Source organism: Lysinibacillus capsici (assembly GCF_003367505.1).
GTDB lineage: Bacteria > Bacillota > Bacilli > Bacillales_A > Planococcaceae > Lysinibacillus > Lysinibacillus capsici.
The window spans coordinates 115,343-173,013 of record NZ_PXXX01000024.1; the positions used below are offsets into that span (position 1 = coordinate 115,343).

Annotated in this window: 51 protein-coding genes, 1 riboswitch and 1 other annotated feature (2 of these 53 running past the window's edge); of the genes, 17 read left to right on the plus strand and 34 right to left on the minus strand. The window is 37.9% G+C overall.

The genetic code is table 11. The annotated features are described in order from the left end of the window. From pfkA to C7B89_RS20550, 6 genes are all read right to left on the minus strand, one after another. Positions 1-162: the beginning of a 6-phosphofructokinase gene (gene pfkA, locus C7B89_RS20525; protein WP_048393573.1), read on the minus strand. 798 nt of this gene lie to the left of the window's left edge; only the first 162 of its 960 coding nucleotides appear in the window; its start codon is at positions 160-162; its stop codon lies beyond the left edge, outside the window. A gap of 321 nt (positions 163-483) precedes the next feature. Then, on the minus strand, positions 484-1,440 hold the full coding sequence (locus C7B89_RS20530) for an acetyl-CoA carboxylase carboxyltransferase subunit alpha (RefSeq protein ID WP_004226227.1): 957 nt from the start codon (positions 1,438-1,440) through the stop codon (positions 484-486). Continuing rightward, positions 1,433-2,290 carry an acetyl-CoA carboxylase, carboxyltransferase subunit beta gene (gene accD, locus C7B89_RS20535; protein ID WP_048393568.1) on the minus strand — a complete coding sequence of 286 codons (858 nt, stop codon included), beginning with the start codon at positions 2,288-2,290 and terminating at the stop codon, positions 1,433-1,435. The genes C7B89_RS20530 and accD overlap by 8 nt, the downstream gene beginning before the upstream one ends. Positions 2,291-2,314: 24 nt before the next feature. Then, a complete protein-coding gene (locus C7B89_RS20540; protein WP_115674494.1) occupies positions 2,315-2,956 on the minus strand; it encodes a FadR/GntR family transcriptional regulator in 642 nt (213 codons plus the stop codon). 132 nt (positions 2,957-3,088) lie between these two features. Next, a complete protein-coding gene (gene dnaE / locus C7B89_RS20545) occupies positions 3,089-6,172 on the minus strand; it encodes a DNA polymerase III subunit alpha (RefSeq protein ID WP_115674495.1) in 3,084 nt (1,027 codons plus the stop codon). 22 nt (positions 6,173-6,194) lie between these two features. After that, complete coding sequence (locus C7B89_RS20550) at positions 6,195-7,139, minus strand: DHH family phosphoesterase (RefSeq protein WP_115674496.1); 945 nt, start codon at positions 7,137-7,139, stop codon at positions 6,195-6,197. Positions 7,140-7,229: 90 nt separating this feature from the next. Between C7B89_RS20550 and C7B89_RS20555 the strand changes: the two genes are divergently transcribed. Continuing rightward, positions 7,230-7,535, plus strand: a complete 306-nt coding sequence (locus C7B89_RS20555) for a YtpI family protein (RefSeq protein ID WP_048393558.1) — start codon at positions 7,230-7,232, stop codon at positions 7,533-7,535. Positions 7,536-7,590: 55 nt separating this feature from the next. On the opposite strand, the gene C7B89_RS20560 is transcribed toward C7B89_RS20555, so the two are convergent. Next, positions 7,591-8,898, minus strand: coding sequence for a DRTGG domain-containing protein (locus C7B89_RS20560; RefSeq protein WP_004226205.1), 1,308 nt, complete (start codon positions 8,896-8,898; stop codon positions 7,591-7,593). A gap of 152 nt (positions 8,899-9,050) precedes the next feature. Beyond that, positions 9,051-9,734, minus strand: coding sequence for a metal-dependent hydrolase (locus C7B89_RS20565; protein ID WP_016994815.1), 684 nt, complete (start codon positions 9,732-9,734; stop codon positions 9,051-9,053). Between the two features lie 233 nt (positions 9,735-9,967). Here C7B89_RS20565 and C7B89_RS20570 point away from each other — a divergent pair, with 233 nt between their 5' ends. Further along, positions 9,968-11,056: a M24 family metallopeptidase gene (locus C7B89_RS20570; protein WP_004226198.1), complete on the plus strand. Its 1,089-nt coding sequence runs from the start codon at positions 9,968-9,970 to the stop codon at positions 11,054-11,056. A 51-nt stretch (positions 11,057-11,107) separates the two neighbouring features. On the opposite strand, the gene ald is transcribed toward C7B89_RS20570, so the two are convergent. Continuing rightward, complete coding sequence (gene ald, locus C7B89_RS20575; protein ID WP_115674497.1) at positions 11,108-12,223, minus strand: alanine dehydrogenase; 1,116 nt, start codon at positions 12,221-12,223, stop codon at positions 11,108-11,110. 421 nt (positions 12,224-12,644) lie between these two features. On the opposite strand from ald, the gene C7B89_RS20580 reads away from it, so the two are divergent. After that, positions 12,645-13,094, plus strand: a complete 450-nt coding sequence (locus tag C7B89_RS20580) for a universal stress protein (RefSeq protein WP_004226191.1) — start codon at positions 12,645-12,647, stop codon at positions 13,092-13,094. A gap of 61 nt (positions 13,095-13,155) precedes the next feature. Here C7B89_RS20580 and C7B89_RS20585 read toward each other — a convergent pair whose 3' ends face one another. The 5 genes from C7B89_RS20585 to mbcS all read right to left on the minus strand — a co-directional run bounded on the left by C7B89_RS20585 (position 13,156) and on the right by mbcS (position 18,225). Then, the gene (locus tag C7B89_RS20585) at positions 13,156-14,085 is read right to left on the minus strand and encodes a class I SAM-dependent methyltransferase (RefSeq protein WP_054549950.1); all 930 of its coding nucleotides are present in this window, start codon (positions 14,083-14,085) and stop codon (positions 13,156-13,158) included. A gap of 89 nt (positions 14,086-14,174) precedes the next feature. Continuing rightward, positions 14,175-14,678 carry a thiol peroxidase gene (gene tpx, locus C7B89_RS20590; protein ID WP_004226187.1) on the minus strand — a complete coding sequence of 168 codons (504 nt, stop codon included), beginning with the start codon at positions 14,676-14,678 and terminating at the stop codon, positions 14,175-14,177. Between the two features lie 124 nt (positions 14,679-14,802). Next, complete coding sequence (locus C7B89_RS20595; RefSeq protein ID WP_054549949.1) at positions 14,803-15,429, minus strand: RDD family protein; 627 nt, start codon at positions 15,427-15,429, stop codon at positions 14,803-14,805. Positions 15,430-15,442: 13 nt separating this feature from the next. After that, a complete protein-coding gene (gene sppA / locus C7B89_RS20600; RefSeq protein WP_048393549.1) occupies positions 15,443-16,456 on the minus strand; it encodes a signal peptide peptidase SppA in 1,014 nt (337 codons plus the stop codon). Positions 16,457-16,641: 185 nt separating this feature from the next. Beyond that, the gene (mbcS, locus tag C7B89_RS20605; RefSeq protein WP_115674498.1) at positions 16,642-18,225 is read right to left on the minus strand and encodes an acyl-CoA synthetase MbcS; all 1,584 of its coding nucleotides are present in this window, start codon (positions 18,223-18,225) and stop codon (positions 16,642-16,644) included. 190 nt (positions 18,226-18,415) lie between these two features. After that, positions 18,416-18,513, plus strand: a riboswitch (TPP riboswitch). An 83-nt stretch (positions 18,514-18,596) separates the two neighbouring features. Here mbcS and thiM point away from each other — a divergent pair. The 3 genes from thiM to thiE are packed head-to-tail and all read left to right on the plus strand — an operon-like array spanning position 18,597 to position 20,810. Further along, positions 18,597-19,364: a hydroxyethylthiazole kinase gene (gene thiM / locus C7B89_RS20610; protein ID WP_048393544.1), complete on the plus strand. Its 768-nt coding sequence runs from the start codon at positions 18,597-18,599 to the stop codon at positions 19,362-19,364. Then, positions 19,352-20,176: a bifunctional hydroxymethylpyrimidine kinase/phosphomethylpyrimidine kinase gene (thiD, locus tag C7B89_RS20615; protein WP_115674499.1), complete on the plus strand. Its 825-nt coding sequence runs from the start codon at positions 19,352-19,354 to the stop codon at positions 20,174-20,176. Before thiM ends, thiD begins: the two co-directional genes overlap by 13 nt. Next, the gene (thiE, locus tag C7B89_RS20620; RefSeq protein WP_048393540.1) at positions 20,166-20,810 is read left to right on the plus strand and encodes a thiamine phosphate synthase; all 645 of its coding nucleotides are present in this window, start codon (positions 20,166-20,168) and stop codon (positions 20,808-20,810) included. Before thiD ends, thiE begins: the two co-directional genes overlap by 11 nt. 70 nt (positions 20,811-20,880) lie before the next feature. Here thiE and C7B89_RS20625 read toward each other — a convergent pair whose 3' ends face one another. The 5 genes from C7B89_RS20625 to ezrA all read right to left on the minus strand — a co-directional run bounded on the left by C7B89_RS20625 (position 20,881) and on the right by ezrA (position 25,969). Continuing rightward, on the minus strand, positions 20,881-21,099 hold the full coding sequence (locus C7B89_RS20625; protein WP_004226165.1) for an alpha/beta-type small acid-soluble spore protein: 219 nt from the start codon (positions 21,097-21,099) through the stop codon (positions 20,881-20,883). A 145-nt stretch (positions 21,100-21,244) separates the two neighbouring features. Continuing rightward, positions 21,245-22,453, minus strand: a complete 1,209-nt coding sequence (thiI, locus tag C7B89_RS20630; protein ID WP_115674500.1) for a tRNA uracil 4-sulfurtransferase ThiI — start codon at positions 22,451-22,453, stop codon at positions 21,245-21,247. Continuing rightward, positions 22,454-23,605, minus strand: a complete 1,152-nt coding sequence (locus tag C7B89_RS20635; RefSeq protein WP_115674501.1) for a cysteine desulfurase family protein — start codon at positions 23,603-23,605, stop codon at positions 22,454-22,456. A gap of 106 nt (positions 23,606-23,711) precedes the next feature. Next, on the minus strand, positions 23,712-24,179 hold the full coding sequence (locus tag C7B89_RS20640; RefSeq protein ID WP_115674502.1) for a GNAT family N-acetyltransferase: 468 nt from the start codon (positions 24,177-24,179) through the stop codon (positions 23,712-23,714). 89 nt (positions 24,180-24,268) lie between these two features. Further along, a complete protein-coding gene (gene ezrA, locus C7B89_RS20645) occupies positions 24,269-25,969 on the minus strand; it encodes a septation ring formation regulator EzrA (protein WP_054549944.1) in 1,701 nt (566 codons plus the stop codon). Positions 25,970-26,132: 163 nt separating this feature from the next. Between ezrA and hisJ the strand changes: the two genes are divergently transcribed. Next, a complete protein-coding gene (gene hisJ / locus C7B89_RS20650; RefSeq protein WP_066037559.1) occupies positions 26,133-26,927 on the plus strand; it encodes a histidinol-phosphatase HisJ in 795 nt (264 codons plus the stop codon). 25 nt (positions 26,928-26,952) lie between these two features. Next, the gene (locus C7B89_RS20655) at positions 26,953-27,432 is read left to right on the plus strand and encodes a GAF domain-containing protein (protein WP_048393529.1); all 480 of its coding nucleotides are present in this window, start codon (positions 26,953-26,955) and stop codon (positions 27,430-27,432) included. A gap of 88 nt (positions 27,433-27,520) precedes the next feature. Here the strand turns inward: C7B89_RS20655 and C7B89_RS20660 are convergent, their stop codons facing one another. After that, a complete protein-coding gene (locus C7B89_RS20660) occupies positions 27,521-29,299 on the minus strand; it encodes a sensor domain-containing diguanylate cyclase (RefSeq protein WP_231595662.1) in 1,779 nt (592 codons plus the stop codon). 573 nt (positions 29,300-29,872) lie between these two features. On the opposite strand from C7B89_RS20660, the gene rpsD reads away from it, so the two are divergent. Then, positions 29,873-30,475 carry a 30S ribosomal protein S4 gene (gene rpsD / locus C7B89_RS20665; protein ID WP_004226141.1) on the plus strand — a complete coding sequence of 201 codons (603 nt, stop codon included), beginning with the start codon at positions 29,873-29,875 and terminating at the stop codon, positions 30,473-30,475. 70 nt (positions 30,476-30,545) lie between these two features. On the opposite strand, the gene C7B89_RS20670 is transcribed toward rpsD, so the two are convergent. Together C7B89_RS20670 and C7B89_RS23350 are read right to left on the minus strand one after the other, a co-directional pair. Then, complete coding sequence (locus C7B89_RS20670; protein WP_244205742.1) at positions 30,546-31,421, minus strand: MFS transporter; 876 nt, start codon at positions 31,419-31,421, stop codon at positions 30,546-30,548. Between the two features lie 26 nt (positions 31,422-31,447). Next, positions 31,448-31,528, minus strand: a complete 81-nt coding sequence (locus C7B89_RS23350) for a hypothetical protein (RefSeq protein ID WP_244205744.1) — start codon at positions 31,526-31,528, stop codon at positions 31,448-31,450. 641 nt (positions 31,529-32,169) lie between these two features. On the opposite strand from C7B89_RS23350, the gene C7B89_RS20680 reads away from it, so the two are divergent. Further along, positions 32,170-33,375, plus strand: coding sequence for an iron-containing alcohol dehydrogenase (locus C7B89_RS20680; protein ID WP_004226138.1), 1,206 nt, complete (start codon positions 32,170-32,172; stop codon positions 33,373-33,375). A gap of 139 nt (positions 33,376-33,514) precedes the next feature. After that, positions 33,515-34,318 carry a cobalamin-binding protein gene (locus C7B89_RS20685; protein ID WP_115674504.1) on the plus strand — a complete coding sequence of 268 codons (804 nt, stop codon included), beginning with the start codon at positions 33,515-33,517 and terminating at the stop codon, positions 34,316-34,318. Positions 34,319-34,368: 50 nt separating this feature from the next. On the opposite strand, the gene tyrS is transcribed toward C7B89_RS20685, so the two are convergent. After that, on the minus strand, positions 34,369-35,637 hold the full coding sequence (gene tyrS / locus C7B89_RS20690) for a tyrosine--tRNA ligase (protein ID WP_115674505.1): 1,269 nt from the start codon (positions 35,635-35,637) through the stop codon (positions 34,369-34,371). Between the two features lie 83 nt (positions 35,638-35,720). Beyond that, positions 35,721-35,929, minus strand: a binding site (T-box leader). 102 nt (positions 35,930-36,031) lie between these two features. Between tyrS and C7B89_RS20695 the strand changes: the two genes are divergently transcribed. Together C7B89_RS20695 and C7B89_RS20700 are read left to right on the plus strand one after the other, a co-directional pair. After that, entirely contained in the window at positions 36,032-39,070 is a 3,039-nt protein-coding gene (locus tag C7B89_RS20695; protein WP_115674506.1) for a transglycosylase domain-containing protein, read from the plus strand. 135 nt (positions 39,071-39,205) lie between these two features. After that, the gene (locus tag C7B89_RS20700) at positions 39,206-40,087 is read left to right on the plus strand and encodes an NAD-dependent epimerase/dehydratase family protein (RefSeq protein ID WP_054549937.1); all 882 of its coding nucleotides are present in this window, start codon (positions 39,206-39,208) and stop codon (positions 40,085-40,087) included. Between the two features lie 109 nt (positions 40,088-40,196). Here C7B89_RS20700 and C7B89_RS20705 read toward each other — a convergent pair whose 3' ends face one another. From C7B89_RS20705 to acsA, 5 genes are all read right to left on the minus strand, one after another. Next, the gene (locus tag C7B89_RS20705; protein WP_048393719.1) at positions 40,197-41,327 is read right to left on the minus strand and encodes an acetylornithine transaminase; all 1,131 of its coding nucleotides are present in this window, start codon (positions 41,325-41,327) and stop codon (positions 40,197-40,199) included. Positions 41,328-41,400: 73 nt separating this feature from the next. After that, positions 41,401-42,186, minus strand: coding sequence for an acetylglutamate kinase (gene argB / locus C7B89_RS20710; protein ID WP_048393515.1), 786 nt, complete (start codon positions 42,184-42,186; stop codon positions 41,401-41,403). Further along, the gene (argJ, locus tag C7B89_RS20715; protein ID WP_048393513.1) at positions 42,149-43,381 is read right to left on the minus strand and encodes a bifunctional glutamate N-acetyltransferase/amino-acid acetyltransferase ArgJ; all 1,233 of its coding nucleotides are present in this window, start codon (positions 43,379-43,381) and stop codon (positions 42,149-42,151) included. Before argJ ends, argB begins: the two co-directional genes overlap by 38 nt. Positions 43,382-43,437: 56 nt before the next feature. Beyond that, positions 43,438-44,472, minus strand: coding sequence for an N-acetyl-gamma-glutamyl-phosphate reductase (gene argC, locus C7B89_RS20720; RefSeq protein ID WP_048393511.1), 1,035 nt, complete (start codon positions 44,470-44,472; stop codon positions 43,438-43,440). Positions 44,473-44,708: 236 nt separating this feature from the next. After that, positions 44,709-46,436: an acetate--CoA ligase gene (gene acsA / locus C7B89_RS20725; RefSeq protein WP_375543413.1), complete on the minus strand. Its 1,728-nt coding sequence runs from the start codon at positions 46,434-46,436 to the stop codon at positions 44,709-44,711. A 321-nt stretch (positions 46,437-46,757) separates the two neighbouring features. On the opposite strand from acsA, the gene C7B89_RS20730 reads away from it, so the two are divergent. The 3 genes from C7B89_RS20730 to C7B89_RS20740 are packed head-to-tail and all read left to right on the plus strand — an operon-like array spanning position 46,758 to position 49,222. Then, positions 46,758-47,390 carry a GNAT family N-acetyltransferase gene (locus tag C7B89_RS20730; RefSeq protein WP_036078398.1) on the plus strand — a complete coding sequence of 211 codons (633 nt, stop codon included), beginning with the start codon at positions 46,758-46,760 and terminating at the stop codon, positions 47,388-47,390. A 24-nt stretch (positions 47,391-47,414) separates the two neighbouring features. Further along, positions 47,415-48,062 (plus strand): acetoin utilization AcuB family protein, encoded by a 648-nt coding sequence (locus C7B89_RS20735; protein ID WP_048393508.1) that lies wholly within the window; start codon positions 47,415-47,417, stop codon positions 48,060-48,062. Continuing rightward, positions 48,062-49,222 carry an acetoin utilization protein AcuC gene (locus C7B89_RS20740; protein ID WP_048393507.1) on the plus strand — a complete coding sequence of 387 codons (1,161 nt, stop codon included), beginning with the start codon at positions 48,062-48,064 and terminating at the stop codon, positions 49,220-49,222. The genes C7B89_RS20735 and C7B89_RS20740 overlap by 1 nt, the downstream gene beginning before the upstream one ends. 178 nt (positions 49,223-49,400) lie before the next feature. On the opposite strand, the gene ccpA is transcribed toward C7B89_RS20740, so the two are convergent. Next, the gene (ccpA, locus tag C7B89_RS20745) at positions 49,401-50,405 is read right to left on the minus strand and encodes a catabolite control protein A (RefSeq protein ID WP_048393506.1); all 1,005 of its coding nucleotides are present in this window, start codon (positions 50,403-50,405) and stop codon (positions 49,401-49,403) included. 174 nt (positions 50,406-50,579) lie between these two features. Beyond that, positions 50,580-51,665: a bifunctional 3-deoxy-7-phosphoheptulonate synthase/chorismate mutase gene (locus C7B89_RS20750; RefSeq protein WP_004226108.1), complete on the minus strand. Its 1,086-nt coding sequence runs from the start codon at positions 51,663-51,665 to the stop codon at positions 50,580-50,582. 173 nt (positions 51,666-51,838) lie between these two features. Here C7B89_RS20750 and pilM point away from each other — a divergent pair, with 173 nt between their 5' ends. Then, complete coding sequence (gene pilM / locus C7B89_RS20755) at positions 51,839-53,992, plus strand: pilus assembly protein PilM (protein ID WP_115674507.1); 2,154 nt, start codon at positions 51,839-51,841, stop codon at positions 53,990-53,992. 52 nt (positions 53,993-54,044) lie between these two features. On the opposite strand, the gene C7B89_RS20760 is transcribed toward pilM, so the two are convergent. The 4 genes from C7B89_RS20760 to C7B89_RS20775 all read right to left on the minus strand — a co-directional run. Further along, positions 54,045-54,545, minus strand: a complete 501-nt coding sequence (locus tag C7B89_RS20760; protein WP_004226105.1) for a YtxH domain-containing protein — start codon at positions 54,543-54,545, stop codon at positions 54,045-54,047. A gap of 135 nt (positions 54,546-54,680) precedes the next feature. Further along, the gene (locus C7B89_RS20765; protein WP_115674508.1) at positions 54,681-55,184 is read right to left on the minus strand and encodes a DUF948 domain-containing protein; all 504 of its coding nucleotides are present in this window, start codon (positions 55,182-55,184) and stop codon (positions 54,681-54,683) included. A 109-nt stretch (positions 55,185-55,293) separates the two neighbouring features. After that, positions 55,294-56,607, minus strand: coding sequence for a UDP-N-acetylmuramate--L-alanine ligase (gene murC / locus C7B89_RS20770; protein ID WP_004226102.1), 1,314 nt, complete (start codon positions 56,605-56,607; stop codon positions 55,294-55,296). Between the two features lie 229 nt (positions 56,608-56,836). Continuing rightward, positions 56,837-57,671, minus strand: partial view of a DNA translocase FtsK gene (locus tag C7B89_RS20775; RefSeq protein WP_115674509.1) — the end only. The gene runs 2,273 nt beyond the window's last position; the window shows 835 of its 3,108 coding nt (coding positions 2,274-3,108); its start codon lies beyond the right edge, outside the window; the stop codon is at positions 56,837-56,839.

The following is a 57,671-nucleotide window of genomic DNA, read 5'->3' on the forward strand; positions in this document are numbered from 1 at the left end:
TAAATCAAGTTCTTCCATAAATCCTTTTACTAAGCCTTCATAACCATGCTTAATTCCGACAACATCAATTCCATGAAATGCTGCCTTACGAACGACCGCTCGAATAGCAGCGTTCATTCCAGGCGCATCTCCACCACTAGTTAATACAGCAATTTTTTTCATTGTCGAACCTCCTGCAGTTACTATTATTATTCACATTAACATGAAAAAACAAACTATGTAAGGGTTCTGGGGATACAAAAACATAACTTTTACATAAAAAATGAAAAGAATGCGCTTTCACACACTCTTTCCACCTAAAAACATCCTAAATCTAACATTTTTTCAAGAAGTCTGGCGTTTATTATGCGCTATTATCTTCTTTAATTTTTATAGCTTTTTAATATGTTAAGAAACAAATTTTGTCTCTTAACGAGCAAATATATAGCTTTTAAATTTTATATCCTATTAAAGTAAACAACATTCATCTTTTTACAAACAGATTTACACTTCTGTATACTGTCCAATTTTTTTAAATTTTTCATAGCGATCTTCAACTAATTGTTCTCCATTTAAAGAATTTAATGCATGAAGTGTGTCACTAATGCATTCTTTAATAGAAAGGGCCTGTTTTGCTACATTGCGATGTGCTCCACCAATAATTTCAGGAATAATGCCATCAATTACACCAAGTTCTTTCAAATCAGGTGCTGTGATACGCATGGCTTCTGCTGCCTGCTTAGCCAGACTACCATCACGCCATAAAATAGATGCCGCTCCCTCTGGCGAAATAACAGAGTAAGTCGAGTTCTCAAGCATAAAGACACGGTTTGCTACACCTAATGCTAATGCACCACCACTTCCTCCTTCACCAATAACGATACTAATTACAGGCACAGTTAAGCCAGCCATTTCTACAAGGTTTCTAGCGATTGCTTCACTTTGACCACGTTCCTCAGCAGCTTTCCCTGGGTAAGCACCTTTTGTATCAATAAAACAAATAATTGGTCGTTTGAATTTTTCAGCTTGCTTCATCAAGCGTAGTGCTTTTCGATACCCCTCTGGATGAGGCATACCAAAATTACGACGGATATTTTCCTTAGTAGACTTACCACGTTGATGTCCAATTATTGTTACTGGTTGCCCTTCGAAAATGGCAATCCCACCAAGAATGGCTGCATCATCACCAAATGTACGATCACCATGTAATTCAATAAAATCTTCACACATTGCTTCAATATATTGAAGCGTTGTAGGTCTTTCTGGATGCCTTGCTACTTGCACACGATCCCACGGCTTCATATTGGCATAAATCGATTGCTCTAATTGTGATAAACGTGTTTCAAGCTTCTCGATTTCACCAGACATATCAACTTCTGCTTCAGCAGCAATTGTTTTTAATTCATCAATTTTCTCACGTAATTGTACGACTGGTTCTTCAAATGCTAAATTTTTAGACATGTTGTACGCCGCCTTTCGTATGCATTTTTACAAGTAAAGAAACTTGTTTACGTAAATCTTTGCGATGGAAAATGGCATCAAGCTGACCATGCTCTAATAAAAATTCTGCTGTTTGGAAATCACTTGGTAGTTTTTCTCGTACAGTTTCTTCAATTACACGTCGCCCTGCAAAGCCAATCAAAGCCTGTGGCTCTGCAATATTTATATCACCAACAGAAGCAAAGCTTGCTGAAACTCCGCCTGTTGTTGGATGCGTTAAGATGGAGATGAACAATAAGCCTTGATCACTGTGGCGTTTTAATGCGACACTAGTTTTCGCCATTTGCATTAATGATAATACGCCTTCTTGCATACGAGCACCACCACTAGCGGTAAAGATAATAAATGGTACACCTAGTTCAGTTGCCTTCTCTACTGCTCGCGTAATTTTTTCACCGACTACAGAGCCCATTGACCCCATACGGAAGTGCGAATCCATAATCGCTACGACAATTTCTTCCCCATCTATTGTACCAACGCCTGTTAGGACAGCCTCATTCAAGCCTGTTTTCTCTTGGTCTGCTGCAATTTTTTCAACATACGCTGGGAAATTAAGAGGATTACTTGTTTGTAAATGATCATCCATGGATTCGAATGAGCCTTCATCTAAGAAATAGTCCACACGTTCTTGAGCAGTCATTTTGAAATGATGACTACATTTTGTACATACTTTATGATTTTTTTCTAATTCTTTTGTTAATTGAATGTGACGACATTCAGGACATTTTGTCATTAACCCTTCTGGAAATGCCTTTTCTTGCCCGTCCTCTTTCTTTTTTCGATTACCACTAAATAAGCTACGTATTGCCATGTTCGACTCCCCCTTTGTTGTTGTCTAAATGCTCTGTACAGTACTCATCCACTGCTCATAAGCTTTTAATGCTTCTTTTTCGTAACCCAGCTGCATCGATTTCAACATCGTTTGAATCATTAATTTTTCATCTTCTGTTGAGTTTCGATTTAAACGGTCGCCATCATAAGCTGCTAATTGAAACCAGATTTTTAATGAAAGACGATTACCTGTCGTAATTAATAGTTCTCTTAAAATATCTCGACAATTAATTGTACCTTCTATTTCTAGTTTCACAAAAAAACTATCCCACACAGGTAGTGTGCGAAGAATCTCTGTACAACTTATTACGCGGATTGCTTCCATTTCATGAATTTGTCGCGTTAATTCGACATCTTTTTTTGATTTTTCATCTTCTAATATAAACATCGACAGTATTTCTACGAGCTGATGCTTATGTGTGGACGCAAGAAAAGTACCACCACCATGTCTCGTTTCAATAAGCCCTAGCAACTCTAAGCTTCGCAAAGCCTCTCTCACAGAGGATCGCCCGACACCTAGACGCTCTGATAGAACTCGTTCGGAAGGTAGCTTCTCACCTGCTTGAATTTTTTCCATTTTAATGAGTTGACGTAGTTGTTGGACGATTTCTAAAAACACTTTTTTTTGTTCGGTTTTTTTATCCATACGACTAACTCCCCTTATCAAAAAAGTGGTCTGACCACTTTTTAACGTTGACTCTAGCTTACAAAATAACTGTGCAAAAGTAAAGAAAAAACTGCATAAAATTTAATGCAGTTTCTAATTTCTTGTTTCATTTTATATCTTTTTCGTCGTTTGCGCATGTTTTACTTTGATTTGCGGCTTGCCAAAACGTCTTTCTAAAACACCTTCAATCCATAACATTTCCTCCTCTACCAGCAGGTCTTGGACCAACTGAAAGGTTTGTGGAAAAAATGTAGTGGAAACTGTTCCAAACTCATCCTGTAGCTGAACAAAAGCCATTTGCTCACCTTTTTTCGTACGGATTTTCTTCACTTCTTCAATCAGACCAATCATTTTTATGGAGGTACCATCACGCTTCTGCTTCAACTCTCGACAGGTACTATTGATATCCGCCCAGAAGAGTCTTTCCTGTGCAACTGGATGGGTAGAAATATAAAAGCCCAAGCTCTCTTTTTCATGCATCAATTTTTCCTTCTGGGACATTGCTTCTGCCTGCATATATTTTGGTTTACCAAAACTAAATGCCATTGCTGATGCTAAATCAATATCTTCAGTTGGCCTTAAAAGTTCTGCGTGTTTCAAAGCTGCCTCGACTGTCATGATGAGGACGGCTCTATCTTTTTCTAGATAATCAAGCGCCCCAGCATATATCAATGATTCCAACACTTTTGGCTTAAAATGCTGCGCACTTAAGGCAACAGCTAGATCAAATAGGTTATTTAATACCTCTGGATTTATTTGACGGAGTCCATGTATTTTTTCTATAAATGTATGAGGCACACCTTTAATTCCTGATAAGCTGTAGCGAATGCCTTCCTTTTCCACCGTAAAATATTTCGTACTACTTTTTAATGAAGGTGGATAAAATGGGATGCCCTTATCTTTTGCCTCATGGACAAATTGTTGAATCTTTTCTACATTTCCCGTGGCATTTGATAATAACGCTGCATAAAAGTTTTGAGGGAAATGCGCCTTTAAATAAGCCATTTGATAGGAAATAACACTATAGGCCACTGCATGACTTTTAGGGAAACCATAATCCGCAAAGCGTACAATCAGTTCGTATACTTCTTCAGCTAAACGCTGATCAAAGCCTTGGCGTAGCGCCCCCTGAACAAATGCTGTGCGTTGCTCCTCTAAAACTTGTCGATTTTTTTTACTCACTGCTCGGCGAAGCAAATCTGCCTGTCCCATTGTAAAGCCGGCCAGTACTGATGCAATTTTAATAATTTGTTCTTGATAAACGATCACACCAAAGGTCTCTTGTAAAATAGGCTCTAGCACTGGATGTGGCATCGTTACCATTTCTCTGCCAGCCTTCCGTTTTGCATAGACAGGAATAAAATCCATTGGACCTGGGCGATAAAGTGCATTTACAGCCACAATATCTAAAAAGGTTGTAGGGCAGATATCACGCAAGGCTTGCTTCATACCGTCTGATTCTAATTGAAAAATCCCCAGCGTATCCCCTCTTTGTAATAGTTGAAACGTCTTGTCATCATGCAGTGGGATTCGCTCAAATTCTATCCAAGGACCACCAGCTTTATAAATTGACCAACGTATTTGCTCTAAAATAGTGAGATTGCGCAAGCCTAAAAAATCCATTTTGACGAGACCACATGCTTCAATATCTCCCATTGGCCATTGCGTACTATAAATACCATCATGCCCTTCTTCAATCGGTACAGTATTCACTAAAGGCGATGGAGCGATGACAATACCAGCTGCATGTATAGACGAGTTTCTTGGTAGGCCCTCCAATTTTAACGCCACCTCGTACCAACGCAAATGCTTATCATTCTCCGCTAACCAGCCTTGAAAGTCCTGTGACTCTGCTACAGCTCTTTGTAATGTAATTCCCGGCTTATTTGGAATCATCTTCGAAATTTTTTCTAGCATTTCCGCATCAAAGCCAAATACCCGTGCAACATCCCTGGCAACTGCTTTTGCAGACAATGTACCAAATGTAATAATTTGTGCGACATTAGCTTTGCCATACTTTTGGGCAACATACTGAATGACTTGATGCCTTTTACTATCAACAAAATCGATATCAATATCAGGTAAGGTAATTCTTTCAGGATTTAAAAAACGTTCGAATAATAAACCATAGGCAAGTGGATCTACTTGGGTAATCGAAAGACTATATGCCACAAGCGAACCTGCTGAGGAACCACGTCCAGGTCCCGTCAAAATTCGATTTTCTTTTGCATATCGCATAAAATCCGCCACAACCAAAAAATAGTCAGCAAAGCCCATAGAGCAAATAATTTCTAGTTCATACTGTAATCGTTCATGGTAAGCACCGGGTATTGCCAGTTGCTTGAATCGCTCTTCTAATCCAGTAAATGCTTCTTTAACAAGCAAGCTTTCAGCTGTTTCACCTTCAGGTACAGGAAATTTAGGCATTTGCACAGGCATTTTTGGTAAATCAGCTTTACAGCAAGCAAGCATTTTCGTACTGGCATCAAGCCAATCTGGACGATCCGCAAACCAATTTTGCCATTCGAATGCTGTTGGGGCAAAATAGCCCTGTACATCAGCTGTTTGCATAGTATTACCAAGCTTTTCTCCTGTATCAATTGCTCTTGCTACTTCATAAGCAAAATGATCTTCTGGACGCAAGAAATAACAGCTTTGAGAGGCTACAAGTGCAATAGCATGTTCTTCACACCAAGAAACGAAATCATCTTCTTGTTCAGCTTTTATCCCTCCAGGTCTAGCAATCCCCATATAGAGGTGATGGTTAAACAGTTGGACCAAAGCAGAAACCATTGCCTGCCAGTCATCTACATCTGTTAAATCGTCTGAAGAAAGTAGCGCTATACAACCTGCTGAATATCCCTCAAGCCATTTCCAAGGCAGCACATCATCTTGTCTAATTGAAATCGCACTACTAATCTTTAATAAATGTTGATAGCCCTCCTGCGTCTGCGCATACAGGACGAGGGGAAGCGTTTTATCATGCCACTGAACGTTAACCGAAAGCCCTATAACCGCATGGATATTTACTTGCTGCAATGCTTTACAAAAAGGCAAAAGCCCGTACAATTTCGTATTAACGATTGCACAGGCTTGTGTCTTTTGTTCTTGTAAAAAAGGAATCAATTGCTCAAGCCGAATTGTGCTTTTCAATAAATCCGCGCTCGTATGCATCTTTGTATATACATGTGTCAAATGAATCCCTTCCTTTTCTCTGTTAATGATACGCTTTACAAATCTCTTTTAATCTTGCAATAACGAGGTCTGCTTCTTCCCATGAAAAGGCAGTAGCACCAGATGCAAGCGGATGTCCGCCACCGTTAAATTCTTTTGCTAATGTATTGATAATGGGACCCTTCGAACGTAATCGTACACGGATCTGATCCCCCTCTTCAATGAAAACAACCCATGAGCATATATCTTTAACACTGCCTAGGCAGCCTACTAATAAAGAAGCCTCAGATGGCACAGTGTCATGCTCTGCCAGTAATTCTTTTGTTAGCTTCACATAGGCAGCTCCATGCTCATCCATTGTAAAGTTTTGATAAATATATCCCTGTAAATTAAGTAATTTTTGCTCCATTTCGTACATGCCATCAAATAGTTGGTTTCGATCAAAATCATATGTAATCAGATCCGCAGCAACTTTAAATGTTTTAGCTGTTGTACTTGGGAATTGGAATCTGCCTGTATCGCCCACTATTCCTGCAAATAATAAGCGTGCAGCAGCATCTGAAAGTTTCCAGTTTGCTACTTCCTTGCCTTCTTCATATAATTCATAGATCATTTCACTACAAGAGCTTGCTGTCGTGTCCACCCATAAAAGATCACCATAAGCATCATCATTTGGATGATGATCAATTTTTATCACCATTTTTCCTTTTGTGTAGCGTTGGTCGTCAACACGTTCTGTATTAGCCGTGTCAGTGACAATAACTAAAGCATTTTCATACACTTCATCCGCTATTTCATCAGGCTGTGCCATAAAAGATAAAGAAGCATCATGTTCCCCTACAGCAAAAACCTTTTTCTCAGGATAATTGGCTAAAATAATCTCCTTTAAGCCTTGCTGTGAGCCATAAGCATCAGGATCAGGACGTACATGACGGTGGATAATAATGGTTTCATTGGCCTCAATTGTGTCGATGATTTGTCTTTTCACAATAATTTCCCCCAAAATGATAGTAAGAACCGTTAGCATTTTTACATAATTATCGTTACAATAATGTCTAGTTATGCTAGGAGGTTTACTATGCTCAATTTAATATTTGTGTTTGCGATTATCATATCTTTTGTTTTTTATTTTTATTTTAAAACAAAACAATTCCGTTCTCCATTACCTATTGCTAAAAACTGGTATAAAAGCAAAGCGAACATCGGCTTAGGTTCCTTAATATTGTCATTTGCTTTAAATCAAGCTTATTTATTCCCGAGCTTATTTACATTTATTATTGTAGCAATTCTTGCCGCGCTCGGCATCTTAGTTATTGTAGAAAATATAAAAAAAGCACGTCATTATGGACAATTTGTTGAGGAAGAATTCCGCATTAATCAATAATATATGTAACAAAGGGATGACCAAGCAATTGCGCTAGGCCATCCCTTTTCAATACTTAACGTTCTAATAGTTGGAACATCATCATTGCCTTACCAACAAGCATTTGTTGATTATACACTTCAAAATCCATCTTCACAAACTTACGACTCATATCTAAAATCCGAGGCTTAACAGTTAGCGTACTTTCCATTTGGACTGGTTTAATAAAGTAAATAGTCATATTCTCTGCCACTGCATCTCCACGTTTACGTCGTTTTAATGCGAATGAACCGACCTCAGCTAGTAAAGTTGTAAAAGCACCGTATGAAATTGCTCCATATTGATTGGTCATTTGTGGTGTGACTTTAAATTCAACGATGAGTTCTTCATCACCTAATACCTTCATTTCATTTTTCACTAAATCATCAATCGTTTCACCATGCTGTGGCTGTCTTTGTGCTAATTGCAACGCCTTCAGTACATCTTGACGGCTAATAACACCCTGTAAAATATTGTCGTCATCTACAATTGGTAAGAGATCAATCCCCTCCCAAATCATTCGATGCCCTGCCGAAGCGACACTCATTTTCATGGAGCCAGCAATTGGGTTTTTCGTCATTACTTTTTCAATAAGCTCGTTTTCTTCACGACCAATGACGTCTTTTACGGTAATCATACCGACCAATTTATTTTGGTGGGTAACTACAGGAAATGCACCATGGGTTGTACGTTCATTCAGCTTCTGGAAATGATGAATTGTTTCATCATTTTTTAATGCTGCAGTGTCAGTCATCGGTACATAAATGTCTTCGATAAAAAGAATATCTTTTTTAATCAATTGGTCATAGATTGCCCGGTTAATCATTGTTGCTACTGTAAACGTATCGTAGCTTGTTGAAATAATTGGTAAATCTAATGAATCTGCAAGCAACTTATTATCTTCCGTAGTATCAAAACCGCCGGTGATTAAAACAGCTGCCCCCGCTCGAAGGGCATTCTCATGTGCTTTAATACGGTTACCAACAATTAATAAGCTACCTGCATCAGTGTAACGCATCATGTCCTCTAATTGCATAGCTCCAATAACAAATTTTGTTAGTGTTTTATGTAGACCTGATTTACCACCTAAAACTTGGCCATCTACAATATTAACAATTTCTGCAAAAGTTAAGCGCTCAATATTTTCTTTCTTTTTTTTCTCAATACGAATTGTTCCAACACGTTCAATAGAACTTACTAAGCGACGATTTTCAGCTTCCTTAATTGCACGGTAAGCTGTTCCTTCACTCACTTGCATTTCCTTTGCTATTTGCCGTACTGAAATTTTATCGCCCACGGGTAGTGATTCGATGTATTGTAAAATTTTCTCATGTTTTGTAGACAAAATATCACCTATTTCCTAAGCTTCAATTCTGCTCTTAGTGTACCATATTTTTTATGAAAATATTTAATATAAAGTGATGAAATTGTTTAACTTTCCCCATCATTTCAACTACCAGCGTGGTGTCAATTCATATAGTACAGCATTACCAACGATTAGAAACAGTTTACTTTTTCGCCAGCTTTCAAAATTTGAACTTCTGTATTTTGTACTAAATCTGCAAAAATCTGTGGATCTTGCTCGATTGGTGGGAATGTATTGTAATGAATCGGTACGACAATTTTCGGCTTTAAAAACGAAACTGCACACGCTGCATCCTCTGGCCCCATTGTAAAATTATCACCAATTGGTAAGAATGCAATATCAATTGGATGTCGTTCACCAATTAGTTTCATATCACCAAAAAGAGCTGTATCGCCCGCATGATAAATTGTTAATCCTTCAATAAATAATAAAATTCCAGCAGGCATGCCCATATAAATTATTTCGTTATTTTCTGTTACATAAGAAGAGCCATGAAAGGCTTGTGTAAACTTTACTTTACCGAAGTCAAATTCCTTCGCACCACCTATATGCATTGGGTGTGTTTTTACACCTTGCCAAGAAATCCAATTAGCCAGCTCATTTGGCGCAATGACTAGCGCATCTTTTTTCTTCGCTAATTCTACTGTATCTCCAACATGATCATTATGGCCATGTGTAAGTAAAATAATATCTGGCGCTTCGTCAGCCACTTTTAAGTCTGTTTGCCCATTGCCATTAATAAAAGGGTCAATTAATATCGTTTTTCCATTTGTTTGTATTTTGACAACTGAATGTCCATGATAACTTATTTTCATCTTAACATCCTCCTCGATTAACAAAGTACAGTCCAACATTTTAATTCGCTACCCATGCGCTTTTTCCCTTTTTTTGATATGCTTGTACAGAGAATAATGGTAGTATTCTTTAACAGCTTTATACCCTGTTAGAGCATAATTATTCAGTACTCGATAAGAAACCTCGCTACTTTTTTCGGCAGTCGAAGCTTTCTTACGTAAAATTTTCAATGCACTAAAAGGAGGACATATTGATGTCAAAGGTTGAAGAAATCCAACGTTACTTGCAGCAAAATCATATCGATGCAGCATTCGTAACAACACCTGACAATGTTTTTTACGTTTCAGGCTTTAAAAGTAATCCGCATGAAAGATTACTAGGAGTCATGATTTTTAAAGATGCGGAACCTTTTCTAATTTGTCCACAAATGGAGATTCCAGATGCAAAGGCTGCTGGTTGGTCTTATGAGGTAATTGGTCATCAAGATACAGAAAATTCGATGGAAGTTCTTGCTCAAGCGATTGTAGCACGCCAAATCACCCCAGCTACATTTGCTATTGAAAAAGCACAACTCATTGTTGAGCGCTTGGAAGCTTTACAGCAATCTTTCCCTCAAGCTAGCTTTGTGCGTCTTGACGAAAAAATTAATGCGATGCGCGTAATCAAAGATGAAAGTGAATTAGAAAAATTACGTAAAGCTGCTGAATTGGCCGATTATGCAATTGAAATCGGTTGCAAGGAAATTGCTGAAGGTAAAACAGAAATGGAAATCCTAACAGCGATCGAAAGTGCCATTCAAGATAAAGGCTGTAAAATGTCTTTTGAAACAATGGTATTGAGTGGTCCAAAAACTGCCTCTCCTCATGGGAAGCCAGGTGCACGTAAAATTGAAAAAGGTGATATGGTACTATTTGACCTTGGCGTTATTTACGATGGCTATTGCTCAGATATTACACGTACTGTAGCTTTTGGGGAGCCTAGTGAAGCACAAAAAGAAATTTATCAAACTGTTTTAGCTGCCAATACAAATGCTGTCGCAGCAGTAAAACCAGGTGTTCGTGCGATGGACTTAGACAAAATTGCGCGTGATACAATTACAGAGGCTGGTTATGGTGAATATTTCACGCACCGCCTTGGACATGGTCTTGGTATTTCTGTGCATGAATTCCCATCTGTTACAGGTGCCAATGAGATGACGATGGAAGAAGGTATGGTCTTTACGATTGAGCCTGGCATTTATAAATCAGATGTAACAGGCGTACGTATTGAGGATGATGTTGTCGTTACAAAAGATGGCGTTGAAGTATTAACAAAATTCCCGAAAGATTTAATCATTCTATAATGCAAAAAAGGAAGCAACTAGTGTGCTTCCTTTTTCTCTGTCCAGCAAAGTTTATTGAATTAATTCATCCACATTGACAAATGGTAGTCCTTGCGAATCTGCCACTGCTTTATAAACAAGTTGTCCATCTAATGTATTCACACCTTTTTTCAGTGCTGCATTATCAAGGCAAGCTTGTTTGTAGCCTTTGTTGGCAATTTGAAGTGCATATGGAATTGTATTATTTGTTAATGCAATTGTAGAAGTACGTGGTACCGCACCAGGCATATTTGCAACTGCATAGTGTACAACGCCATGCTTCACATATGTTGGATCATCATGTGTTGTCACACGATCAGATGTTGCAAAAATACCACCTTGGTCAATTGCAATATCCACTACAACAGAGCCGGCTTGCATTGATTGAATCATTTCTTCTGATACAAGTTTCGGTGCTTTTGCGCCTGGAATTAATACAGCACCAATAACTAAATCTGAATCTTTCACTGATTCTGCAATATTATATGGATTAGACATTAATGTTTGAACATCGCGTCCAAACATATCTTCTAATTGACGTAAACGTTCTGGGCTTAAATCGATAACTGTCACATCAGCACCCATGCCAACAGCAATTTTTGCAGCATTTGTACCCGCAATACCACCGCCAATTACTGTCACTTTTCCACGTTGTACACCCGATACACCACCTAATAAAATACCTTTACCAGCATGGTTTCTCTCTAAGAACTGTGCACCAATTTGTGTAGCCATTTTACCAGCGACTTCACTCATTGGTGTTAACAAAGGTAATGAACCATTTGCTAATTGTACTGTTTCGTAGGCAATTCCTACAACTTTTTTATTTAAAAGTGCCTGAGTTAATTCAACCTCTGGCGCTAAGTGTAAATAAGTGAATAAAATTTGACCCTCGTAGAAGTAATCATACTCAGAAGCTACAGGTTCTTTTACCTTCATAATCATTTCTTGGGACCAAGCTTCTTTAGCTGTTCGAACAATATGAGCACCTGCTGCAATGTAATCAGCATCCGTAAAGCTTGAACCTAGCCCCGCTCCTGTTTCAATGTACACTTCATGCCCTGCATGTGTTAAAGTGACAACTCCTGCTGGTGTCATTGCTACACGGTTTTCATTGTTTTTAATTTCCTTTGGAATACCAATCTTCATTGTTTCCTATCCCCTTCCATAACGTAAGAAATAAGCATCATTTATGTAACTAAACTTGATGCACCCCTTGCACTTCCATATTACCAAACAATTGCAAAAAAAGCTTTAACTAATGCAAATACAGATAAAATTTATAAGATTTCCAAAATAACAAATATTCAAACGTTGTATATCATTATAAATTACTATATTTAAAAACTAAAAAGGAGTATAGGTAGCAGTTAATGGAGCTGATTCATGTGTAGTTGAAACCAATCAAAAGACGTTTACACACTGCAAATAGTGGGAATTAGATATTTATAATTAATTAACATTTCTACATGAAATGCCTTCACATTTTCATAATTTTTCTTGCGGAAAGTATTTCCTTTAGAAAATCATTTGGTATAATCAACATATACAAATCAGGGAGGTTTTTCAAATGGCTAATCATTATAAAAGCATTGTTGTTGCAGTAGACGGTTCAAAAGAAGCTGAATACGCGTTTCGTAAATCAATTGATGTTGCAAAACGAAACGAAGGTGCAGTGTTAAATCTAGTAAATGTAATCGATACTCGTTCATTTGCTGCTATCGAAGCATATGACCGTTCCATTGCAGAGCGTGCTCAAGCATTTTCTGAAGAACTATTAAATGGTTACAAAAAGCAAGCTGAAGATGAAGGTTTAACGAATGTTAATCTTATCATCGAGTATGGCTCTCCAAAAAATATCATAACAAAAGAGCTTTCTAACATCGTAGACGCAGATTTAATCATTTGTGGTGCAACTGGTCTAAATGCAGTAGAACGCTTCCTAATCGGTTCTGTATCTGAGGCTATTGTACGTTCAGCTAAATGTGACGTACTAGTTATCCGTACGCCTGAAAACTAATTTGTAATACATAAAAAGGTATCCTTGTATAGGATACCTTTTTACTTGCACTCAAGAGCAATTACTTGCCCTCTTTCCACATCTTCACTTTTTCAAAGAATAGCGCAAGTGCCTGCTTATTCTGCATATTTGGTACTTTAGCTAATAGGACTTCTTTAGGTGCTTTCAATTCCTTCGATTGTTTTTGTAAAATCACAATGCTCTTCTCTAATGATTTATTTGCAAACATCGAGTCAGGTAATTGAATAATCGCTTGAATCCACGCATGTTTTTGAATGTATTTGTGTAATTGCTTAGACTGCTCTGACTCAAACAGATGAGATGGTGCAAGGAAAAATAAATAGCCGCCATCCTTTGTATAATTCATTGATTGCTCGATGAATAAATGATGGGCATAACTCATCCCCTCCACTGGACATAATTCATAATCGAGCGCCACTTCTTCATTTGGATAATAACCTACAGGTAGATCACAAACAACGGCATCCACTGGATTGACCAATAAATCTTCTAAGGCATCTTGACGGTATAAAGAAATAGGTTGTTCTGTTAAGTCAGCAGTTGCCGCAGCAAGACGAATAAGTAGCTCATCCACCTCTACACCTGTTGCTTCCACTTTTCCATCTAATAAATTCATAACCGTCAGTAATAAATTGCCCGTGCCTACTGCTGGGTCCATGATCGAGATCTTTTCATTTTCAAGACGCTCTGCAAAAATCTGCTCCACAAAGTAGCCCACTAATAGCCCTAACGTGTCAGGAGTCATTTGATGATTCGGCTGTGAGCCCTTGCGCATCCCTTTTAAAATAGCAATTTGAATAGCTTTACGAATATCCTCTTTTGTTGCATCTTTTTGAGAAAAATCAACTTCGCCATCAAGCCATGCCTCTAACCCATCTAATAATCCTTCTAGTAACGTTATATTGTGTTCTTTTTCGATTTTTTCGGCATGCTCATTTAGCACACCAAATAACTTTTCGATATTTTCCATATCTAACTTCCTTTCACGCAGAAAAGAGCCGTGACAAACACTTGTCACAGCCCCTTTGTCTAGTATTATCTTAGCCTAAAAGCAGCTTATTATGCTAGTGCTTTGACAGCTGCAATGGCCGCTTCATAGTTTGGATGATCTGTAGCTTCAGGTACATATTCAACATATGTTACTTTATTGTTTGCATCCACAACGAATACTGCACGTGTCAGAAGACGTAATTCTTGAATGTATACGCCATATGCCTCACCAAATGAAAGGTCGCGGTGATCTGATACAGTTTGGACTGCATCTATACCTGCTGCACCACACCAACGCTTTTGAGCGAATGGAAGATCCACAGATACTGTATAAATGACTACATTATCACCTAAGTTCGCTGCTTCCTCATTGAATCGACGTGTTTGCGCATCACATACACCAGTATCTAATGATGGTACAACACTAAATAAACGAATTTTTCCTTCTGAATCATTTAATGTTACAGGTGATAGGTCATTCGCTAATACCGTAAAATCTGGAGCTTGATCGCCCACCTTTACTTCATTTCCTACTAGTGTCACTGGACCATTTTTAAATGTTACTTGTGCCATCTAAACGCCTCCTAATCATCATATGTACATAATATTACTAAATGAAGGGAATTAATTGCAACTATGATAGCTTACATACATAGAAATAGATAAGACTGTCTCCTAATTTGAGACAGTCTTATGTTTATTGTTCATTTTTTTCCTCTAGCTTGGCTAAGTCTATTTTTTCTTCTTGCACAGTAATTTCTATATGTTCTTCTTGTTTTGGTAAAGTAGTCGGTGTTGAAGCCTTTTCAATAAAGATTTTTTCGTGCACCACTGTTGTATCGGCAAAATAATCATGTAAGCCTTGATTTTCTGGCAAAATCACTACCAAAATATACAGTGGCATAAAAATATTATTGATGATACGACCAATCCAATCACGGAATAACACATCTGACCAAGTTAGCTGATCGTGCTTTAATGAAATTACACGTAATCCGAACACCATTTTCCCTAGTGTTTGCCCAAAAAACTTGGTCATCAGCACAAAATAGCTATAGTAGAAAATTGCTGTAATAATAGAAATTGGCGCATACCAAACCGAATCAGATAAAGACCAATCCATTAAATAGAAGATAGGATTGACGAGTATTCCACCTACAGCAGAAATGATGAATCCATCTAATAAAAATGCCCAAAATCGTACCCAAAAACCAGCAGTTTTTAATGCATAGTTTTTTTCATGTGCTGATTCTCCTGAAGTGTTTATATAGAAGCCATTTTCCAATGAGGGTGAACCTTGCATAACAATTTCATTGTTTGTCATTGTGCTCTCCCCCTTAGTATTCCCCATATAGATACATCATTTTCGGAGCGCTATAGTCCGTCATGATTTTCATTAGCATTTTTTCTTCGGCAGAGGGACCGAACATGGAGCCAATTTTCATACCTACGTATGATTGCCAGCCACCCATATCGTATGAATACTCAAATAAAGCCGCATCTTCAAGTCCATAATCCTCACGAAGAGCTGCAATGGCCGCTTCTTCATCACCAATTTCATCAATTAACCCTGCTTCAAGTGCTTTTGTACCGCCAAGAATACGACCATCTGCAACCTTCTTCACTTCTGCTTCAGACATATTACGCCCCTGCTCTACAATATCTACAAATTCTTCGTACGTTTCATTAATCATATCTTGCATCATTGCACGTTCCTCTGCTGTCACTTCACGCATTGGACTTAGCATATCTTTATGCTCTCCCGATTTAAACGTTTCAAATTTGACCCCTACTTTTTCAGCCAGCTCTTGATAGTTAATTGATTGCATGATGACACCAATAGAGCCTGTTATTGTATCACGATGGGCAAATATTTTATCTGCTGGTGCAGAAATATAATAACCACCTGAAGCTGCCATAGAATCCATTGATACATAAATTGGAATTTGTCGTTCTTCTTTTATTTTTAGTAGCTTTTTATAGATATCTGCAGATTCCTTTACACCACCACCTGGTGAATTAACGCTTAAAACAACCCCCTGTATGGACTCATCATATAAAATATTATCCAATTGTTCTAAGAAAAATTGATGATCATAGGCAACTGGTTGCCACAATGTACTTGAGCCGATATCTTGAATCGTTCCATCTACCTTTAAATAAGCAATTCGCTTATCAAAATTCTCCCCTTCAATGACATTTTCATATACATCTAAGCTATTACCTGCCATTAAGCTATCAAAATTACCTAGGAAATCTGCTTTAAATAGCGCAAAAATGGTATTAATTCCTAACGAAAATAGTAAAAGAACACCAGCCACTACTAAAGCAACCCACCTTTTTACATTCATGTCTTTCCGCCTCCTCAACACGTAATACGTATGACTTGCCAATTTGTTTCATTTTTTTGCAATAATTAAACACAAAAAGCTTTAAGCTATGTATTTCCTCATATTACCTTACCTAAAAAAAATAAAAAAATCAAAGTCCATACCTTTGATGAACTTTGATTTTCGACATTATTTCCTAGGAAATATTATAATTGGAGGTGTTTGATTTCTTGTTGTCGTAATTCGACACGTCTAATTTTCCCAGAAGATGTTTTTGGTAGTTCCTCTACAAATTCAATAGCACGTGGATATTTATAAGGAGCAGTCAATGATTTAACATGACTTTGGAGTGTTTGAATAAGCGCTCCATCACCTTTTTCACCATTGCGCAGAACAATAAATGCTTTGACAATATTTCCTCTTACTTTATCAGGGCTCGCTATAACAGCAGCCTCTTTTACAGTTGGATGTTTCATTAAAGCATCCTCTACTTCAAAAGGACCAATTGTATAGCCTGAGGAAATAATAACATCGTCTCCTCGTCCGTCAAACCAAAAGTAGCCATCTTCATCTTTATAAGCACGATCTCCTGTAATATACCAATCCCCACGAAATTGTAAATTTGTACGTTCAGGATCATTTAAATATTTTTTAAAGAGTGCTGGCGTTTCGCGATGAACAGCAATATCACCAACTTCTCCGATTGTAACAGGTTTGCCCAAATCATTAATAATTTCAACAGTGTTGCCAGGAGTAGGTTTTCCCATAGAGCCAACTCTCGCTTCCATCCCTACCATTGTGCCTACCAATAATGTATTTTCCGTTTGTCCATAGCCATCTCGCACTTGTAATTTGAATGTTTCCAAGAATACTCTAATAACCTCACTATTTAATGGCTCACCAGCTGATACAGCTTGGCGAATTGCACTTAAATCATATTCATGTAAATTTTCAAGCGCTGCCATAAAACGATATTCAGTTGGTGTACAGCATAGTACATTGATTTTGAATCTCTCAAGCAATGCTAAATAAGAAGCTGCTTCAAATTTACCTTTGTAGACAAATGCAGTAGCACCACTGCCTAAAGTAGCTAGAAATGGACTCCAAATCCATTTTTGCCACCCTGGTGCTGCAGTCGCCCAAACAATATCATTTTCTTGTACACCCAACCAATATGGTGCTGTTGTTCGTAAATGAGCATAGCCCCAACTATGCGTATGCACTGCTGCTTTTGGATTTCCTGTTGTTCCGCTTGTATAGGCTAAAAATGCATTGTCTGTGCTTTTTGTTGGGATAGGATTTATGTAGGTTGTAGGTTGATTATTCATTTTTTCAAGTATGTTCTGCCAAGGTTCATGTGCATTCCCTATGACAAATTGCAGTATGTCTTGTAAATTTTTCACTTTATCGAACTGTTCAATATAGGGTTCAAATGCAATAACTGCTTTAGCATTTGCATGATGAATTCGATACTCAATATCCTTTGTTCTTAACATCTCAGAACTTGGAATAATAGTTAAACCCGCTTTCAATGCAGCAATATACACAATATATGCTTCAACCGAACGTGGTACCATTACTAAAATGACGTCACCTTTCTTTAAACCTTGCTTGGTGAATACATGTGCTGCTTGATTTGCTTTTTCCAATAAATGTGCATATGTAATACATTGGATGTCTTGGTTTTCTTCATAAATGATTAAAGCATTTTTGGCTGCATCCTGAGCATATTTTTCAATTTCCTCTACTATGTTATACCATTCTGGTGCAACTAAATCTTGTCTTTTCATGGCAATTGCCCCCTTTTGTTATGACACATTATAAAACTCTTTTTTCAGCATTTTCAATGGTTTGTGCTTAATTTCGGTAAAGTCATGACAACTATCATACCCTCCTATATGGCATCGGTCACATTTTATCTATAGGAAAACTTGCTATTGAATACAAATGAAAAGTATGGTACATTTTGGTCAACTAAAAGCAAGATTGCAGGGGGACTCGTAAGAGTTGAGAAGGTAAAACCTGACCCTTTGAACCTGTTAGTTAATACTGACGTAGGGAGCAATAAACATCGTTTTCAGATGAAAGGCTCTTTTCGTGCATTTTTACACAAAAAGAGCCTTTTTTGCATGCTTACGTCCATCCCTAAAGGAGGACTACAATGATTTTTCAAACAATTCGTCAACAGCAACCACTTATCCATTGTATAACCAATTATGTAGTGGCAAATTTTCAAGCAAATGGTTTATTAGCGATAGGTGCTTCACCAGTAATGGCCGATGACTACCAAGAGGTAGAGGAGATGGTGGCCATTGCTCAAGCATTATTAATTAATATTGGAACACTTAATGATCGCACAAAAAGTGCCATGTTATTAGCAGGTGAAAAAGCCAATAAACTTGGTATTCCTGTTATTTTAGATCCTGTCGGAGTTGGAGCCACAACTTATCGTAAGGAAACCGTAAGATACTTACTTGAAAACATACACTTTGCCGTGATTCGCTGTAATCTCGGCGAGCTAGCAGCAATAGTTGGTGTAAATTGGCAACAAAAGGGTGTAGATAGTGGTCATGGCACTATCGCTATGGAATTAGAAGCCACATCATTGGCTCAACGCTATCAATGCATTGTTATTGTCACAGGAGAACGCGATTTTATAACTGATGGCAAGCATAGCCAATGGATCGCTGGTGGTCATCCACAAATGACGGAAGTAACGGGTACAGGTTGTTTACTTAGCGCAATTTGTGGCGCAGCCTATAGTGTAAGCCATAATCCTTACCAACAATTAACAGAAACACTTACTTACTATAAAAAAGCAGGTGTACTGGCATCCGCATTTACTGCAGACATTGGTGATTTTCAAATAGCCTTACTCAATGCTATACATCGCTTATCAAAGGATGGTGCAGCTTCATGCATATTGTAACAACAATCGCTGGCTCAGATAGTGGTGGAGGCGCGGGTATACAGGCTGATTTAAAAACATTTCAGGAATTAGAAGTGTTCGGTACTTCTGTTATTACTGCTCTAACTGCTCAAAATACTTTGGGTGTAACAGGTGTTTGCCCTATTGACGTTTCCTTTATAAAAAAACAATTAGAGGCCTTAGTAGAAGATTTTCCAATCGCTGCGATTAAAACAGGAATGCTTTATTCCTCAGAAATTATCAAAGCAATTGCACACCAGATCAGGGAGCTAAACATTCCACTGATTGTTGATCCGGTGATGATTGCAAAAGGTGGGGAAAGCCTATTACAGCAAGAAGCTATCGATGCCTTACGCTCAACTTTATTACCACTTGCTACGGTTGTTACGCCCAATATACCCGAGGCAGAGACACTTACTGGGAGATCTATTCATCATTTTGAAGATATGAAAGAAGTAGCTCAAAGCTTGTTACAGCTAGGTGTACAATGTGTCATCATTAAAGGTGGTCATTTAGCAGATCCACTTTATGCCATTGATTATGTATTTTGCAAAAATGGACGTTCTTTTTCTTTGCAGTCTCCACGAATCCAAACAAAAAATACGCATGGTACTGGATGTACATTTTCCGCAGCACTTACTGCTTTTCTTGGACAAGGATTTGCTCTGGAAAATGCCATAATAGAAGCTAAAAAATTTATCCAATTAGCTATTATGTTTAATTTATCGATTGGAAATGGTCATGGACCCACTAATCATTTTGCTTATCAACAGTATAAGGAAGGCTGTGAGGTGATTATTCATGAAACGTGAGGATTTGGAGCTTTATTTTATTATGGGTACGAGCAATGTTCCTCCTCAAGAACAACCTATCTATATCCTAGAAAAAGCCTTGCAAGCAGGCATTACAATGTTTCAATTTCGTGAAAAAGGTCCTCACGCGTTAACTGGACTTGCGTATGAACAATTTGCACGCCAATGCCAAAAACTATGTCATCACTATCATGTGCCCTTTATCATTAATGACGATGTTGATCTAGCGATAAGACTAGGGGCTGATGGTGTTCATATCGGACAAGATGATTTACCTGTAAGTGTAGCACGTAAAAGAATCGGGAATATGATTCTTGGTGTATCTGTCCATTGCGAGGAAGAATTGCAAATAGCTATTAACCATCAAGCTGATTATGTTGGTATCGGTCCAATCTTTCCAACATCCTCTAAAAGTGATGCACAACCACCATGTGGTACATCTTTTTTACAGGAGGCACATTCATTACATCCTGAATTACCAATTGTAGCAATTGGTGGAATAAATTTCACAAATGCACATTCTGTATTTCAAACGGGAGTTGATGGTGTTGCTGTTATTTCAGCTATTTGTCAAAGCAAAGATGTTGATCATACAGTAGCTACATTTAGATCCTTATCTCGTATAAATAAATGATCAATAAACAAACTAAAACCAGTGCCTTTTACGGTCACTGGTTTTAAGTTTATAAATGCTTAATCAGCATTTATTGGTTGTTGTTTGGCATACCTTTTAATTGAGATTCTGCCATTTGTACAAGACGTTTAGTGATTTCACCACCAACGGAACCGTTGGCACGAGCTGAAGCTTCAGCTCCTAATTGAACACCAAATTCTTGTGCAATTTCGTATTTCATTTGATCTAGTGCTTGTTGTACACCAGGTACTGCAAGCTGGTTTGAACTACGGTTGTTGTTTGAAGCCATGTTTCTCACCTCCTTGTGAATATAGAATGTGCGATATTAGATTTTTAATACAAAAAATTTAGAGGTAAATTGTACCTCTATTGGAATAACAATATCCATACAAAAAAGCCGTCTCAAAATGGGCTTTGAGACGGCTTTTGAATCCTTATAGTAGATCTGCAAATTTATCTTGTTGTTCTTCTTTCTTAGGGAAAATATAGACCTCGCGATTCTTCACTGCTCGCTCGATCAATTCATCAAAGTCAGAGAAGCTTTCATAATGCTCAACCTTTTCAAGCTTCGGTTTTGTTTTTGGACTTGCTGGTGTAAAAATCGTGCAGCAATCTTCAAATGGCTGAATAGATGTTTCGTATGTGCCGATTTTTTCTGCAATATCAATAATTTCTAATTTATCAGTTGAAATCAGCGGACGAAGGATAGGTGTATTTGTTACTGCGTTTATTGCTGTTAAACTTTCAAGCGTTTGACTCGCCACTTGTCCAAGACTTTCGCCCGTTACAATAGCAAGTGCACCAATTTCCTCACGCACCTGATCAACAACCTTCAACATCATTCGGCGTGTTGTCGTCATCGATACATTAGAAGGTACTTTTTCTTTAATAAGAACTTGTATTTCAGTAAAAGGAATGACATGCAAACGAATACTAGCACCAAATTTTGTTAATTCATTGGCAAGCACTTTTACTTTTTCCAATGAATTTTGGCTTGTATAAGGTGGACTAAAGAAGTGAATTGCCTCTAATCGCACACCACGCTTCATCATTAAATAACCTGCGACAGGGCTATCAATACCGCCAGATAGCATTAATATAGACTTGCCATTTGATCCTACAGGCATTCCACCTGCACCAGGAATGACTTGTGCCATCATATAAGTTGCATCATGACGAACTTCTACACGTAGCTCAATATCAGGCTGCTTCACTTTAACAGATAAATTTTGAAATTGTGGTAAAACATAGCCACCGATCTCACGTTGGATGGCATGAGATTCTAAAGGAAATGTTTTATCAGTACGTTTTACCTCTACTTTAAATGTATGTGGCTCATCTTTAAATGTCTCCATAATAGTGATAGCGAGCTTTTTCATACTGTCCATATCTTTTTCGCATGCAGCGACAGGGCTAAATGATTGAATACCAAAAATTTTAGGTAAACCTGTAATTAGCATTTGCATTTGTGCTTCGTCTTCTATGGCAATAAACATACGGTCACGTTCTGTGCGAATATGCAGTTGTCCTAAATCTGCAAAGGCATGACGAATATTTTCACGTAAACGGCGGATAAAATCCATTTTGTTGCGACCTTTTGTAGAAAGCTCACCATATCTAATTAAAATTTCTTTCCAAATCATTTACTTTTTTTCTCCTTTGAGTTCCAACATTACTTCTGCTAGTACTTGTTTAAAGTTTTCTATATCTTCTATTGTGTTATGTGCGCCAAAGCTAAGGCGAATCACGCCTTTTTTATAATGCTCATCAAGGTGAAGCGCCTCGACGACATGACTTGTTTTCGTTTGCTTGGAAGAACATGCACTTGATGTCGACACAATGACACCACGTTTTTGCATAGCATTAATAATGACTTCCCCTTTTAAATCACGAACACTAAATGACACAATATGCGCAGCTCCCTGTGGCGTTGATAAAACATGGACTGCTTCGCCATAACTTTCTAGCTGAGTTCGGATTTCATCGTGCCATTGACGGTATTTATTTGAGCGTTCGTTCATTGTTTCAACAGCAAGTCGAGCCGCTTTCGCTAAAGCAACAGCTTGCGGAACTGCTACAGTACCACTACGCATACCAAATTCCTGACCTCCACCAAGAGCAAAGGGCTGCCATCTTATGGGTTTACGGAATGCTAACACTCCTGAGCCTTTAAAGCCATGAATTTTATGACCAGAGATAGAAATACAGTCAGGTCCTTCTTCTTTAAAGGATATTGCTAATTTCCCAAAGCTTTGCACAGCATCAACATGAAAGGCAGCACGACTCATTTCATGAATCATTTTTGCTGCTTCCTTAATAGGCTGAATTGCACCCATTTCATTATTCACATGCATGATGCTAACTAAAATTGTTTCTTTTCGTATTTTAGTACGAAGCTCATCTAGAGAAATCACACCTCTTCGATCGACACGAAGATATTCAACATCATAGCCCTCTTTTTCAAGTTGTTTCATTGTTTCTAGCACTGATGGATGTTCAATTTCAGTCGTTAAAATATGCTTTCCTATATGCGTATTACTACGTGCTATGCCAAAAATAGCTGCATTATTTGATTCTGTACCACCTGAAGTAAATAGCACATTTTTTGCCTCTGTCTGCAAAATATCTGCTACTTGCTCACGCGCACGTATTAATAAATCATTTGCTTCAACACCCATAGCATGGATGGAAGCAGGGTTGGCATAATACTGCTCATTTACAACCATAAAAGCCTGCATAACCTCTTTTAAAGGCTTAGTTGTTGCACTATTATCCAAATAAATTGTATTAACCATAACTTTTCACACACTTTCAAAACGTTGATTTAACGGTATTTATCATAACGCAATCTTTGGCGATTGACCACTAACTTTAACAATTATTTAAATTTTAATTGATATCCTACATTTTTTTCACCATCGTGACAAACTCTGTTGGTGTACTAAATTCAATTGCTTTAACAAAACCAAATTTTTCATAAAGATGGATTGCTCTCTTATTAAATAGTGCAACTGTTAAACGTAATGGCAGCTGATATTCTTCTTGAACTGTTTGAACAATAAACGAAAAAAATGCCGTTCCTAATCCTTGACCCGTTAGATTTGGCTTCAACCCAATTCCAATATCTATACAGTGTTCTTCATACGCCCCAAAACCTTGCCCTTTTGGCACTTGGGCTGCTTTACCTGTACAATAATAGCCAATTAATTCACTATGATTATTAAAGATCGCAAAGTAAGGATTATCAAGCATTTCTTGTAGATTTTCACCCGATAATTCATTATTGTAAAAATCGTAAGGTGCTACATATCGCCATTGTAAAATTTCACTTGCGAAATGTTCATTTATTTCTTTGATTGACAATTTCATACTGAATCACATCCTAATCTAAGCATAAATAGAAAGCTGTCTAAAAAGTAATCGCTATACTTTTTAGACAGCTCAAAATGTTATTTGAATTATTTTGCTATGAATTCTTCGGCAACCATTTCTTGAATACGCTTTAAGGCACCTGGCTCCATTTCTTCCACTGCTGTACCTGCTTCTTCTAAAGCCTTTGCATAACGGAATTGATGGAAAGCCTCTTCTGCTTCTCTTAAACGTCCGTTCAATTTTGGGTTCGATGCGCGATGGCGATTACCGTACTGAATAATACGCTCAATGAGCATCACATTTTCTATTAACTCATGTGCCTTTACTTTAACATCCTCTACACAGAGAGTTGCTGCATTTAGATTATTATGAACAGTACCCATATTAAGTGGTACTTCTTGCAAGCTTTGCATGACAACATAGATGTGCTCTGCTGCCTCATCAAGTCGTGCATCCATCTCCTCAGGAATTCCTGGAATATTTGCCTTGTTCAATAAACGATCCGTATCCTGTAATATTTTCTTTAAGTTTTCGACTTGAGCGCGTGCCTTATTTTCATCTATTCGAAGTTTCTTCATTGTATTCGATAGATGACCTTGTTCTTCGTGAATTCGTTCAAGCTCTTCACTAATTTCGATTAACTCTTCCTGTAAGCTAGAATAAGCTGATTTTTCTTCCCTAACTCGCATAGCTAATAAATCATAGCGACGTTGCAGTGCTTCCAATTGTTTTAAAGCGGCTTTTGGAATTTCAGCATCTTTTTCATTTAAATGATAACTTTGCTGTACATACGTTGCCTCGTCATTCACTAATTTTGTTGAAGAAATGACATTGGTAATAGAACTTAATAAACGATCACAATTTTGATCTACATAATTTTTAGCAATAACCTCTTTTTCAAGTAAATCATAAAAATGGTCGATTTCTTCATTTATTTCTGTCACACGCGGTTTAACAACTTTTAAATTCAGCTCTGCAAGTTCGAGTTTTAATGCCTCAAATTCTTTTTCATATTTATTAAGTGCATCTGTCAATTCTAAATGTTGTAAATAGTAAGATTGGTCTTCCATTTCACGCTGACCATTACGCAATTCCTGAACCGCACCTGGTAGCTTTACTTGAATTTCCGTTAAGATGGTTGGAACATCATTAATATATTCGAATGTCTGCTGCGATTCTTGATTTAAGCTAATGACAATTTCTCGCGCTTGCAAATAATTACCTTCATTCGTTAGGACATCGAACTCTTCAAATTTTTGAACAAATGTCTCTAGCTTCTTCTCTAATGCAGGTAATGCTACACCGAATGAATGTTGATGAGCCAGCAATGTCTTTCTTGCAGAGCGATAGTATTCTTTTAATTGTTCGATTTCAATTCGATTTTTTTCTTCGCTGCCAATTAATTCATTCAGTTCTTCTAAAATTTTATTTTTATCTTGGTCGCATTTCTCAATGTAATCTTCAATTTCACGTTCTATTAAAGTTGCCCTTTTAAAACGAAGTCGATTAATTTGATCCTCAGCATCAAATAGAAGAGAATCGATTTTAGTCATATGTACGTCGATGACTTCATCCCAAGTATTGCGCCATCGTTCAAACATTTCTTCCGTTTCACCGTTCATGTTTAAAGATTTTACTTTTGAAATTTCTTCATTTATAGGATTATGTTGTATTTGTAATTTTTCATTTTCTAGTTTTGCAATAATTGCAACATGTTTTCTTCGCATCATAAATCCTACTATGGCTAAAATTAATAGTAGGATAATCGGAATGATGATATACTCCATCGTAAGCCTCCTATTCTACAATAAACGAATTGGCTAGTTGTATTTATTATATACTATGTTTTCGCCTTTTGTACTAAAATTTAAGTGTTTTTCAGAAAACTGTATTTTCGCTATTGTGAAATATTTAAATAGCGTATCTATAGAGCTAAAGGAGTGGTAAATTATGAAACGTGATGGGCATATACATAGTCCTTTTTGTCCACATGGCACTACGGACTCATTCAAGCAATATATTGAAAAAGCAATTTCTCAACATTTCACAGATATAACATTTACAGAACACGCCCCATTGCCCAAAAGTTTTGTCGATCCAACCCCGCAACAAGATAGTGGCATGAATCCTGATGATCTCATGTCTTACATTGAAGAATTGCAACATCTACAACAACAGTATGCACAAGATATTCGTATCCGCATCGGACTAGAAGTTGACTACATCCAAGGCTACGAACAAGAAACTCGTCAATTCCTTGATACCTATGGACATCTTTTAGATGACGCTATTTTATCAGTCCATTTTTTAAAATGGCAAGATACCTTTGTATGTATCGACTTTTCTTCTGAATGCTTTATTGATTTTTCAAAAAAAGTTGGCTCTGTTGAACTGGTATATGATTTATATTATGATACTGTCCTACAATCGATTAGAGCAGATCTTGGACCATACAAACCAAAACGGATTGGACATCCATCACTTATTCATAAATTCCAACTAGCGCACAACGAAAAAATCAATGACACCCCACGTATCAAAGAAGTATTAGACAGCATGAAATTCGCGGGCTATGAATTAGATTTAAATAGTGCTGGTTTAAGTAAACAATATTGTCAGGAGCCTTATCCACCATTTGCCCTTATCAATTATAGTCAAACTATTAAACTACCATATGTATTTGGTTCAGATGCACATTGCGCAGAAGATTTACATCAACACTATAATGTTATATTACCAATATAAATAACTTTTAAACGAGGTGCTTAGTATGTTTACACAAATTAATTACGAAGGATCAATTGCTGACCAGTATCTGACATTATCAAAACAATTAGATGCACTATTAACTGGCGAAACCAATCAAATCGCCAATTTAAGTAATGCCTCTGCTCTGTTAAATCAATTTTTAACGAACATTAACTGGGTTGGTTTTTATCTCTTGCAGGATAATGAGCTTGTGTTAGGACCATTCCAGGGTCTTCCTGCCTGTGTTAGAATTCCTATTGGGCGTGGTGTTTGTGGTACAGCTGTGGCAACAAGAGAAACAGTTGTTGTAAAAGATGTACATGATTTTCCAGGGCATATTGCCTGTGATGCTGCATCGCAGTCTGAAATTGTTATACCGCTAATGAAGCAAGGTGAAATTATTGGTGTGTTAGATATCGATAGTCCTATCGTGAATCGCTTTTCAGAGGAAGATCGTAATGGCCTAGAGGAATTTGTTAAAACACTCCTTAACCATTTATAATACAATATTAAAAATTGCCCTGAAATGTTTTATATTGTCATTTCAGGGCGATTTATTTAAACAACCATTTACGTTTTGCTTTATAATCCTATGAATTCGTTTGGAACGATCCATTGTGAGTACAAAAGCGATTTTTCCCGCTGTTTTTCGCCTCATACAAGGCTGTATCTGCATGTAAAAACACAGATTGGAATGCTGGTCGATCTCGCTCATCCCATGTTATAAGACCCGCAGAAATGGTTACTTGTGGATCTGTGGTACTTGGGATGACTTCCACAATGGTTGATGCTAATTCTAAAGCTTCTTTTTCATCGATGTTAGGGACATAGACAGACATTTCTTCTCCACCCCATCTTGCACAAATCCCACGACTTCCAATAGTCTCTTTTAATTGAACCGCAATCTGAACAAGAATTTTATCTCCAACTTGGTGACCATACGTATCATTAATGCGTTTAAAATTATCAATATCAATTAACAAAAACATACCAGATTGATCATATTCAAGTGATTTTTCTACAAACTGATCGAGGTAACTACGAGCATACAGTTTCGTTAAATGATCCAAATCGACCATTTCCTGAAGCTGTGTTCGTAAAATTGAGTTTGCAATGGCTAATGATGAATGGTGAATTAAAGATTGCATTAATTTGAAACTATCGAATGAAAAGAAATATGGCTCTTTATGTAAGACAATACTAAAACCATTAATCTTTTCCTCCATAAGTATAGGAATCGCCATAATAGAGCGATACTCAATTTGATTAGGAGTTAGACGGCTGAAATCGGCAACAAATAGTGGATCATTCGTTTGAGCAAAGTGCTGTTCAACATGTTTTATATAACTTTGACCGTTTTCTGAATGGAACAGGGAGGTACTTGCACCTGTTATTTCAAATGTATCGTGTTTTTTAAATGCGAAACATACTTCCATTGGCTGAAAGGATTTCAGTAACTGCTTTTGTAGGAAAAGTAACATTTCATGAATGTCAATTCGCATATTTAAACGATGCGAAGTTTCATTGATGAGTTGTAAGTCACTTACGAGGCGATGCGATTGATGATATAACTTTGCATTTTCAAGAGCATTTCCTGAAGCTTGTGCCAGCATCCGTACAAAATCTTTTTCGGTTGTTGAAAAAAGATAAGTGGTGGGTGCACTTACTTGCAAGATGCCATAAATAGCTTGCCTGCCCTTAATCGGTGCATTTAACAACCGACAATTTAAATCGCTCGCTAGCTCTGTCGTCAACTCTCCTGATACAAAGGCTTCAATTGTAGCAGGTCTTTCTGATAAATAATCAAAAAGCTTAATATCGATGGTCGTGTGTCGATCTTGATCATTCGATAAAATAAGCTCCACATTAAACTCAGGAAAATTATCCCGTATATTTTTTAATACATTTTCTAAAATTAAATCAATATCCATTGTTGAATGAAATAAATCAGTCATGTTATATAGTTTTCTATATTGGTCTTCATTTATTTTGACATCTAAATTGTCTCTAATCATTTGAAGAACCTTTGAAAGTGTTTCTATACACTCTTCACCATACTCCGAGGTCATAAAGTCTGTCCAAGACTCTGTTGCCTCCACAAGTAATATACCAATGGGATTTTTGCCCTCTGCTTGGAAAAGCACCATATCTGTCATCATTGAATAGGCCTGTCTTGCTTTCAATATATAAGGAATTTTCACTACTTTTTGTTGATAAAAACTAGCTTCGATCATCAGCCATGACACAGCATTTAGCTTTGTTTCAATTGTTAATGAAGCCATCTCTTCGATTGGGATTAAGGAATTACCTTCAAAACTAAGAAAAGCAGCATTATCAATTTTCAAGCGCTTCTTTAGAAACTGTTTCAATGAACAAAAATACCCATTAAAACTAGTTTGTTCTTCATAAGAACTCACCCAAAAGCTCAAAACATCAGATTTTATATATTTTAGCGTTTGTAAATGGTCTGTCATGAAATCACCTTTTCTATATAACGTCCAAATCAATTACTATTAACTTATAATATATTATACATAATTTGTGTCATTTTGACTATGTAATTATCCCTTACTTTTACAATTTACATAACACAGCGTATCATTAACTATTCCCATATTATTTTAAATAGGTAGTGAGGAATTTCCTACTATGTTCTTTTATATTTTTTTACTAGCTAATAATTGACGTCCTTGTCCAAAGCAGTTACAATGGAGGTTGTGTAAAATAAACGCAGCAGTGGTATAAGCTTATGATTGTATTTTATTCCTCTATTTTCTGATGTACAACTACTTAGATGATCAGCAATGAAAATTAGATGGTGTATTGTGTAACCTAACGGCTGCATAGGCGAAAGTACATGAAAATAAAATGCGTGTAAGAATGGGTACTACTGGTTTTTGTTTTACAACAAAAAAACCAAATTTAAAGGAGGAGACAACAATATGTCTCGTTATACAGGTCCATCTTGGAAATTATCACGTCGTCTTGGTATCTCACTAAGCGGTACAGGTAAAGAAATCGAAAAACGTCCTTACGCACCAGGACAACACGGTCCAAACCAACGTAAAAAATTATCAGAATACGGTTTACAACTTCAAGAAAAACAAAAACTTCGTCATATGTATGGTATGAACGAACGTCAATTCCGTACTCTATTTAACCGCGCTGGTAAAATGAAAGGTGTTCACGGTGAAAACTTCATGATCCTTCTTGAAACTCGCCTTGACAACTTAGTTTACCGTTTAGGTTTAGCTCGTACTCGTCGTGGAGCTCGTCAATTAGTTAACCACGGTCACATCTTAGTAGATGGCAAACGCGTTGATATCCCATCATACAGCGTAAAACCAGGTCAAACGATTTCTCTTCGTGAAAAATCTCAAAACCTTGCTGTAGTAGTAGAAGCAATCGAAGTAAACAACTTCGTACCTGACTACTTAACATTCGATGCTGACAAAAAAGAAGGTACATTCACTCGCCTTCCAGAGCGTTCTGAATTATCAGCTGAAATCAACGAAGCATTCATCGTAGAGTACTACTCTCGTTAATCAATTGATGCTAATAAAAGCCCTGAAATCCCTTGTATACCAAGGCTTCAGGGTTTTTTTCTATGAACAATCAATTAGAACCTACGTTTTTTCCGCTTTTAATCATTAGCGCAAAAACTAATCCAGTACCGAGTATTGTAGCAAGTAGGAGGAAGGCTACAGTAAAGCTACCAAATTGTATGAAATAAGCAGATATGAACGGTGCAACACTTGTTCCAGCAAATAAAATTACTGTGTACATAGAAACTGCAATCCCTCCCATATTCCAACCTAACTGACTAACAAGCGTTACTAATGAAGGAACAGCAAGGGCAATCCCACCAACAAATAAAATACTACTGATGGTTAAACCAGCTATAGTTGAAATAAAGCTCATCGCGGTCAGTGCAATAATCGCGAGAGTTAAGGCCATTTTCAGTACAAACAGCACATTAAAACGCTTTGCTATTTTCCCCGCAAATGGTGACATAACCATCCCCACTACCCCAAAGATACGAATGTAGATAAGGTTCTGACTTTTCATACCAAAGAAATCACTCGTTAAATAAGCCCCTAAAATAATGTACATACTGACAAATGACATTAATAATGCAAACGCAATGATATAACTAAAGATCAAATTTCTATTGGTGAAAATAATACCAATTCTCTTCAGAGGAGCCCATATATTTTTAGTTTCATTCTGAATTATTCCCTTCGGTAAGATCCACACGACTAACAAAGCAGTCATAACATACACTACAGCAAGTACATAAAAGATGACGTGCCAATGACTATGGTCGCTTACATATCCACTAAACACCTGACCAACTATACCCGCTACAAGAAATCCCGTACTGATAAAACCTACTGCCCCAACTTTTCGATCATTTGGAAAAACCTCAAGAGTATAGGCAAGTGCTACTGGTGAAAATGTTGCTGCCGCAAGCCCCTGTAATCCTCTCAATAGAAGGATAAAAGAAAAGTCATTAACTAAACCTGAAGTAACGTTATTACGCTTAATAAAAAAAGCCCAAATACAATGATATTTTTACGACCATATTTTTCTGATATCGCACCATAGAAAAAACACCCTAGTGCAAATCCAAGTGAAAAAACACTAGATGTTTGGCATCTTCTCGATTTGTATCACTTGAAGAAGACATTTGAATCAGTTCAATATACGGCTCTACCCCTAATACAGGTAAATCATCTTCATGTGTTAATCCAAAGCAAGAATTTTTATTTTCACTGATTTCTTCAAAATGATGCACTACTTTTTTAGCGCAGACGCATTGCCCAGATTATTATAACCAACAATAATTTTTTCTCTTATATTGTGGCAATTTTATGTACTTTAAAATAACAATTACATAGTTTCAAAATAACATAATCACTACCTTTATAATAAAAACAAAATATCAGTTATTTACTATTCATTAGATCATCAAAATAGAACTGTTTTCCAAAAAATATATTTTACTTTCATAGTAAAATATTTTTAAAACCTTTTTAAATTCAATATTCTACAACAAAACAACATTCCAATGTTCCTATCATCACCTTAACTTTTTTGTAAAATAATAACATGAAGAAATTTAACAATTTTAATAAAAATACGAGTTGAACTTTTACAAAAAATAGAATACGATGAATTGCGAAAGGTGGTTCACCATCATTCAAGCAATAATAATTTTTTAAAAGGGGTTGGAAATATGTCAGACGTTCTAAAGCAATTTGTTATGCCGAAAACAAACTTATTTGGACCTGGAGCAATTCAAGAAGTTGGTAAACGCTTAAATGATTTAGAAGTGAAAAAGACATTAATCGTAACAGATGAGGGTCTACACAAATTAGGTCTCTCAGAACAAATTGCAAACATCATTACAGCTGCTGGAATTGATGTAGCAATTTTCCCTAAAGCAGAACCAAATCCAACAGATCAAAACATAGAAGATGGCATTTCCGTGTATCATGCGGAAAACTGTGATTCTATTGTTTCTCTTGGAGGAGGCAGCGCACACGATGCAGCAAAAGGTATCGGACTTATTGCTTCGAATGGTGGACGCATTCATGATTATGAAGGCGTTGATAAATCACAAAATCCACTTGTGCCATTAATTGCAATTAATACAACTGCTGGTACTGCCAGTGAAATGACTCGTTTCACTATTATCACGGATACAGCACGCAAAGTAAAAATGGCCATTGTTGATAAGCATGTGACACCGTTACTTTCTATAAACGATCCTGAATTAATGATTGGTTTACCTCCTGCTCTTACGGCAGCTACTGGGGTCGATGCACTAACACATGCTATTGAATCATTCGTTTCTACGAATGCTACACCAATCACGGACGCATGTGCTGAAAAGGTCCTTCAGCTAATTCCTGAATATCTACCACGTGCCTATGCAAATGGAGCTGATATAGAAGCGCGTGAACAAATGGTATATGCACAATTTTTAGCGGGAATGGCCTTTAATAATGCATCACTTGGCTATGTTCATGCAATTGCTCATCAATTGGGTGGTTTCTATAACCTACCACATGGCGTGTGCAACGCTATTTTATTGCCACATGTTTGTCGATTTAATGTCACAGCACGTACAGAGCGCTTTGCTCGTATCGCTGAATTATTAGGAGAAAATGTAGAGGGTTTAAGTAAGCGAGATGCGGCTGAAAAGGCTATTACAGCTATTGAGAAGTTATCACAAGATTTAAATATTCCTAGCGGCTTCCGTGAATTAGGTGCAAAAGATGAGGATATTGAGATCTTAGCAAAAAATGCATTATTAGATGTGTGTGCTGAGACGAACCCTCGTAAAGCAACACTAGAGGATATCAAACAAATCATCACAAATGCAATGGGTCCTATTGTGAAAAAAGAAGAGTCACTCGAGGCAGTTGCCCTTTCTTAATCGACGGTTTCCTATAAGCCTATACAAAGGATGGAGAAAACAAATGTTTTCTCCACTTTTTTATGGACTCGATACACACACATTGTCTATCACGGGAACTCTCGCTATACTTCTCTTAAAAAGAATAGGAGAAAATAATATGCGTTTAATTTCAATTTGTCCTAGCAATACAGAATTAGTCGCCTATTTAGGGCTGACAGACCAGCTCGTTGGAGTTGATGATTATTCCGATTGGCCATCATCGGTTAAAGATCTACCACAGCTTGGGCCTGATTTATCAATTAACATGGAGGCATTAGAGGCATTACAGCCTGATCTTGTTCTGGCTTCCTTGAGTGTACCTGGTATGGAAAAAAACATTGAGGCACTAAAAGAAAGAAATATTCCTCATATTATTTTTAATGCAAACTCATTAGAAGAAATTGCGCAAGATCTTCTGACACTCGGGAAAGCTTGTCAAGTGGAGGAACAAGCAAAGACAATTGCTGAAGAGTACATGCATTCCATCGAAAAAATGTATTCCATTGCACAAACAATTCCGAAGAAACCTACCCTGTATTGGGAATGGTGGCCGAACCCTATTTTCACTCCTGGGAAAATAAATTGGCTAACAGAAATTAGCGCTCTTGCTGGTGGCATAAATCTATTTCAAGATGTTGAGCTTGCTAGTGTTCAAACAGATTGGACAGATGTTGTTAAACGCCAGCCTGACTATATCATGATGGCTTGGGTTGGTGTCGCATTTGAGCGTATCCAACCTGCTAATTTATTAAAACGTCCATATGCCAAAGAGTTACATGCCATTCAATCGGAACAGCTCCATGTAATGGAAGAATGGCTGTATTGTCGCCCTTCTCCACGACTTATTGAAGGTGCTATAAAACTTGGAAAAATACTGCATCCTAAAGAATATGAACAAATAAAACCTCCAAGTTTCTTATGATGAAAAAACCACATCCAGCGTTTTTTGGGATGTGGTTTTGCCAATAGAAATTAGATAAATTTCACCATATGATATTTTTTCTTACCTCGACGGACAATGCTAAATGCATCCTCTAAACGATCCTTCGCATCGACTACATATTCTAAATCTGTTACCTTTTCACCGTTTACACTAATAGCACCATTTGATACATCTTCACGTGCTTGACGTTTTGAAGAGGAAATGCCGGCCTCCACAAGTAGGTCCACAATGTTTTTATCCTCTTTAGCCATTTCAATAGAAGGAACGTCTTTAAAAGCGTCCTTCATTTCTTCGGCTGAAAGTGCTTTTAGATCTCCTGAGAATAAAGCAGCTGTAATACGGATGGCTTGCTCTAATGCCTCTTGACCATGTATTAAACGAGTCATTTCTTCAGCTAGCGCCTTTTGTGCCTTACGTAAATGTGGCTCCTCCTCTACAGATACGGCTAAAGCTTCAATTTCTTCACGAGATAGGAACGTGAAGATTTTTAAGTATTTTATGACATCTGCATCAGCTGCATTGATCCAGAATTGGTAGAATTCATATGGAGATGTTTTCTTACTATCTAGCCAAACAGCACCACCTGCGGTTTTACCAAACTTTGTACCATCTGCCTTTGTTACTAATGGAATCGTAATTCCAAAGGCTTTCGTTTCTTCCTCGTGTGTTTTACGAATAACCTCTAACCCTGTTGTAATATTACCCCATTGGTCAGAGCCACCTACTTGAATACGGCAATTGTAGTGATTGTATAAATGATTGTAATCAATACCTTGAATTAACGTATAGGCAAACTCTGTAAACGAGATTCCTGTGTCAAGACGAGAAGCAATCGTATCTTTTGCTAACATATAGTTTACGTTAATTAGTTTCCCGTAATCACGTAAAAATTCAATTGTGTTTATATTACCAATCCAGTCACGATTGTTCACAAGCTGAGCACCATTGCCATCTTCCGCAAATTCGAAAATACGTTCTAATTGACTACGGATTCCTTGAACGTTTTTATCGATTTGCTCTACTGTTTGTAATTGGCGCTCTTCTGAACGGCCAGATGGGTCACCGATCATCCCTGTCGCACCACCAACAAGTAAAATTGGACGGTGGCCCGCTTTTTGGAATCGACGAAGTGTTAACAATGGAACAATATGTCCAATATGCATGGAGTCAGCTGTTGGATCTACCCCACAGTATAAAGATACAGATTGTTCATCTAATAATTTTGCCATGCCTTCCGCATCTGTTTGTTGGTATAGCAAACCACGCCATTCTAAATCTTGTAATAATTCGTTTGTCATGTTCATTCCTCCTAAAATGGTTAAATTCATTACGTGCATGGACATGTTTAAATAAAAAAAGTCCCTACACGCAAACAATTGCATGCAGGGACGTTAAGTTGCAAACTAACGCGGTACCACCCAGCTTGAAGATGTCATCCACCTTCCACTTCATTCAGCCGCCTTTATCGCAGGCGCGCACGTCTAAGCTCCAAGCACGTAATTCGTCTCTACAATATGACCAGTTTTCACCAACCACTGGCTCTCTAAACAGGGAATATAGACACTACTGCAAGCTCTTCATCACCAGAAAACTATAAACATAATTTTATACGATTCTTTTTCAAAGTCAATAACTATGTTCGTGCTAAAACAATATGTGCTATAATAGACAAGATTTTAGGAGGTCGATACATTGAAAGATTGGATTGAAAAAATCAATGCAAAGATCGATGAATTACTTGAACAAAAATGGATGAAGAAATTACGTATTTCAGGTAGTGTTACCTGGAACTTATTTTTACTATTTTTAGTCTTTGCATTGGTTGGCACTGTATTTGTCGGTTCAGTTGGAGCTGGTTATTTTGCTTCTCTTGTAAAAGAAGAACCGTTACGCTCAAAACAAGAGTTAAGGGATCAAATTTTTAGCTATGAAGAAACCAGTGAGATTTATTTTGCCAACGATATTTATATTGGGAAATTAAGGACAGATTTAGATCGACGTGAAACTTCGCTTAGCAATGTTGCACCAGAGGTCGTGAATGCTGTTCTGGCAACAGAAGATGAATATTTCCGAGAGCATAACGGAATTGTTCCTAAAGCAGTTATTCGTGGGTTATTACAAGATGTCACAAACTCTGCAACGCAGACAGGTGGTTCTACACTTACCCAGCAGCTTATTAAAAACCAAGTACTAACTAATGAAGTATCATACGAGCGTAAAGCTAAGGAAATTTTACTAGCGATGCGTTTAGAACATTTTATGACGAAGGAAGAAATATTAGAGGCTTATTTAAATATCATTCCCTATGGTCGTAACTCTTCAGGACGAAATATTGCAGGTGTTGAAACAGCTGCGGAAGGAATTTTTGGCGTAAAAGCAAAAGAATTGACTCTTCCTCAAGCTGCGTACATAGCTGGTATTCCACAGGCACCATTTGCTTATACACCATTTACAAATACAGGTGAACTGAAAAGTGAAGAAGCTTTGAAACCAGGTATTGATCGTATGAAAACAGTACTTTATCGTATGAAAGAAGCTGGTTATATTGATGATGCACAGTATAATGAAGCGTTAAACTATGATATTGCTGCCGATTTCCGTGGACCAGAAATGCGCGCGGAGGATCGTTATCCTTGGTTGACTTATGAGCTTGAAGCTCGTGCAAAAGATATTATTGCTGAAAAATTAGCAAAAGATGATGGGATTGACCCAGAGCGCTTAAAGTCAGAAAAAAAATTAAAGGATAAATATACGATTTTAGCAGATCGTGATGTTCGTTCAAAAGGCTATCGTATTTATTCAACCATTAATAAAGATATGTATGATGCGATGCAAAAAGCAGCAAAAGACTTCCAGTATTATGGTCATACGTATACTGGTAAAGGGAAAGATCCTGTTACTGGTGAAGAAATTGATATTGAGATGCCGGTTCAAGTAGGTAGTATTTTAATAGAGAATACGACAGGTCGTATTTTAAGCTTTGTCGGTGGTCGAGACTTTAAAACCACTCAAGTAAACCATGCAACACAAGCTTATCGTTCTAACGGTTCTACAATGAAACCATTACTTGTTTATGGACCTGCCATTGAGTATGGCGTAATCGGTGCGGGTAGTCCATTAGTTGACGTGAAATTCTCAATCGGTTCTTGGAGTCCAAGTAACTATATTACGAGTGATGAGCGAGGTCTTATTCCAGCACGTGAAGCTTTAGCAGATTCTCAAAATATTTCAGCACTACGTTTATATAATGATATTATTAGTAGACGCCCTGCAGATTTGTTGGTAAAAATGGGATTCTCAAAATTACATCCAGATGATTTTACTAACCTAGCAACTGGGATCGGTGCTTTAAGCGAAGGAACTACTGTTGAAGAAAATACAAATGCATTCGCTACCTTTGCAAATGGTGGCCAATTCATTGACGCTTATATGATTGATCGAATTGAAGACCAAGAAGGAAATATTGTTTACCAACATGAAGTAGAACCTGTTCAAGTATTTAGCCCAGAAACATCTTATATCGTGACAGATATGCTACGTGATGTTCTCACTAAAGGAACAGGGACAATGGCACGAAATACATTAAAATTCTCTTCTGATTTCGCTGCAAAAACAGGGACTTCTCAAGAATATAAAGATGTTTGGTTAGTTGGTTATAACCCTAATGTATCTCTTGGTGTTTGGATGGGTTACGATCAACCTCGTACACTTTATGCATTTAACAACACCTATTTACAGCCAAGCGTTCGGGTGAATAAGCTATGGGGTACTTTAATGAATGCTGTTTACGATGCGGACCCTCAGCTAATTGACCCTCCAACAAGTTTTAAGGCGCCTAAAAATGTTGTGACAGCATCATTCTGTGGCATTTCCGGCATGGCCCCTTCTGCAGCTTGTGCTAGCGCAGGTCTTGTACGCTCAGATTTATTTAATGCGAAAGTATTTTTACCATCACAACCTGATGATAGCTTAGCCTCTTCAAGTGTTGTGACGATTAAAGGAAAAACTTATAATGCGTTGCCAAATACACCAGCAGAGTTTGTAAAAGCAGGTGGCGCAGGCATTAATCAAGACTTTATTAAACGAATGTTAGGTAGACTTGGCGGGAACCCTGCTAGTCTGTTACCAAAGAATTCTACATTGTCGAATTCATCTGTATCAGCAGTTGATTTCCCAGCGGATGGTAGCCCTCCAGGAGCTGTCTCAGCTTCAGTAAATGGCTCTACATTATCATGGTCAGAGTCATCGAATGATGTTGTTGGTTATCGTATCTACAACGTTACGAATGGCGGTAATACACTTGTAACGTCCGTACTAGAGTCAACACAAAGCATTACGGTTGCTAGTGGACAAGCTTATGTAGTGGTCGCTGTAGATATTACAGGTTTAACATCACCACACTCCAATGTTGTGTCTACTGGCGGTAGTGAAAATGAACCTGACCCAGAGGAAAACGACCAAGAGCCAATACCACCTACAACACCACCTACTAATGGCAATGGTAATGGTAATGGTTCGGGTAGTAACGGCAATGGCTCCAATAATGGGAACGGGTCTGGTAATAACGGCAATGGCTCCAATAACGGGGATGGTTCTGGTAACAATGGCAATGGCTCCAATAACGGGGATGGCTCCGGAAGCAATGGCGATGGATCTGATAACCCCGGAGATGGCACAAATGGAGGAGACAATGGTAATACCACTACTCCAACTGAAACATCAAGGCGCTAATCCATTATGCCTTAGCAAAAGCATTTGTATTAGAGAATCAATTAAACAGACTTACTGCATATTACTTATGAATTGTAGTAAGTCTGTTTTTTTGTCATTATTAAGAGGACTACTATTTTGAAGGGGTGAAAATATATGAACATATTGATTTTAGGAGGCACACGTTTTTTTGGAAAAAAGCTAGTTGATCTTTGTATTCAAAATGGACATAATGTAACGATTTTAACACGTGGTCAAAGTGGCAACCCCTTTGGTACACATGTTAAGCAATTAGTAGTAAATCGTAATGATCGTGATGCTTTAGAACAGGCACTAGCCAATACAACATGGGACATTGTCTATGATAATATTTGCTATTCGCCCAACGAGGCACAAGCGATTTGCGAGATATTAAAGGGAAAAACGAAAAAGCTCGTCTTTACTTCTACTCTTTCAACATATGAGGTAGATGGTAAGATGAAAAAGGAAGAAGACTTTGATCCATACCAGTATCAAATTCGTATGGGACATCAAGAGGAATTTTCTTATGGAGAAGGAAAACGACAAGCGGAGGCAGTCTTATTCAAAGAAGCTTCATTCCCAGTCGTAGCTGTACGTTTCCCAATTGTGATGGGTGAAGATGATTATACTCGACGTTTACATTTCCACGTTGAACATATTTTACAGAATCAGCCGATTACTTTACCGAACATTGATGCAAAGATGAGTTATATTACAGATGGGGAAGCTGCTGAATTTTTATACTTTGCGGGCGTTACTCCTATTGAGGGACCATACAATGCTACCGCATCAGGGGCCATATCTCTCAAAGATCTAATTGCTCTAATTGAAGAAGCAAGTGGTCAGCGCGCAAAAATTTCCCTCATTGGTGGTGATGAGGAATCACAGTCTCCTTATGGGGTGCCTGCTGATTGGTATATGTCTAATGCTAAGGCTGAGAAGGCAGGATTTACGTTTAGTCAGCTTGAAGATTGGTTACCAAAATTAGTGGCAACATTAGTAAAACAGCTACAATAGCATTTATAGCGCAAAGAATCTGCTCATATCTAGCAGATTCTTTGTTCATCCTAATGTCTAGTCATTTTTGCCGCTAATGCCTCACTTTCTGCTGAACGAAAGTGTATTTTCACGGTAATATGTTCTTTAAAATAGCTACTGCTTTGTCAATCTCTTCCTTTGTGACCGTTAATGGAGGCAAAAGACGAATAACTGTTGGCCCTGCCCCTACTAATAAAAGACCACTTTCTTCCGCTGCCGCGATATAAGGCGCAACTTCCGTGTCCCCACAGCCAATCCCTAACAAGAGACCCTGGCCTTGAACAGTATAGCTAGAAGATAAATGAGCCCTTAGTTGTGCCACAAAATAGGCAGATATTTCTCGTACCTGCTGTAAAAAATCCGGCTCAAACACATGATTTAAAACAGCTTGTGCCACATTCATCGCAAGAGGGTTTCCACCGAATGTTGTACCATGTGTTCCTGGACTAAATGTAGCATGAAGCTCAGCAGTTCCGAGCATTGCACCAACAGGGAAACCACCACCTAAGCCTTTTGCCAAAGTTACGATATGTGGCTTTAATACCGTTTGTTCAAATGCATAGCGTGTTCCTGTTCTTCCAATGCCCGTTTGCACTTCATCAACAATTAGTAGTACACCTTGCTCCTCACAGACTTTTGCAATAGCTGCGGCAAATTCTGCTGATACACTATTGACGCCACCCTCTCCCTGAATCATTTCTAGCATTATAGCTGCAACTGAATCATCAACGGTTGCTTCAAGTGTAGCAGCATCATTAAATGGCAAAATCGAAAATTTTTCTACGAGTGGTCCAAAGCCATTATGTACTTTGCCTTGACCTGTTGCAGACATTGCTCCAAAAGTACGACCGTGGAATGATTTTTCAAATGTAATAATATGATGTTTGCCTGTATGCTTACGAGCTAATTTAATGGCCGCTTCATTAGCCTCAGCCCCGCTATTACAAAAAAAGGCATGTGAAAAGTGTGTATTAGCAATTAATTTTTCTGCCACCTTTTCCTGACCTGGTATTTCAAAAAGATTTGAAATATGCCATAGCTTTTGGCTTTGCTCTTGAAGTGCCTGTACAACGGCTGGATGGGCATGACCAAGACTCACCACAGCAATGCCACTAGTAAAATCCAAGTATTGCTTCCCTGTTGAATCCTCAACAATTGTCCCCTGACCTTTAACAATTTGTGCACGACGCTTGCCGTAATTCTCAAATAAAACACTCATGTTATCATCTCCACTATCATTTAAAATAGTTTCTTTCAACAACTATACTTCTCAAGCTATCCTATTTAGAACACTAGGAAGAAAGAAGTTCACTTGTGGCTACAATTGTTGTACCAATTAAAGTTGCGCCTACAATTTGTACAGAAGGAATCCCTGCCCGTAAACAGTCAATCGCTCCTTGCACTTTCGGAATCATTCCACCGTAAATATGGCCCTGCTCTGTCCATTGATCTATAAGACTAGGTGTAGCTATTGCTTGATATTCATCTTCAATACGGATACCACTCACATCTGTCACGAGTAGTAAGCTATCTGCTCCGACGGCTAAAGCAATTTCACTTGCTACCGTATCGCCATTAATATTAAGAGCCTGACCTGCTTCGGTCGTACCTACGCAGGCAATAACAGGTACAATCCCTACACCCATTAAAGCTTCCAATAAGGATGTATTGATATTTTTAATAGCTCCTACATACCCGTAAGTCTCTTGATCTAAAAAGTCTACGACTATCAACTGATTATCAAAGCCATTTAATCCGATGGCTGCTATACCAGCTGTTGTTAACTCATGAACTAATGCAGTGTTTACTTGCCCTATTAGGGTCGATTGGACAACTTTAATTGCAGCCTCGTTCGTGACACGTATTCCATTTAATGTATGTGATTGTAGGCCTTGAGCAGCTAGTTCTCGATTTATGGCTGGCCCACCCCCGTGGGTAATAATAAGCTCTACCCCACTCTCTTGTAATCTTTTAAAATTATCAAAGAAAGCCTCATTTAAACCTTCCAGTGTACTGCCCCCAAGCTTAATGACCACACGTTTATGAGCGGTATGATGCATTGATTTGGACATAGTCATATGTTAAGTCACATCCCCAAGCATGCCCCTTACCATCACCCACACCAAGGGACACATAGATTTTTACTTCATGCATTTTTAATATTTGAATTAACTCGTCCTCAGAAAAGGGAATTGGTTCACCGTTTTCTACCATAGTAGCACCACCGATTTGGATAGTAATTTTATCTGGATCAACTGTTGCGCCACTATACCCTACTGCTGCAATAATACGCCCCCAGTTGGCATCACAGCCGAAAACTGCAGTCTTTACAAGTGGTGAACCAACGACTGTTTTTGCAATTTTACGTGCCTCCTCGTCTGAAATTGCACCAACAACTTCCACTTCGATAAGCTTCGTTGCTCCTTCACCATCTTTGGCAATCATTTTTGCTAAATCTTCCGCTACTGTTTGCAAAGTGTTAAAGAAATTTTGCCAATCTGGATGCTCTGGAGTTAAAGAATTATTCCCTGCCAAGCCATTAGCCAATATTACCACTGTGTCATTAGTGGATGTATCCCCGTCAACTGTAATAGCGTTAAATGTTAAATTAGTAATAGTCGATAAAGCTGCTTGTAACACATCAGATTCAATGTTGGCATCTGTTGTAATAAAGCCTAGCATTGTTGCCATATTAGGTTCGATCATACCTGAACCTTTTGCTACACCAGCAATGATAACTTCCTTGCCATCCACAGTTGTACTATAGCTTGTGTTTTTCATAACGGTATCTGTTGTCAAAATAGCCTGCGCAAAGTCAATCGCACTTTCTAAATTGTCCTTTGGCTCTAACTGAAGAATACCATTTGCTACTGGCTCTAATTTCATCATTTCTCCAATAACACCTGTCGAGCAAACTCCCACCAAATTTGGTGCAATCCCTAATTTTTCAGCAGCTAGCGCTTGCATTGTTTGGGCATCTTTTACACCTTGTTTACCTGTACAAGCATTCGCATTGCCTGAATTCACGATCATCGCTTGCATTTTCTTAGTTGCATAAACAACTTCCTTCGTGACTTTTAATGGTGCTGCTTGCACAGCATTTGTAGTAAAAACACCCGCAACACTTGCTGGGACTTCACTTACTAAAAGGGCTAAATCCTTTTTCTTATGTTTTAAACCACAGTGTAATCCGGCTGCCTTAAAGCCTTTTGGTGAAACAATATTTTTACTTGATAATTTTTTCATTACATTCGTTGAAGTGGTAACTGTCATCCGAAATTCCTCCTTAGATTAATAAATAAGAGAAGCATACAGTTGCCTGCATGCTGTTAAATAAAGAACGGTACAACATCTAGCCCTGTCGTTTGTGGTAAGTCAAATTGCACATTCATATTTTGGATAGCTTGCCCTGCTGCTCCTTTGACAAGGTTATCAATTACACTAACAATTGTGGCGCGATTTGTACGGGAATCTACTTTCACTAGAATGTCACAATAATTTGATCCCTTGACACGATTTGTCCCTAAACTAGATGCATCTGTAACGATTCGAACAAATGGATGATTCTCATAGGTTGCCTGTAAGCAAGTGATCAATTGCGACTCTGTAATTCCCTGCATTACTGGTGCATAGGATGTCGCCAAAATTCCCCTGGTCATTGGAACCAGATGCGTATTAAAAGTAACCTTTGTATCTGCTTGAGCAAACATGGAAAGTGCCTGTTCAATTTCGGGAATATGTTGATGTGTATTTACTTTATAGATCGAAAAATTCTCATTTGTCTCACTAAAATGGGTAGTTTGTGAGGGCTTATTGCCTGCTCCTGAAATGCCACTCTTTGCATCAATAACTAGAAAACTAGGATCAATTAAACGTTCTTTTACAAGTGGTAGTAAGGATAATAAAACTGCTGTTGGGTAGCAACCCGGATTAGCAACAAGTGTTGCTTGACGTATAGGCTCTTCATTCCATTCTGTTAAACCATATACACTTTGTTGAACACTATGGAACGGTGCAGCTTTTTTGCCATACCAGGTTTCATAGCTTGCTAGATCTTTTAACCGAAAATCACCAGATAAATCGATTAACTTTGGTCCTTTCCCAACCAAAGGCGGTAATAGCTCACTTGTCACCCCAGATGGTGTACTCGTAAAAATAACATCGAATTTTTCTAAAGTGTCATACGCTATCTTTTGTAACGGTGTATCAGCTATCCTAACAAGATGGCCAAATTTCGAAGAAAATTGGACACCCTCTTCTGAAGAAGTAAATAAATCAATTCGTTCCACAGCTGGATGATTATGTAAAAATCGAATAAGTTCTAGTCCGCCATATCCAGTTGCTCCAATAATACCTACTTTCACTGCACTCACCTCTGAAATAAGTTAAAAATAGTATACGTCTGCATATTTATTAAGTCAACTGAATTTTTATTTAATTTATTGTTTTTTTGAAATAGATAATATTTCACCTACTCTCACCTCTATACTATTGTAAATCCAGAAAAAAGAAGGCAAGAATCCTTTCGCCATCGAATGAATCCCTGCCTTCTTTTTATGCACATGTTGTATAAATATCAATTGATGTTTTAGATAATTAATTAATCTTCCATGGTTGATAAATCACCAGTTGGTAAATTTAATTCCCAAGCTTTCAAAACGCGACGCATAATTTTACCACTACGTGTTTTTGGCAATTTATCTTTAAATTCTATTTCACGTGGTGCTGCATGTGCAGATAAACCTTTTTTAACAAAATCACGTATATCTTCAATTAATGCATCAGAAGGTTCTACCCCTTCTCGTAAGGATACAAAGGCTTTAATGATTTCACCTCGCACCGGATCTGGTTTCCCGATAACACCCGCTTCAATCACATCTGGATGCTCAAGTAGCTTACTTTCTACTTCAAAAGGTCCTACACGTTCACCAGCCGTCATAATGACATCATCCACACGCCCCTGGAACCAGAAGTAACCTTCATCATCCATATAGGCTGAATCTCCAGAAACGTACCATTCTCCTTTTAGGAAATAAGATTCATAGCGCTCTGGATTGCCCCAAATTTGGCGCATCATGGCAGGCCAACCACGACGAATAGCTAGATTCCCCATTGTAAATGGTGGAACCTCATTGCCTGCATCATCTACAATCGTCGCATGAATACCAGGAAGAGGTTTCCCCATTGAACCTGGCTTAATATCCATCGATGGATAATTACAAATCATATGCGCTCCCGTCTCTGTCATCCACCATGTATCATGTATACGATGACCTAGTTCCTCTACTCCCCAACGAATAACTTCTGGATTCAAAGGCTCACCAACAGACAGCACATGGCGTAAAGATGTGAGATCATAGCTTTCAAGCAAGCCACTACCTGCGCCCATCAGCATACGGAACGCTGTCGGTGCACTATACCACACTGTCACACTATAATCTTCAATAGCCTGATACCATGCTTGTGGTGAAAATCTTCCTCCGACGATTAGCATTGTTACACCGTTTAACCACGGACCAAAAATGCCATAGGCTGTTCCTGTAACCCATCCAGGATCAGCTGTACACCAATAAATATCATCTTCACGTAAATCAAGTACCCATTGTGTCGATTGATATTGCTGAATCATAGCATTATGGACATGCAATACACCCTTTGGAGCACCTGTTGATCCAGAGGTATAGTGAAGAATCATCCCATCTTCTCTGTCTACCCACTCTATATCAAAATGAGCTGAAGCTTCTTTTAAATGTTTAGTAAAGTCTAGTATTTGAGCTGTTTCCTCAACGCCCTCCCCCACTAAAAAGATATGCTCCAATTTAGGTAATTTAGCTAAAGGTACACGTTCAAGTAAAGCAGGTGTCGTGACTAATACTTTCGCCTCACTATCAGCAAGTCGATCATACACGGCACCTTCCATAAAAGCTTCAAACAATGGTCCAACAATAACCCCCATTTTCAACGCACCTAATAATGAAAAATAAAGCTCAGGTGAACGAGGCATAAAAATAAATAAACGATCACCTTTCTGCAGATTAGTAGTCGCTTTAAAAACATTTGCTGCTTTGTTTGTTAACCTTTTCATTTCATTAAATGAATATGCCTCTTTCCGTTTACCATCATTAAAATACAATGCCACCTTATTTTTGCGATGTGTTTCTGTATGGCGATCAATAGCCTCATATGCCATATTCACTAAACCTGTTTCGCTCCAACTAAATGCCTTTTCCGTATCTGCCCAATTATGAGATTCTGCCACTTCTTCATAATTCGTTAAATGGTGTTGACCAGGTAAAGCCATTAACTTCTCCTTCATTTTCATCCCCATGAAAATACCCCTTTCTTTGCTTTTGTTTTTGACTAAATTTCAACAATCCCCCCTGTTGAAATTCAGAGAATTTTCCAAAAGCAAAATTGATATGTAGCAATTGTTATATAACAGTTATCCATAGTATTAATGTTCGAATCCCTAATAGTACTACTTTTATCTGTTAAATAACAGAAGCAATATAATCTTATTTTACACGAATTCAGATAGATTGTCTCAATATTTTTATTTTTCCAAAAATACAGGTATATTTTGCAAAAATAAGCGTTTTTACGCAAGAAATCAGCTATAATGGAATTATTAAACTCAGGTGGTGTAATTATGGAACATAAAAAAACTTTTTTTTCTGTCACAAAGGAAACAAAGCATGGTACTGTGTATGTGGAAGGACCTGTGCCTCCAGAAAAATTAGCTACATATTCATTCCATGAAGGCTTGGTTGCCTTCAGACCTCCAAAACAGCAACAGCAGGCCATTATAGAAATTGCTGGACTACCCGAAGGCCGTATTATTATTATTCGAAACGAAGATATTATTGTAGGCTATGTTACCTATCTTTACCCTGATCCACTTGAACGATGGGCAGAAGATCGTATCGATGACATGATTGAATTAGGTGCCATTGAAGTCATTCCAGACTACCGTGGTACTGGTGCTGGGAAGGCACTACTAGCCGTTTCATTTATGGGGGATGAAATGGAAGATTATCTTGTGATTACTACCGAGTACTATTGGCATTGGGATTTAAAAGGAACTGGTTTAAATGTTTGGGATTACCGCAAAATGATGGAGAAAATGATGAGCTCTGCTGGTTTCGAATATTTTGCAACAGATGATCCTGAAATTACATCACATCCAGCCAATTGCCTGATGGCGCGCGAAGGAAAACGGGTGCCTCCTGAGACAATGGAAAGATTTGATAGACTTCGTTTTAGAAATCGTTTCATGTATTAAAACTAATACAAAGGGGATGCATATATGATTGTAGAAGAAATTATGAATGATAAGCCTTATACATTAGCTCCTACCAATACAGTGCAGGAGGCACTAAAGTTAATGCGTGAAAAGAAAGTTCGTCATTTACCAGTTGTAGATGATGAACACCACGTTTTAGGTGTAATTACTGAACGAGATATTAAAGAGGTCTTGCCCTCATCTTTGCAGGATGAACCAAACTCTCCTATTTTTAATGCAAAAGTAGAGGATATTATGGTGAAAGACCCCCTTATAGGTCATCCACTAGATTTTGTTGAAGAGGTGGCACTTACGTTTTACGAATCAAAAATAGGCTGTTTACCTATTGTCTCTGGTGGAAAATTGGTAGGCATTGTTACGACAACAGATTTACTCTATACATATATAGAGCTGACTGGTGCTACAGAGCCTGGGTCAAAAATCGAGATTCGGGTATCCGATACCCCAGGAGTTTTATTTGAAATTACAAAAATATTTCATCAACATCATGCCAATGTCCAAAGCGTCTTAGTTTATCCTGACTCTGAAAATACACAAAACAAAATTTTAAGCGTCCGAGTAAAAACACTAAATCCTTTAGCAATGATTGAAGATCTACGCAAAGAGGGCTTTGATGTCCTATGGCCAAATTTACCGGGTGTTTCGCTATAATGAAAAAGGCCGTATTCGTATACTCGCCAGAACAACTCGGATATAAATTTTCAGATACACATCCTTTCAATCATAAACGCTTGACGCTAACTATGGATCTACTAAAAAATATTAATGCACTCGATGATGTAGATATTGTACCAGCACGTGTTGCAACGGAAGAAGAGCTATTGCTTGCACATGATTCAAAATATATAGATATTGTAAAAAAAGCAGGACATGGTGAATTATCAGAAGCACAATGTGAAAGCTATGGGATTGGAACTGAAGATACCCCTATTTTTGAAAATATGCATGAAGCAAGTGCACAGCTAGTTGGTGGAACTTTAACCGCTGTTGATTATGTAATGGAAGGAAAAGCCGAACACGCCCTTAACCTTGGTGGAGGACTCCATCATGGTTTCCGTGGTCGTGCATCAGGTTTTTGTATTTACAATGATAGCACAGTGGCTATTCGTTACTTGCAGGAAAAGTACAACGCTCGTGTACTTTATGTAGATACAGATGCTCATCATGGGGATGGTGTCCAATGGAGCTTTTATGAGGATCCTAATGTTTGTACACTGTCCATACATGAAACTGGTCGTTATCTATTCCCTGGAACCGGAAATATTACTGAGCGTGGCAATGGGCAAGGCTATGGAACCTCCTTTAATTTTCCAATGGATGCGTTTACTGAGGATGAAAGTTTCCTAGAGATCTATGAACAGTCAATGCGAGAGATTTTTGAATTTTTCAAGCCAGATGTTGTATTAACACAAAATGGTGCAGATGCACATTATTTTGATCCATTAACACATTTACATGGAACAATGAATATTTATCGCGAAATTCCTAAGCTAGCTCATCAATTAGCACATGAGTATTGTGATGGTCGATGGATTGCAGTGGGGGGCGGTGGCTACGATATTTGGCGAGTGGTGCCCCGTGCCTGGTCCATGTTATGGTTGGAAATGACTGACCAAGCGTTACCAATGGGGCCACTCCCTCAAGCATGGCTGGATCGCTGGCAACCAGAAGCACCTGTTCCTTTTATTCCAACATGGGAGGATCCGATTCCTTTATATGAGCCAATTCCTCGTAAAGCGGAAATAGAGGAAAAGAATGCTCAAATGTTAGCCAAATCGCTACATATTATTCGGAATGAAAGACGGGATTAATTTCTTGGCCTCACGATATTCGTGGGGCTTTTTAAATTAGATGAATGCTTTTGGTGGTATATCCATCAATTCTTTTGTTCTATCCCTCACTTTTGAAACGCTATCCTCTATTTTTGACGTTCCATCCAGCAAATAAAAACACGCAAATCCTTCATAAGCGATTTACGTGTTAGTATCATTATTTACTTTTGACAGATTGTCGATGCTCAATACGGTGTGGTAAAATAACCGCTTCGTCCTCGACAGTTTCCTTGCTCATTAATTTTGTCAGCAGGCGCATTGCAACAGCTCCAATATCGTAAAGCGGTAGCGCGACACTTGTTAACTGTGGGCGAACCATTCGTGCTAACTTTGAGTTCTCAAAGCTGATAACTTCAATATCTTCTGGAACATTTTTGCCCGCATCTTGTGCGCCATGAATTAAACCGATGGCCAATTCATCACTTCCTGCAAAATAAGCTGTTGGTGGCTGTTCAAGAGCAGATAAAATCTCCCAAGCCTCTAAGCCCATATCATAGCTGGACTCTTCTGCAGCAATTAATGCTTCATCTATTGGTAAACCAGCATCCTGCAATGCTTTCTTATAGGCTGCTAGCTTGAATTTTCCGTTAATTGTATACGAAAGTGGGCCAGTTACAAAACCAATCCGTGTATGGCCATTTTGAATAAGTAATGAAATAGCTTCATAAGCCGCCTGGAAATAATCGATATTCACAGTTGCAATTGTTTGGGATTCATCCACAGAGCCTGCAAGCACAATTGGTACTGGCGAATGATCCATCGTTTGCTGCATCTTTTCTGTAACCTCATCACTCATCATGACAATACCATCAACCTGTTTTCCAAGCATTGTATCCAGTAGCTGTAACTCTTTATCTTCATGTTGATCTGAGTTGGCTAAAATAATATTGTAACGATACATTGTGGCAATATCCTCTACACCACGAGCCAGCTCCGCATAAACATTGTTTGCAATATCTGGGATAATCACGCCAACTGTTGTTGTTTTCTTACTTGCTAAACCTCGCGCTACTGCGTTTGGACGGTATTCTAATCGTTCAATTACTTCTAGTACTTTTTTTCGTGTTGCTGGTTTTACGTTTTGATTACCATTGACTACACGAGAGACCGTTGCCATGGAAACATTTGCTTCTCTTGCAACATCATAAATTGTAACAGTCATCGTACGTGCCTCCCTTTTTTCCTATTATAGCCTTATCATACGATAATTTTCATATTATTTTCAAGAAGAACTACGTAAAAACCAAGTACTAATAGTCCTATTCTAGACATTATTTTGTCACGATATAATAAACACCGCCTGCCGAAGTAAGCAAGCGGTGTTCGCTGTTAACAATTAAGCATGAATTTCATGGTTTTTCATGAATTTTTGTAGCGTTTCATAGAATGCGTCAAATGTTGGGATGTCCATTTGTTGTTGTGAGTCAGACAGTGCCACAGATGGATCTGGATGCACCTCTGCCATGACACCATCAGCACCAATTGCAATAGCTGCTTTTGCACAAGGTAATAATAAATCACGACGCCCTGTTGAATGTGTAACATCTACGAATACTGGCAAATGCGTTTCTTGTTTTAAAACTGGTACGGCTGAAATATCTAATGTATTACGAGTTGCTTTTTCATAAGTACGAATACCACGTTCACAAAGGATAATGTTTTCATTTCCTTTAGACATAATGTATTCTGCAGCATGAATGAATTCATCAATTGTTGCAGCTAAACCTCGTTTTAATAAGACAGGTTTATTTGTTGCACCTGCTGCTTTTAATAATTCAAAGTTCTGCATATTACGTGCACCAATTTGGATGACATCAATATAATCCAATGCTTCCTCCAAATGACCTGGTGTCACGATTTCTGTAATAACACCTAAACCATATTCCTCGGACACACGTTTTAAGATTTTCAGACCTTCTAATCCAAGACCTTGGAAGTCATAAGGAGAAGTACGTGGCTTATAAGCACCACCACGAATTAACTTTTCGCCTTTTGCTTTAATAGAAGCAGCAACTGCTGCTACTTGCTCATAAGACTCAACCGCACAAGGACCGAATACGAAAGATGGTTTTCCTTGCCCAATTAATTCACCATTGATATTAATAATTGTATCTTCTGACTTCTTCTTACGAGATACAAGCAACTCTTTCTTTTTATCAGCTTCAAGTTGTTTTAAAGCTGTTTTAAAGATTTGCTTAAATATATAATCAACCGTCATTTGGTTTAATGGACCTTGATTGTGTTCTTTAATAAGATCAAGCATGTGTCTTTCACGCAGCGGATCATAGCGATTCACACCTTGTTTTTCTTTAATTTTACCGATTTCATCAACTACAGCTGCACGTTCATTAATTAGACGAAGAATTTCTAAGTTTAAACCGTCTATTTGACTACGTAAGCTTTCTAAATCTTTTTGGCTCATGCTTTCTTGCTCCTCTCCTCATGACAGACACTTTCAGAACTCTGAAATGTATGTTACATTTTTAGATAATAGCATTATTATAATCAATGTTGTTCAGAATGTCACGCATTTTTAATTTAGCGCTTCAACTCGCTAAATTATTTTCAAGTATGACGCGAAAGGAAGCGATTACATTGAGTTCTAAACTATTCGCACTTGATATTGGCACTCGCTCAGTGGTCGGGATTATTCTCCAAGAAGAAAATGATCATTTTCATGTGGAAGATATTTTAGTAAAAGAGCATAAAGAACGTGCCATGGTAGATGGACAAATACATAATGTCATGTATGTGGCAGAATTAATTAATGAAATAAAACGTGAACTTGAAGAGAAACATGGGCCTCTCACAAAGGTAAGTGTCGCTGCAGCAGGTCGATCTTTGAAAACTGAACAAGCTAGTGTGACCATCAATATACGTAACCGACCAATTTTTACTGAAGAAGATATTAGTCGCTTGGAACTTCAGGCTGTTCAACAAGCACAGCAGCAACTCTTGCAACAAAAAGAGGATGCAAAAATTAGCCACTATTATTGTGTAGGTTACTCAGTCCTGTATTATCGCTTGGATGGCGAGGAGATCGGAAGCCTGTTGGATCAACAAGGGGATGAAGCCCAAATCGAAGTGATAGCAACGTTTCTACCTCGTGTAGTTGTGGAATCATTGATTGCCGCTCTTAAACGAGCTGATTTAGAGATGGAAGCATTGACGTTAGAACCGATTGCTGCCATTAATGTGCTGATTCCTCCAACGATGCGTCGCCTAAATGTGGCACTTGTTGATATAGGGGCAGGTACATCAGATATTGCCATTACGGATAAAAGTACAGTTGTAGCTTACGGCATGGTCCCTACAGCTGGCGATGAAATAACAGAAGCTTTAAGCGACCACTATTTGCTAGACTTCCCTGTAGCTGAAGAGGCTAAACGTCAGCTACAAACCTCTGAAGAGATATTGATTCAAGATATTCTAGGCTTTGATCAGTTCTATCCAAAGGAAGAGGTTTTTTTAGCAATTGAGCCTGCAGTGAAACAGTTGGCGAAGTCTATCGGAGAAGAAATTCTACGACTCAATAATCGAGTAGCACCCAAAGCCGTTATGCTGGTTGGTGGCGGTAGTTTAACACCCAACCTTACTACAGAACTAGGTCAAGTTCTAGATTTACCAGCTAATCGTATTGCTGTTCGAGGCATTGATGCTATTCAAAACTTAACAAAAGAAGATCATATAAAAGCCTCACCTGAATTAGTCACACCTATTGGTATTGCCATTGCTGCTAAAAAAATGCCGATTCAATATATGAGTTTAACAGTCAATAACCAAGTGGTACGCCTTTTTGAACTAAAAGAAATGACTGTTGCAGATGCCTTTCTAGCTGCAAATATTCGCGCAAAGCAATTATATGGAAAACCAGGACATGGACTATCTATCAGTGTCAACGGACAGGACATATTTATACCAGGTGGACATGGTCAGCCTGCTGAAATATTGGTAAACGGGCATCAGGCATCAACAAAAAGCCTGATTAAAACTGGAGATGCCATTCAGTTAATAGAAGGCCAAGATGGGCAACAGGCGACGGCTACAGTAAGAGATCTTATAGATGATGCAGCAATAAAGACTGTGACAATCCAAAACACCAAATATGTGATTGAGCCCAAAATTTCTGTCAATAACTCTTCTGCATCACTCGATACCGTTTTAAATGATCGTGATATCGTCGTTTTTGATATTGCCGAAACAATTGAGGATGTATTCAAAATCACTAATAATTGGCATTTGTTAAAGCAATTTGAGTCCTATACGATTCAAGTAGATGGACAACCTTTATATTTACCAGAGTTCTCCTCTCAGCTAATGATTAATGGAAAAGTAGCCAAATTGAGCTATGCTGTACAAAATGGAGATGTGATAAGCTTCCAACAACCATCTCTACCAACAGTACAGCATATCGCAGACCAAATGAATCTTTTGCTAGAGGATAAAATCATTATTCATTTCCAACAGGAAGTTTTGGAACTAAAGAAGACTGCAAATGAAGCGATTGTTAATAAAATGGTTGTGTCACCACAATCCACTGTACACAATGGAGCGACTTTAGTATTTAAAGAAAAGGATCGCAGTCGTTGGATTTATCAAGATGTTTTCCGATTCTCTAATTGGCAGCTGCCAAGTGCCTTTAAGGGGAATTTTACGATTTTAAGAAATGGTCAGCCAGCGAGCTTTGATACAGAGATATTTGGTGGTGATCAATTAGAAATAATATTAGAAGCTACACCTATCATTTAAAAAAGGGATACGTTACAACTTTATCTTGTAACGTATCCCTTTATATTATGCATTATGCACGAACTTCTTCATTTGTTTCTTCTTTTTGATCTGCTTTTTCTGTCGTTTCTTCGGCTTTTGGTTCCTCACTTGGAATATAATCCTCTAATGGTTCTTCCCCTTCAAAGGAAACCGTACCATCATCAAAAACAGTTGGTGCTTTTGCCGTTTTTAGTGTTTTTACTTTCTCTACTAATTGTGTAGATTGCTCTTGAATTTGTTTAGAAAGTTGAACTGTTTTATCTTTTGCAGTTGTCGAGAAGTCTGCACTCTTATCTTTTAGCTGAACAGCTTGTACAGCCACATCACTGCGTAAATCTTTTCCTGATTTTGGAGCTAACAGTAGACCTGCAGCAGCCCCTACGATTCCACCAACTAATGCGCCAATCACAAAATCTTTCATGTTTACACGCTCCTCTTCATAAATCGAGTCTTGCGGATGATAAAGCTGAGGCAAAGAACTTTCAAGCTGCTGTTCCTTTACTTCGTTAAAATTTGGCTTTTGAGTTGTCATGCAACAATTCCTCCCCATCTAATTATCAAATTTGTCTAGACTGGTTGTCCATCTATTTTCACAGATGCATCTTCAACTTATATGTCTAAGACTTTATTTTTATTCAGCCAGCATAAAATACTCACTGAATAATTATCATTTTTTACGACCCCATTTTCTTTTTGGTGTTTCTTCTACTTGCACAGTTTCAAATGCATAGGCATCAGGTGATACCGTTTCCTGCTCGATGATTTTTCGCTTTTTCCATTTATCAGCAATACCCATCGCAACATTACTCCATTGTACAACTTGTGCAATTTTTTCTTCATTTTGTTCTACGCTTTTAGAAACAGAAGAAGTGATCTGCTGAACAGAATTATTTAAACCATTAACGGAGTCACCAATACCTTTAACAGCTTGAACAACTGAATTTAATTGTTCAGATTTATGTTGAATATCCTCTGCTAAGCTATTTGTTTTTGATAATAAAGAAGTTGTTTCGCGTGTAATGCCTTCCATTTGGCCTTCAATCCCAGATAATGTCCCTGCTAAGCTGTTTAAGATGGATTTAAGCGAGAATAATGTCATGCCCACGCTCACACATAAAATTAAAAAACCGATTGCAGCAATAATGGCTGCAATATACAAAATCACTTCCATAAGTTGACCTCCTGCTAGTAAATTGTCTTTACTATTACTTTCCCTATCTTCGACAAAAAAAACGGAATTCCTGCTTAAATTTGAGAAAAAACAGCTTAACCCCTACGGACTAAGCTGTTTCATTGTTTTTAAGCACGTCTTCAAAAGCATCTTGGAACTTGTGAACATCACCAGCGCCCATAAATAAAAATACTGCGCCATTATGTTTTGTTAATATATCAATTCCTTCAGTGGTAATCACTGCACTGCCTTCAATAAGTGACGCTAAATCATGAATAGAAAGCGCGCCTTGCGTTTCTCTCGCAGAGCCAAATATATCACATAAATAGGCTGTATCTGCAAGGCTCAAACTATCCGCAAAATCTTGTAAAAAAGCTTGTGTACGTGTAAATGTATGTGGTTGGAAAATCGCAACTAGCTCACGTTCAGGAAATTTTTGTCGTGCTGATTGAATTGTCGCGCGAATTTCCGTTGGATGGTGTGCATAGTCATCTATTAAAACATTATCCCCTATATCCGTCTCAGTAAAACGTCTTTTTACACCTTTATACGTGTGTAAACGCTCCTGAATAATATCTGGAGAAATGCCTTCATATTCACATAGCGTAATAACGGCCAATGTATTTAAAACAGCATGATCCCCAAATAATGGGATAAAGAAAGTGCTATAAAATTCATTACGTACAAAAACATCAAATTTTGTACCCTCAGTTGTTTTTTCAACATTACGAGCTTCAAAGTCATTTTCAGCACCAAATCCATAATACACAACTGGTACTTTTGCTTGAATACGTTGAAGCTGTTCATCATCACCACATGCTATAATTGCTTTTTTCACTTGTAATGCTAATGATTGAAATGCAGAATATACGTCCTCTATATTAGCGAAGTAATCTGGATGATCAAAATCGATGTTCGTCATCACAGCATAATCAGGATTATATGCTAAAAAGTGACGGCGGTATTCACACGCCTCCATTACAAAGAAATCAGCATTTTCATGACCTGCCCCAGTACCATCACCAATTAAATAAGATGTCGGTTTATAGCCACCTACCACATGTGCCATTAAACCAGTCGTAGATGTTTTACCATGTGCACCTGTGATGGCAATAGATGTATAGTTGCCAATATATTCACCTAAAAATTTATGGTAACGAATGACTTCTACACCTATTTCTCGAGCACGTACTAATTCAGGGTGATCATCAGAAAATGCATTACCTGCGATCACTGTCATACCTTCTTTAATATTATCTGCATTAAATGTAAAAATTGGAATATTACGTTCACGTAACGGTTGCTCCGTGAAGAAATATTTATCGACATCTGAGCCCTGTACTTGTTCACCAGCATCAAATAAGATTTGTGCAAGCGAACTCATGCCAGAACCTTTAATGCCTGTGAAATGAAAAACTGTCATTAATTAAACCCCCCGGGAATTTCAATATCCCATCTATCATCTATTAGGTGTATCGTATTATTTCACGAATGGTTAGGTATTAATACCTTCACAAGTGTTAAAAAATACGTACTATTCAACACATCTTGTCTATTATAGCACTTTTTATGCATAAGGATAGATGTGTAACTTTTCTAAAAAAACTAAATTCGACGTAAATTAGATAATCTAGACGAAAACAATGCAATTCTTATTCAAACATAGTAATTAAATCTTCTTCTGTAATGTAACTTTCACGTGGCTTACTTCCTCTTGCTTCCGAAACAAAACCATGTGATTCTAACATGTCAATTAAACGAGCAGCACGATTATAGCCAATATGATACTTTCGTTGAATCAATGAGGTAGAAGCGCCACCTTGCTCATAGACAAATCGACAAACATCTTCAAATAAATCGTCCTGTTCTGCGGACACCTCTGTTTTCTTTAATAATTCCTCTTGATCGAAAATATAATCAGGCTCACCCTGTTCACGAACATGCTCAATAATCGATTCAATTTCATCATCTGTAACAAAAGTTCCCTGTAAACGCACGGGCGCTGACATACCATTACCTAAATATAGCATATCCCCTCGACCAAGTAACCTTTCAGCTCCTTGCCCATCTAAAATGGTACGAGAATCAATTTGAGAGGAAACTGCAAAGGCAATACGTGTAGGGATATTTGATTTGATTAACCCTGTAATAACATCCACTGAAGGTCTTTGCGTTGCAACAATTAAATGAATACCACATGCACGTGCCTTTTGAGCAATACGGCAAATGGCCTCCTCTACATCTGCTGGAGACATCATCATTAAATCTGCTAACTCATCAATGACAATTAAAATGTAAGGCAACTTCAGGCTATGTTCATTATTTTTATCAGCTATGGCATTAAAACGTGTAATATCACGTGCACCTGCATGAGCGAATAGTTGATAGCGACGCTCCATTTCCTCAACTGCCCATTTTAGTGCAGCCGTTGCCGCCTTTACATCTGTAATGACAGGACTAACTAAATGCGGAATATGGTTAAATGGC

What these genes read in the sequence shown, in the direction of transcription:
- C7B89_RS20730 (WP_036078398.1), top strand. Translation starts at nt 46,758, where the DNA reads ATGGAACATAAAAAAACTTTTTTTTCTGTCACAAAGGAAACAAAGCAT.
- thiI (WP_115674500.1), bottom strand. Translation starts at nt 22,453, where the DNA reads ATGATTTGGAAAGAAATTTTAATTAGATATGGTGAGCTTTCTACAAAA.
- C7B89_RS20765 (WP_115674508.1), bottom strand. Translation starts at nt 55,184, where the DNA reads ATGGAAGTGATTTTGTATATTGCAGCCATTATTGCTGCAATCGGTTTT.
- mbcS (WP_115674498.1), bottom strand. Translation starts at nt 18,225, where the DNA reads ATGAAAAGACAAGATTTAGTTGCACCAGAATGGTATAACATAGTAGAG.
- argJ (WP_048393513.1), bottom strand. Translation starts at nt 43,381, where the DNA reads ATGACAGTTACCACTTCAACGAATGTAATGAAAAAATTATCAAGTAAA.
- C7B89_RS20735 (WP_048393508.1), top strand. Translation starts at nt 47,415, where the DNA reads ATGATTGTAGAAGAAATTATGAATGATAAGCCTTATACATTAGCTCCT.
- sppA (WP_048393549.1), bottom strand. Translation starts at nt 16,456, where the DNA reads ATGAATGTAAAAAGGTGGGTTGCTTTAGTAGTGGCTGGTGTTCTTTTA.
- C7B89_RS20625 (WP_004226165.1), bottom strand. Translation starts at nt 21,099, where the DNA reads ATGGCTTCAAACAACAACCGTAGTTCAAACCAGCTTGCAGTACCTGGT.
- acsA (WP_375543413.1), bottom strand. Translation starts at nt 46,436, where the DNA reads ATGGGGATGAAAATGAAGGAGAAGTTAATGGCTTTACCTGGTCAACAC.
- C7B89_RS20635 (WP_115674501.1), bottom strand. Translation starts at nt 23,605, where the DNA reads ATGGTTAATACAATTTATTTGGATAATAGTGCAACAACTAAGCCTTTA.
- C7B89_RS20705 (WP_048393719.1), bottom strand. Translation starts at nt 41,327, where the DNA reads ATGAGTGTTTTATTTGAGAATTACGGCAAGCGTCGTGCACAAATTGTT.
- thiD (WP_115674499.1), top strand. Translation starts at nt 19,352, where the DNA reads ATGCATATTGTAACAACAATCGCTGGCTCAGATAGTGGTGGAGGCGCG.
- tyrS (WP_115674505.1), bottom strand. Translation starts at nt 35,637, where the DNA reads ATGACAAACGAATTATTACAAGATTTAGAATGGCGTGGTTTGCTATAC.
- C7B89_RS20555 (WP_048393558.1), top strand. Translation starts at nt 7,230, where the DNA reads ATGCTCAATTTAATATTTGTGTTTGCGATTATCATATCTTTTGTTTTT.
- C7B89_RS20540 (WP_115674494.1), bottom strand. Translation starts at nt 2,956, where the DNA reads ATGGATAAAAAAACCGAACAAAAAAAAGTGTTTTTAGAAATCGTCCAA.
- C7B89_RS20595 (WP_054549949.1), bottom strand. Translation starts at nt 15,429, where the DNA reads ATGACAAACAATGAAATTGTTATGCAAGGTTCACCCTCATTGGAAAAT.
- C7B89_RS20760 (WP_004226105.1), bottom strand. Translation starts at nt 54,545, where the DNA reads ATGACAACTCAAAAGCCAAATTTTAACGAAGTAAAGGAACAGCAGCTT.
- C7B89_RS20655 (WP_048393529.1), top strand. Translation starts at nt 26,953, where the DNA reads ATGTTTACACAAATTAATTACGAAGGATCAATTGCTGACCAGTATCTG.
- tpx (WP_004226187.1), bottom strand. Translation starts at nt 14,678, where the DNA reads ATGGCACAAGTAACATTTAAAAATGGTCCAGTGACACTAGTAGGAAAT.
- hisJ (WP_066037559.1), top strand. Translation starts at nt 26,133, where the DNA reads ATGAAACGTGATGGGCATATACATAGTCCTTTTTGTCCACATGGCACT.
- C7B89_RS20740 (WP_048393507.1), top strand. Translation starts at nt 48,062, where the DNA reads ATGAAAAAGGCCGTATTCGTATACTCGCCAGAACAACTCGGATATAAA.
- C7B89_RS20570 (WP_004226198.1), top strand. Translation starts at nt 9,968, where the DNA reads ATGTCAAAGGTTGAAGAAATCCAACGTTACTTGCAGCAAAATCATATC.
- C7B89_RS20685 (WP_115674504.1), top strand. Translation starts at nt 33,515, where the DNA reads ATGCGTTTAATTTCAATTTGTCCTAGCAATACAGAATTAGTCGCCTAT.
- C7B89_RS20700 (WP_054549937.1), top strand. Translation starts at nt 39,206, where the DNA reads ATGAACATATTGATTTTAGGAGGCACACGTTTTTTTGGAAAAAAGCTA.
- C7B89_RS20585 (WP_054549950.1), bottom strand. Translation starts at nt 14,085, where the DNA reads ATGGAAAATATCGAAAAGTTATTTGGTGTGCTAAATGAGCATGCCGAA.
- C7B89_RS20640 (WP_115674502.1), bottom strand. Translation starts at nt 24,179, where the DNA reads ATGAAATTGTCAATCAAAGAAATAAATGAACATTTCGCAAGTGAAATT.
- C7B89_RS20680 (WP_004226138.1), top strand. Translation starts at nt 32,170, where the DNA reads ATGTCAGACGTTCTAAAGCAATTTGTTATGCCGAAAACAAACTTATTT.
- C7B89_RS20565 (WP_016994815.1), bottom strand. Translation starts at nt 9,734, where the DNA reads ATGAAAATAAGTTATCATGGACATTCAGTTGTCAAAATACAAACAAAT.
- ald (WP_115674497.1), bottom strand. Translation starts at nt 12,223, where the DNA reads ATGAAGATTGGTATTCCAAAGGAAATTAAAAACAATGAAAACCGTGTA.
- murC (WP_004226102.1), bottom strand. Translation starts at nt 56,607, where the DNA reads ATGACAGTTTTTCATTTCACAGGCATTAAAGGTTCTGGCATGAGTTCG.
- ccpA (WP_048393506.1), bottom strand. Translation starts at nt 50,405, where the DNA reads ATGACTGTTACAATTTATGATGTTGCAAGAGAAGCAAATGTTTCCATG.
- accD (WP_048393568.1), bottom strand. Translation starts at nt 2,290, where the DNA reads ATGGCAATACGTAGCTTATTTAGTGGTAATCGAAAAAAGAAAGAGGAC.
- argB (WP_048393515.1), bottom strand. Translation starts at nt 42,186, where the DNA reads ATGACTATGTCCAAATCAATGCATCATACCGCTCATAAACGTGTGGTC.
- thiE (WP_048393540.1), top strand. Translation starts at nt 20,166, where the DNA reads ATGAAACGTGAGGATTTGGAGCTTTATTTTATTATGGGTACGAGCAAT.
- C7B89_RS20530 (WP_004226227.1), bottom strand. Translation starts at nt 1,440, where the DNA reads ATGTCTAAAAATTTAGCATTTGAAGAACCAGTCGTACAATTACGTGAG.
- C7B89_RS20750 (WP_004226108.1), bottom strand. Translation starts at nt 51,665, where the DNA reads ATGAGCCAAAAAGATTTAGAAAGCTTACGTAGTCAAATAGACGGTTTA.
- thiM (WP_048393544.1), top strand. Translation starts at nt 18,597, where the DNA reads ATGATTTTTCAAACAATTCGTCAACAGCAACCACTTATCCATTGTATA.
- ezrA (WP_054549944.1), bottom strand. Translation starts at nt 25,969, where the DNA reads ATGGAGTATATCATCATTCCGATTATCCTACTATTAATTTTAGCCATA.
- C7B89_RS20580 (WP_004226191.1), top strand. Translation starts at nt 12,645, where the DNA reads ATGGCTAATCATTATAAAAGCATTGTTGTTGCAGTAGACGGTTCAAAA.
- rpsD (WP_004226141.1), top strand. Translation starts at nt 29,873, where the DNA reads ATGTCTCGTTATACAGGTCCATCTTGGAAATTATCACGTCGTCTTGGT.